At 68.4% G+C, this 48,114-nt stretch carries 48 protein-coding genes and 2 tRNA genes; 29 read left to right on the top strand and 21 right to left on the bottom strand.

The window, feature by feature from the left end; genetic code table 11:
* Positions 1 to 232: 232 nt before the first annotated feature.
* Positions 233 to 1,228, bottom strand: coding sequence for a radical SAM protein (locus tag ABDZ36_RS04640; protein WP_211313000.1), 996 nt, complete (start codon positions 1,226 to 1,228; stop codon positions 233 to 235).
* A gap of 125 nt (positions 1,229 to 1,353) precedes the next feature.
* On the opposite strand from ABDZ36_RS04640, the gene ABDZ36_RS04635 reads away from it, so the two are divergent.
* Complete coding sequence (locus ABDZ36_RS04635; protein ID WP_211313001.1) at positions 1,354 to 2,439, top strand: DUF373 family protein; 1,086 nt, start codon at positions 1,354 to 1,356, stop codon at positions 2,437 to 2,439.
* 7 nt (positions 2,440 to 2,446) lie between these two features.
* Here the strand turns inward: ABDZ36_RS04635 and ABDZ36_RS04630 are convergent, their stop codons facing one another.
* Positions 2,447 to 3,289, bottom strand: coding sequence for a polyprenyl synthetase family protein (locus ABDZ36_RS04630; protein ID WP_211313002.1), 843 nt, complete (start codon positions 3,287 to 3,289; stop codon positions 2,447 to 2,449).
* A gap of 63 nt (positions 3,290 to 3,352) precedes the next feature.
* Positions 3,353 to 3,811, bottom strand: a complete 459-nt coding sequence (locus ABDZ36_RS04625) for a DUF5814 domain-containing protein (RefSeq protein ID WP_211313003.1) — start codon at positions 3,809 to 3,811, stop codon at positions 3,353 to 3,355.
* Positions 3,812 to 3,909: 98 nt separating this feature from the next.
* On the opposite strand from ABDZ36_RS04625, the gene ABDZ36_RS04620 reads away from it, so the two are divergent.
* A tRNA-His gene (locus tag ABDZ36_RS04620) sits at positions 3,910 to 3,982 on the top strand.
* 186 nt (positions 3,983 to 4,168) lie between these two features.
* Here ABDZ36_RS04620 and ABDZ36_RS04615 read toward each other — a convergent pair.
* The gene (locus ABDZ36_RS04615) at positions 4,169 to 5,353 is read right to left on the bottom strand and encodes a CBS domain-containing protein (RefSeq protein WP_211313004.1); all 1,185 of its coding nucleotides are present in this window, start codon (positions 5,351 to 5,353) and stop codon (positions 4,169 to 4,171) included.
* A 136-nt stretch (positions 5,354 to 5,489) separates the two neighbouring features.
* On the opposite strand from ABDZ36_RS04615, the gene ABDZ36_RS04610 reads away from it, so the two are divergent.
* Positions 5,490 to 7,550, top strand: coding sequence for a DEAD/DEAH box helicase (locus ABDZ36_RS04610; protein WP_211313005.1), 2,061 nt, complete (start codon positions 5,490 to 5,492; stop codon positions 7,548 to 7,550).
* Positions 7,551 to 7,599: 49 nt separating this feature from the next.
* Here ABDZ36_RS04610 and ABDZ36_RS04605 read toward each other — a convergent pair whose 3' ends face one another.
* Positions 7,600 to 8,931, bottom strand: a complete 1,332-nt coding sequence (locus tag ABDZ36_RS04605) for an RNA-guided endonuclease InsQ/TnpB family protein (protein ID WP_211313006.1) — start codon at positions 8,929 to 8,931, stop codon at positions 7,600 to 7,602.
* Between the two features lie 53 nt (positions 8,932 to 8,984).
* Here ABDZ36_RS04605 and ABDZ36_RS04600 point away from each other — a divergent pair, with 53 nt between their 5' ends.
* Positions 8,985 to 9,119 carry a hypothetical protein gene (locus ABDZ36_RS04600; RefSeq protein WP_268762475.1) on the top strand — a complete coding sequence of 45 codons (135 nt, stop codon included), beginning with the start codon at positions 8,985 to 8,987 and terminating at the stop codon, positions 9,117 to 9,119.
* Between the two features lie 127 nt (positions 9,120 to 9,246).
* Positions 9,247 to 9,319, top strand: a tRNA-Pro gene (locus tag ABDZ36_RS04595).
* Positions 9,320 to 9,324: 5 nt separating this feature from the next.
* Here ABDZ36_RS04595 and ABDZ36_RS04590 read toward each other — a convergent pair.
* On the bottom strand, positions 9,325 to 9,528 hold the full coding sequence (locus ABDZ36_RS04590; RefSeq protein ID WP_211313007.1) for a hypothetical protein: 204 nt from the start codon (positions 9,526 to 9,528) through the stop codon (positions 9,325 to 9,327).
* 84 nt (positions 9,529 to 9,612) lie between these two features.
* Here ABDZ36_RS04590 and ABDZ36_RS04585 point away from each other — a divergent pair, with 84 nt between their 5' ends.
* The 7 genes from ABDZ36_RS04585 (at position 9,613) to ABDZ36_RS04555 (ending at position 18,907) form a co-directional block, all read left to right on the top strand.
* Positions 9,613 to 10,410 carry a group I intron-associated PD-(D/E)XK endonuclease gene (locus ABDZ36_RS04585; protein ID WP_211313008.1) on the top strand — a complete coding sequence of 266 codons (798 nt, stop codon included), beginning with the start codon at positions 9,613 to 9,615 and terminating at the stop codon, positions 10,408 to 10,410.
* A gap of 96 nt (positions 10,411 to 10,506) precedes the next feature.
* Positions 10,507 to 16,248, top strand: coding sequence for an LAGLIDADG family homing endonuclease (locus tag ABDZ36_RS04580; RefSeq protein ID WP_343749217.1), 5,742 nt, complete (start codon positions 10,507 to 10,509; stop codon positions 16,246 to 16,248).
* Positions 16,249 to 16,252: 4 nt separating this feature from the next.
* Positions 16,253 to 16,528 (top strand): DUF7854 family protein, encoded by a 276-nt coding sequence (locus ABDZ36_RS04575; protein WP_211313009.1) that lies wholly within the window; start codon positions 16,253 to 16,255, stop codon positions 16,526 to 16,528.
* 45 nt (positions 16,529 to 16,573) lie between these two features.
* The gene (locus ABDZ36_RS04570) at positions 16,574 to 16,918 is read left to right on the top strand and encodes a DUF7855 family protein (RefSeq protein ID WP_211313010.1); all 345 of its coding nucleotides are present in this window, start codon (positions 16,574 to 16,576) and stop codon (positions 16,916 to 16,918) included.
* Entirely contained in the window at positions 16,918 to 17,709 is a 792-nt protein-coding gene (locus tag ABDZ36_RS04565) for a DUF7856 family protein (protein WP_211313011.1), read from the top strand. Before ABDZ36_RS04570 ends, ABDZ36_RS04565 begins: the two co-directional genes overlap by 1 nt.
* 26 nt (positions 17,710 to 17,735) lie before the next feature.
* Positions 17,736 to 18,254 carry a DUF7857 domain-containing protein gene (locus ABDZ36_RS04560; protein WP_211313012.1) on the top strand — a complete coding sequence of 173 codons (519 nt, stop codon included), beginning with the start codon at positions 17,736 to 17,738 and terminating at the stop codon, positions 18,252 to 18,254.
* Positions 18,251 to 18,907: a MinD/ParA family ATP-binding protein gene (locus tag ABDZ36_RS04555; RefSeq protein WP_211313013.1), complete on the top strand. Its 657-nt coding sequence runs from the start codon at positions 18,251 to 18,253 to the stop codon at positions 18,905 to 18,907. Before ABDZ36_RS04560 ends, ABDZ36_RS04555 begins: the two co-directional genes overlap by 4 nt.
* 43 nt (positions 18,908 to 18,950) lie before the next feature.
* Here the strand turns inward: ABDZ36_RS04555 and ABDZ36_RS04550 are convergent, their stop codons facing one another.
* Entirely contained in the window at positions 18,951 to 19,808 is an 858-nt protein-coding gene (locus ABDZ36_RS04550; RefSeq protein WP_211313014.1) for a transcription initiation factor IIB, read from the bottom strand.
* A gap of 174 nt (positions 19,809 to 19,982) precedes the next feature.
* Here ABDZ36_RS04550 and ABDZ36_RS04545 point away from each other — a divergent pair, with 174 nt between their 5' ends.
* Positions 19,983 to 20,501 carry a DUF7858 family protein gene (locus ABDZ36_RS04545; RefSeq protein ID WP_211313045.1) on the top strand — a complete coding sequence of 173 codons (519 nt, stop codon included), beginning with the start codon at positions 19,983 to 19,985 and terminating at the stop codon, positions 20,499 to 20,501.
* Between the two features lies 1 nt (position 20,502).
* Here ABDZ36_RS04545 and ABDZ36_RS04540 read toward each other — a convergent pair whose 3' ends face one another.
* The 4 genes from ABDZ36_RS04540 to ABDZ36_RS04525 all read right to left on the bottom strand — a co-directional run bounded on the left by ABDZ36_RS04540 (position 20,503) and on the right by ABDZ36_RS04525 (position 22,906).
* The gene (locus ABDZ36_RS04540; RefSeq protein ID WP_211313015.1) at positions 20,503 to 21,264 is read right to left on the bottom strand and encodes an AAA family ATPase; all 762 of its coding nucleotides are present in this window, start codon (positions 21,262 to 21,264) and stop codon (positions 20,503 to 20,505) included.
* A gap of 42 nt (positions 21,265 to 21,306) precedes the next feature.
* Positions 21,307 to 22,146: an aldo/keto reductase gene (locus tag ABDZ36_RS04535; RefSeq protein ID WP_211313016.1), complete on the bottom strand. Its 840-nt coding sequence runs from the start codon at positions 22,144 to 22,146 to the stop codon at positions 21,307 to 21,309.
* 82 nt (positions 22,147 to 22,228) lie between these two features.
* Positions 22,229 to 22,648, bottom strand: a complete 420-nt coding sequence (locus tag ABDZ36_RS04530) for an HIT family protein (RefSeq protein WP_211313017.1) — start codon at positions 22,646 to 22,648, stop codon at positions 22,229 to 22,231.
* 30 nt (positions 22,649 to 22,678) lie between these two features.
* Positions 22,679 to 22,906, bottom strand: coding sequence for a DUF7860 family protein (locus ABDZ36_RS04525; RefSeq protein WP_211313018.1), 228 nt, complete (start codon positions 22,904 to 22,906; stop codon positions 22,679 to 22,681).
* A gap of 104 nt (positions 22,907 to 23,010) precedes the next feature.
* Here ABDZ36_RS04525 and ileS point away from each other — a divergent pair, with 104 nt between their 5' ends.
* Positions 23,011 to 26,223 carry an isoleucine--tRNA ligase gene (gene ileS, locus ABDZ36_RS04520; protein WP_211313019.1) on the top strand — a complete coding sequence of 1,071 codons (3,213 nt, stop codon included), beginning with the start codon at positions 23,011 to 23,013 and terminating at the stop codon, positions 26,221 to 26,223.
* Between the two features lie 12 nt (positions 26,224 to 26,235).
* Here ileS and ABDZ36_RS04515 read toward each other — a convergent pair whose 3' ends face one another.
* Both ABDZ36_RS04515 and ABDZ36_RS04510 read right to left on the bottom strand, forming a co-directional pair.
* Positions 26,236 to 27,084 (bottom strand): ribose-phosphate diphosphokinase, encoded by an 849-nt coding sequence (locus ABDZ36_RS04515; RefSeq protein ID WP_211313020.1) that lies wholly within the window; start codon positions 27,082 to 27,084, stop codon positions 26,236 to 26,238.
* Between the two features lie 45 nt (positions 27,085 to 27,129).
* A complete protein-coding gene (locus ABDZ36_RS04510; protein WP_211313021.1) occupies positions 27,130 to 27,969 on the bottom strand; it encodes an HVO_0234 family beta-propeller protein in 840 nt (279 codons plus the stop codon).
* 181 nt (positions 27,970 to 28,150) lie between these two features.
* On the opposite strand from ABDZ36_RS04510, the gene ABDZ36_RS04505 reads away from it, so the two are divergent.
* Together ABDZ36_RS04505 and glmM are read left to right on the top strand one after the other, a co-directional pair.
* On the top strand, positions 28,151 to 28,567 hold the full coding sequence (locus tag ABDZ36_RS04505) for a hypothetical protein (protein ID WP_211313022.1): 417 nt from the start codon (positions 28,151 to 28,153) through the stop codon (positions 28,565 to 28,567).
* A 36-nt stretch (positions 28,568 to 28,603) separates the two neighbouring features.
* A complete protein-coding gene (gene glmM / locus ABDZ36_RS04500) occupies positions 28,604 to 29,974 on the top strand; it encodes a phosphoglucosamine mutase (protein ID WP_211313023.1) in 1,371 nt (456 codons plus the stop codon).
* Here the strand turns inward: glmM and ABDZ36_RS04495 are convergent.
* The 3 genes from ABDZ36_RS04495 to hisA are packed head-to-tail and all read right to left on the bottom strand — an operon-like array spanning position 29,969 to position 32,289.
* Positions 29,969 to 31,120 carry a DUF7118 family protein gene (locus ABDZ36_RS04495; protein WP_211313024.1) on the bottom strand — a complete coding sequence of 384 codons (1,152 nt, stop codon included), beginning with the start codon at positions 31,118 to 31,120 and terminating at the stop codon, positions 29,969 to 29,971. The genes glmM and ABDZ36_RS04495 overlap by 6 nt on opposite strands.
* 2 nt (positions 31,121 to 31,122) lie before the next feature.
* A complete protein-coding gene (gene hisI, locus ABDZ36_RS04490) occupies positions 31,123 to 31,500 on the bottom strand; it encodes a phosphoribosyl-AMP cyclohydrolase (RefSeq protein WP_211313025.1) in 378 nt (125 codons plus the stop codon).
* A gap of 45 nt (positions 31,501 to 31,545) precedes the next feature.
* Positions 31,546 to 32,289, bottom strand: a complete 744-nt coding sequence (gene hisA / locus ABDZ36_RS04485; protein WP_211313026.1) for a 1-(5-phosphoribosyl)-5-[(5-phosphoribosylamino)methylideneamino]imidazole-4-carboxamide isomerase — start codon at positions 32,287 to 32,289, stop codon at positions 31,546 to 31,548.
* 241 nt (positions 32,290 to 32,530) lie between these two features.
* Here hisA and ABDZ36_RS04480 point away from each other — a divergent pair, with 241 nt between their 5' ends.
* The 4 genes from ABDZ36_RS04480 (at position 32,531) to hisB (ending at position 35,981) form a co-directional block, all read left to right on the top strand.
* The gene (locus ABDZ36_RS04480; protein WP_211313027.1) at positions 32,531 to 33,709 is read left to right on the top strand and encodes an inorganic phosphate transporter; all 1,179 of its coding nucleotides are present in this window, start codon (positions 32,531 to 32,533) and stop codon (positions 33,707 to 33,709) included.
* Between the two features lie 82 nt (positions 33,710 to 33,791).
* Complete coding sequence (fer, locus tag ABDZ36_RS04475; RefSeq protein WP_211313028.1) at positions 33,792 to 34,181, top strand: ferredoxin Fer; 390 nt, start codon at positions 33,792 to 33,794, stop codon at positions 34,179 to 34,181.
* Between the two features lie 133 nt (positions 34,182 to 34,314).
* Complete coding sequence (locus tag ABDZ36_RS04470; protein WP_211313029.1) at positions 34,315 to 35,352, top strand: A24 family peptidase; 1,038 nt, start codon at positions 34,315 to 34,317, stop codon at positions 35,350 to 35,352.
* Positions 35,353 to 35,393: 41 nt separating this feature from the next.
* Positions 35,394 to 35,981 carry an imidazoleglycerol-phosphate dehydratase HisB gene (gene hisB, locus ABDZ36_RS04465; protein WP_211313030.1) on the top strand — a complete coding sequence of 196 codons (588 nt, stop codon included), beginning with the start codon at positions 35,394 to 35,396 and terminating at the stop codon, positions 35,979 to 35,981.
* A 41-nt stretch (positions 35,982 to 36,022) separates the two neighbouring features.
* On the opposite strand, the gene ABDZ36_RS04460 is transcribed toward hisB, so the two are convergent.
* Genes ABDZ36_RS04460 through ABDZ36_RS04450 form a run of 3 tightly spaced genes read right to left on the bottom strand, consistent with a single transcriptional unit; the run spans position 36,023 to position 38,735 of the window.
* Entirely contained in the window at positions 36,023 to 36,652 is a 630-nt protein-coding gene (locus tag ABDZ36_RS04460) for a hypothetical protein (protein ID WP_211313031.1), read from the bottom strand.
* A 47-nt stretch (positions 36,653 to 36,699) separates the two neighbouring features.
* The gene (locus ABDZ36_RS04455; RefSeq protein ID WP_211313032.1) at positions 36,700 to 37,755 is read right to left on the bottom strand and encodes a methionine synthase; all 1,056 of its coding nucleotides are present in this window, start codon (positions 37,753 to 37,755) and stop codon (positions 36,700 to 36,702) included.
* Complete coding sequence (locus ABDZ36_RS04450) at positions 37,752 to 38,735, bottom strand: 5-methyltetrahydropteroyltriglutamate--homocysteine methyltransferase (protein ID WP_211313033.1); 984 nt, start codon at positions 38,733 to 38,735, stop codon at positions 37,752 to 37,754. The genes ABDZ36_RS04455 and ABDZ36_RS04450 overlap by 4 nt, the downstream gene beginning before the upstream one ends.
* 170 nt (positions 38,736 to 38,905) lie before the next feature.
* Between ABDZ36_RS04450 and ABDZ36_RS04445 the strand changes: the two genes are divergently transcribed.
* The 6 genes from ABDZ36_RS04445 to ABDZ36_RS04420 all read left to right on the top strand — a co-directional run bounded on the left by ABDZ36_RS04445 (position 38,906) and on the right by ABDZ36_RS04420 (position 44,032).
* Positions 38,906 to 39,904 carry a 5,10-methylenetetrahydromethanopterin reductase gene (locus ABDZ36_RS04445; RefSeq protein WP_211313034.1) on the top strand — a complete coding sequence of 333 codons (999 nt, stop codon included), beginning with the start codon at positions 38,906 to 38,908 and terminating at the stop codon, positions 39,902 to 39,904.
* Complete coding sequence (locus tag ABDZ36_RS04440; protein WP_211313035.1) at positions 39,901 to 40,743, top strand: triphosphoribosyl-dephospho-CoA synthase; 843 nt, start codon at positions 39,901 to 39,903, stop codon at positions 40,741 to 40,743. Before ABDZ36_RS04445 ends, ABDZ36_RS04440 begins: the two co-directional genes overlap by 4 nt.
* Entirely contained in the window at positions 40,740 to 41,318 is a 579-nt protein-coding gene (locus ABDZ36_RS04435; RefSeq protein ID WP_211313036.1) for a DUF447 domain-containing protein, read from the top strand. The genes ABDZ36_RS04440 and ABDZ36_RS04435 overlap by 4 nt, the downstream gene beginning before the upstream one ends.
* Positions 41,311 to 42,300 carry a beta-ribofuranosylaminobenzene 5'-phosphate synthase family protein gene (locus tag ABDZ36_RS04430; protein ID WP_211313037.1) on the top strand — a complete coding sequence of 330 codons (990 nt, stop codon included), beginning with the start codon at positions 41,311 to 41,313 and terminating at the stop codon, positions 42,298 to 42,300. The genes ABDZ36_RS04435 and ABDZ36_RS04430 overlap by 8 nt, the downstream gene beginning before the upstream one ends.
* A 114-nt stretch (positions 42,301 to 42,414) precedes the next feature.
* A complete protein-coding gene (locus ABDZ36_RS04425) occupies positions 42,415 to 43,440 on the top strand; it encodes a zinc-binding dehydrogenase (RefSeq protein WP_211313038.1) in 1,026 nt (341 codons plus the stop codon).
* 25 nt (positions 43,441 to 43,465) lie between these two features.
* Positions 43,466 to 44,032 (top strand): cysteine hydrolase family protein, encoded by a 567-nt coding sequence (locus ABDZ36_RS04420; RefSeq protein WP_211313039.1) that lies wholly within the window; start codon positions 43,466 to 43,468, stop codon positions 44,030 to 44,032.
* Here ABDZ36_RS04420 and ABDZ36_RS04415 read toward each other — a convergent pair.
* Positions 44,029 to 44,493, bottom strand: a complete 465-nt coding sequence (locus ABDZ36_RS04415) for a phosphate-starvation-inducible PsiE family protein (RefSeq protein WP_211313040.1) — start codon at positions 44,491 to 44,493, stop codon at positions 44,029 to 44,031. The genes ABDZ36_RS04420 and ABDZ36_RS04415 overlap by 4 nt on opposite strands.
* A gap of 114 nt (positions 44,494 to 44,607) precedes the next feature.
* On the opposite strand from ABDZ36_RS04415, the gene ABDZ36_RS04410 reads away from it, so the two are divergent.
* Positions 44,608 to 45,942, top strand: a complete 1,335-nt coding sequence (locus tag ABDZ36_RS04410) for a dihydroorotase (RefSeq protein WP_211313041.1) — start codon at positions 44,608 to 44,610, stop codon at positions 45,940 to 45,942.
* 73 nt (positions 45,943 to 46,015) lie between these two features.
* Positions 46,016 to 46,834, top strand: a complete 819-nt coding sequence (locus ABDZ36_RS04405) for a YihY/virulence factor BrkB family protein (RefSeq protein WP_211313042.1) — start codon at positions 46,016 to 46,018, stop codon at positions 46,832 to 46,834.
* Positions 46,835 to 46,837: 3 nt separating this feature from the next.
* Here the strand turns inward: ABDZ36_RS04405 and ABDZ36_RS04400 are convergent, their stop codons facing one another.
* The gene (locus tag ABDZ36_RS04400; protein WP_211313043.1) at positions 46,838 to 47,518 is read right to left on the bottom strand and encodes a DUF5806 family protein; all 681 of its coding nucleotides are present in this window, start codon (positions 47,516 to 47,518) and stop codon (positions 46,838 to 46,840) included.
* 100 nt (positions 47,519 to 47,618) lie between these two features.
* On the opposite strand from ABDZ36_RS04400, the gene ABDZ36_RS04395 reads away from it, so the two are divergent.
* The gene (locus ABDZ36_RS04395) at positions 47,619 to 48,038 is read left to right on the top strand and encodes a 30S ribosomal protein S6e (protein WP_211313044.1); all 420 of its coding nucleotides are present in this window, start codon (positions 47,619 to 47,621) and stop codon (positions 48,036 to 48,038) included.
* Positions 48,039 to 48,114 lie beyond the last annotated feature (76 nt).

Genomic DNA, 48,114 nt, shown 5'->3' with positions numbered 1-48,114 from the left:
ATCTCTTTCTCTCGTCCTGTCATTGCCCTACCAACTCAGAATACACCTAAATCTTCTGTGAACCACTATAGCGACGGCGTGGGGCTTGCTAGGCTAACGGTGTCCGCTCAACCACTTGCCCGTCGTACGTCGGATACTGCTCAGACGCGACCTTTTATTTCGTCGGGTCCGCTTTGCGGACCGCTTCTCACAAAAGCTCGGCCAAAAAACGCGCTCGCTTCGGTCGCGTCCGTTATGCTAACGGTGTCCGCTCAACCACTTGCCCGTCGTACGTCGGATACTGCTCGACGATCTCGCCCTCCTCGACGTCGCCGTCCTCGATCATCTCCTCCAGGAGCCACCACGCGACCTCGATGTGCTCACTCTTAGCGGTGTAGAACTCCTCGGGAACACCGAGGTCCGTAAAGCGCTCGGCGGGCGTGTACGTCTTGCCGTAGACGAGGGTCCCGTCGTCGGTGACCTCGTCGAAGTCACGCTGGACGTTCTCGGCCATCCGCTTGAGGCGACTGCGGTGTTGGGCGGCGTCCTTGAAGACGCTCGTACAGAAGTACACCTTCTCGTGGCTCGCCATCTCCTCAAGGATCGCGTCCTTGGATCCCTCGACGGCGGACATGTGGCCGTCCTGCAGTTCGTAGCCGGCCTCCTGCATCCGCTCGTAGTTGCCGTCACTCATCTCGAACTCGTTGACGTTACAGAAGTCGGCCGCGCCCTCGTCGAGGAAGTCGAGGAACTCCTGTTCGGCGCGGATGCCGGGAATCTCGAATGCGGGCGTGAGCTCCTCCTCACGAGCGGTGTAGAGGATTTCCTCCCACTCCGTCCCGTGGAGGTCGCCCCACTGCTCGTAGGGCGGGTGGAAACGGATCTCATCGAGCCCCGCCTCGCTGAGGCGGCGCATGTTCTCGCGCCCGCCCGTGATGCCCGTGTAGAGGTGCGTGTGGTGATCCTCGCCGAACTCCTCCTTGAGGAGACGGAGGTAGCGACAGGTGCGCTCCAGGGCTTCCTGGGGCTCGCCGCCGGTAATCGAGGTCCCGAGCGCGTCCATCTTCTTGGCCTCGGTGATCACGTCCGCGTCGTCCTCGACCGGGCGCTCGTTCGCGTAGACCTGCGTGACGTTCTTCCGGTTCTCACCCAGCGGGCAGTAGAAACAGTCGCGCTGGTCGCAATACCCGTAGACGAAGAGGACCATCTTGCCCCCTTGCGCGCACTGCTCGCAGCCCTTCGAGATCATTACGTACCAACGGTGTAGCCGCTGAGGACTCAAAAACCGCACGGGTCGGTCCCAAGTGTGTGAAGGCAACACTCGAACGTGGTCTCCCGAACCTCCTTAACGGTCGACGGCGTACGGGCGCGTGAATGCTGTTGGTCCTCTGCGTCGATCTGGACGACGACCTCGGTCGCAAGACGGGGATGTCGACGCCGGTCGTCGGTCGCGACGCTGTCAAGGACGCTGCGGTCGCGCTCGCCACCGCCGATCCCGAGGACAGCGACGTGAACGTCCTCTTCGAGGGTGTGCACCTCTACGATGACCTCGGGGAGGAGGAGCGCGTCGAAGTCGCGGCCGTCACCGGGGTCGAGGGAAGCGACGTGCAAGCGAACCGCGCGGTCGGCACGGAAGTCGATGAGGTGCTTGCCGGCCTCCAGACCGGCGAGGAGGTCCGGACCGTCATCGTCACGGACGGCGCACAGGACGAGTCGGTCCTCCCCGTCATCCGCTCGCGCGCCAAGATCGACGGCGTGCGCCGCGTCGTCGTGCGGCAGGCGCAGGATCTCGAGTCGATGTACTACACGATCAAGCAGGTGCTGAACGACCCGGAGACGCGCGGGACGATCCTCGTTCCGCTCGGCGTCCTGTTGCTCATCTATCCGCTCGCGGTGCTCGCGTCGTTCCTCGGCCTGCCGGGTGCCGTGCTCGGGCTCTCGTCCGGCACGCTCGGCCTCTACGCGCTCTTTCGCGGGCTGGGCCTCGCGGACGTGGTCGACGAGGTCGTCGAGCGCACTCGCGACAGCCTCTATACGGGCCGCGTCACCCTGATCACGTACGTCGTCGCCGCCGCACTCCTCGTCATCGGCGGCGTTGAGGGCGTCAGCCGCCTCAACGAGTATCAGGCGACGACCGGACCACTCCCCGTGACCTCCGTCGTCGCCGCGCTCGTCAACGGTGCCGCGACGTGGTTCGCGGCCGCCGGTCTCACGTCGAGCATCGGGCAGATCACGGACGAATACCTCCACGACGACTTCAAGTGGCAGTACCTGAACGCGCCATTCTACGTGCTCGCTATCGCGGCGGTTCTCTACGCGCTCAGCGGGTTCTTCCTGCAGACAGTCTCGCTCCCGACGCTCGCCGCCGTTCTCACCGCCGGCACGCTCATGAGCGTCCTCAGCACCCTCGCGTTCGCCGTCATCGAGGACCGGGAGATGCGGAGTCGGCGTGCGGGCTGAGACGCGCTCAGCGCTCGCGCTCGACGACAAACGTCGCGAGCCCCTCCAGGTATCGGCGGGCGCTCCCGGACTCGATACCCGCGTCCTCGAGGGCGGCGAGCGCCGCTTCGGATTCGGCGTCCGCGAGCGCATTCACCTCCTCGACGGAGCGATCGGTCACGCGTAGGACGGAGGGGCGTTCCATCTCCTCGTCGGTACCGGCGGGCTTGCCGAGGTCGCCCGTTGCCGCCGTCACGTCAAGGACGTCGTCGCGGAGCTGGAACGCAACGCCGACGCGCTCCGCGTACTCGCCGAGTGCGTCGATCGTGTCGTCGTCGGCGTCCGCCGCGATGGCACCCAGTTCCGCGGCGGCGCGGAACAGCGCTCCCGTCTTCCGGCGCGCGAGTTCCATGTACTCCGCCTCGTTCTCGGGCCGATCGACGAGCTCGGTCGCCTCGCCCTGTCCGAGTTCGACGAGCGAGTCCGCCGCGGTCTCTAAGGCGCTGGCGTCGTCGCTGAAGAGCGCGAACGCCTCGCCGAGCAACCCGTCCGACGCGACGATCGCGGGCCCGTGACCGTACGCCGCCCACGCGGAAGGCTCGCCGCGTCGCAGGGCCGAGCGGTCGATGATGTCGTCGACGACGAGCGACGCGTTGTGGACGAGTTCGACGCCGACGGCGTAGTCGAGCGAATCCGCGGCCTCACCGCCCGCCGCCTCGCAACACAGCATCGCGAGCGCCGGCCGGACGCGTTTCCCGCCGGCGAGCGCCACCGCTTCGACCTCCTCGCGGAGCTCCGGCGGCTCGACTGCCTCCAACACCCCGCGTAGTCGATCCTCGACCACGCGGCGGTGCGCCTCAACGTCCTCCATTGACACGCCGTCGGAGCCGCAGCGCTAAAAGCGTCCGTCTTTCACCCCGACCGACGTGGGCCGTCAGCGCCCCTCGATCTCCGCGCGCGCGTTCGCCGCGCGACGCGCCTCCTCGGGTCGGTCATCAACGTTCGCGAGGTCCTCGGTCGCCTCGAGCGTGCGGACGGCGTCGTCGAGGAAGCCGTAGATGTCGCCGGGGTAGGCGTACACCATATAGTCGGCCGTCATGACGTCCACCATCGCCTCGGGGTCGAGGCCCTGTGCGCGCAGGTCGAGGAGATACGCGATGAACTTGCGCTCCGGATGGCCACAGTACGGGTTGGCCTGACAGTCGCAGTCGAGGAAATCCTTCGAGAACTCGATGACGCGGTCGGCCGTCGCCTCGTTCAGCTGATCGAGGTTCCCGCCGCCGAAGAGCACGTCGAGGGTCGCACCGCTGAACGCGCCCTTCGGGAAGTTCGCGTCCAGTTGGCTGACGAGCTGGCGGTGGTTCTTGATGTAGATCTTGTCCGTGACGGCCACTGCCGACATGTTGGAACGCGGCGGCGAAAAGCGTGTCGCGTCACGTCGGCGGTTTCGTAACGCCTATTAACGGCAGGGCGTTACGAACGGATGCAGTGTCCGGGTTGGGGTAGTGGACTATCCTTCAGCCTTGTGGAGGCTGAGACGCGGGTTCAATTCTCGCACCTGGACCTCGATTCTTCGAGCGATCACCCGTCGAGCGCCGCGTGCGCTCGACCACCGGCCGCGAGTACGAGGACACGTCGAGAATTGAACCCTGCGAGGCGCGCGCAGCGAAGCGAGCACGTCTCGGAACGGTTCAATTCTCGCACCTGGACCTTTCTGCCGCAAGTGCGCGTCGTCGAGCGGCGCGTCGGCTTAGGACGCGCGTCCGGGGCTGTCTTCGCCGCCGTTCACTTCCGGGGACGGCGTCTGCGACCCGCGACCGGCGCTCTGGATGATGTTGAAGGCGGTGACAAGGTCGGTGCGGCTGACGAGGCCGACGAGTTCGCCGTCGTCGTCGACGACGATCAGCCGCCCGATACCGCTGTTCTGAATGCGCTCTAAGGCGTTCATCGCTTCGGCGTTGGGGTCGATCGTCTCGACGTCGCGCGTCATCACGTCGGCGACGGTGTAGGCGTCGCGCTCAACGGGCTCAACCTCGCGGGCGTCGCTGAGGGTGACGACGCCGACGACGCGACCGTTCTCCATGACGGGGTAGCCGGTGTGGCGCTCCTCGAACATCCGCTCAGTGAGTTCGGCGATGGTGTCGTCCGGGTGAACGACTTTGACGTCCGCGGCGTCGGTCATCACGTCGCGGACGGTCACGCCCTCGAAGGCGGCGTTCATGACGGTGCGCTGGCTCTCCGAGGACGCGCCGATGTAGATGAAGAAAGCGATGGCGACGAGGAGGAGGTTGCCGAAGAGCCCGAGAATGCCGAGGAGCACGGCGACAGCCTTGCCGACCTCGGCGGCGAGCTGCGTGGCGCGGGCGAACGTCCGCTTGCGGGCGAGGAGGGCGCGGAGAACGCGGCCGCCGTCCATCGGGAACCCGGGGAGGAGGTTGAAGACGGCGAGCACGAGATTCGCCAGCGCAAGATAGCCGACGACGAAGGTGACGACCGGACTCCAGCCGACGGCGACGAGCGCGCCGTAGGAGACGACACCGAGCGCGACGCTGACGACGGGGCCGGCGATGGCGATGAGGAACTCTTGTTTCCAGTCCTCCGGTTGCTCCTCGAGGTTGGCGACGCCGCCGAGCAGCCAGAGGGTGATCGACTCGATGGGGTAGCCGTAATGCATCGAGACAACGCTGTGGCCGAGTTCGTGGAGAAGGACGCAGGCGAAGAGGCCGACGGCGGCGGCGACACCCATCAGCCACGGGGTAGCTCCCTGCGAGAGCGTCCCGACCGGGAGGCCGAGCCCCCACGTCGAGTTGAGGGTGCTGACCCACTGCTCGGTCTGCCAGCCGATAAGGGCGGCGAACGCGGGGAGAACGAGCAGGAACGTGACGTCGAGTTTGATCGGGATACCGAACACGCTGCCGACCGTGTAACTCCGCATGGGTTCGACTTCGGGCGTGGGCGGCATAAACGTCCGTGGCCGATCGGTCCCGCTGCCGCTCGGCGCACCGAGCGGAGCACCGCGTCCGCATCGCGGGAGCGAACCCCTCAAATAGCCCGCGACCGTACGCATTGGCGTGTCGAAGCAGGTCCAGCGGGTGGATACACTCTTCCTCCACGAGGTCGGCGACGACTACACCGTCGTCGCCCGCCGCGACGACGAGCGTCTGTTCCGAGCGCGGCTGACGACGAAGGAGACGGACGCCGGCCCGCGACCCGGGAAGTTCCGCCTGAAGACGGCGAATGGCGAGGACCCACGTTCGCCCGACGAGTTCGTCGAGATCGCACGACTGGCCGACCGCATCCGCGTCTCCGAGCAGACGTCGCGGGACGGACGACGCGAGATCCGCGACCTCCTCGACGGCTATCAGCTCGCAGAGAAGACGAAGGTCGTCCGTACGTGTCGCTACTGCGCGGGCAACGGGCGCTACTCGCCGATCACGGACGAAACGTCCGTCGAGGCCGACGGCGAACGCATCTGCCAGGACTGTGCAGTTCGCGAGCTCGAGCGCGAACTCGCGTTCAAGGGCGACCTCACGGGCGCGGCCGAAGACCGCCTCGAAGAGCTCCTCCTCGACGTCGGCGACCTCAGTCGGATCGTCGGCCTCCTCGAAGGGAACCTCGATCCCGACCTCACGAAGTTCGACGAGGTGTCGGCGAACACCGACGACATCGACCCGTACCCCGTGAGCGACCTCGACCTTCATCCGGGCGTGCAGGGGCTCTTAGAGGACCGCTTCGAGACCCTGTTGCCCGTCCAGAGTCTCAGCGTCCAGAGCGGCCTCGTCGAGGGCGACGACCAGTTGGTCGTCTCCGCGACCGCGACCGGGAAGACGCTCATCGGCGAGATCGCGGGGTTGCACCGCGCGCTCAGCGGCAACGGGAAGCTCCTCTTCCTCGTCCCGCTCGTCGCACTCGCCAACCAGAAACACGAGGACTTCGAGGACGAGTACGGCGACCTCGTCGACGTCTCGATCAGGGTGGGCTCCTCGCGCATCCGCGACGACGGCCAGGCGTTCGACCCGAACGCCGACGTCATCGTCGGTACGTACGAGGGGATCGACCACGCCCTCCGCACCGGCCGCGATCTCGGCGACGTCGGGACCGTCGTCATCGACGAGGTCCACACCCTCCAAGAGGAGGGGCGCGGCCACCGCCTCGACGGCCTCATCACCCGACTCAAACACTACTGCGAGCAGCGCGAGCAGTCCCACGAGACCTACACGGGCGCGCAGTGGATCTACCTCTCCGCGACCGTCGGGAATCCAGGGACCTTGGCGAAGAAGCTCCGCGCGAACCTCGTCGAGTTCGAGGAGCGCCCGGTCCCCATCGAGCGCCACGTCACCTTTGCGGACGGCCAGGAGAAGCCGCGGATCACGAACAAACTCGTCCGCCGCGAGTACGACAAGGAGTCCTCGAAGGGGTATCGCGGCCAGACCATCGTCTTCACGAACTCCCGGCGGCGCTGTCACGAGGTCGCGCGCAAACTCGACTACCCCGCCGCAGCCTACCACGCCGGCCTCGACTACGGCAAGCGCAAGCAGGTCGAACGGCAGTTCGGCGATCAGGATCTCGCCGCCGTCGTCACCACCGCTGCGCTCGCCGCCGGCGTCGACTTCCCCGCGAGCCAGGTCGTCTTCGATACGCTCGCCATGGGGATCGAGTGGCTCACCGTCCAGGAGTTCGAGCAGATGCTCGGGCGCGCCGGCCGCCCCGACTACCACGACCGCGGGAAGGTCTACATGCTCGTTGAGCCCGACGCCGTCTACCACAACTCCATGGACATGAGCGAGGACGAAGTCGCGTTCAAACTCCTCAAAGGCGAGATGGAGGACGTCGTCACCGCGTACGACCAGAACGCCGCGATCGAGGAAGTGCTCGCGAACGTCGTCGTCGGCGGCAGCGCCGCCAAACGCCTCAGCGAGCGGATGGTCGGCGACGTCCCCACGAAACACGCCGTCGGGAAACTCCTCGAGTACGGCTTCATCGACGGCCTCGAGCCCACGCCGCTCGGCCGCACCGTCACGACGCACTTCCTCGACCCCGACGAGGCCTTCAAAATGCTCGACGGCGTCCGGAAGGGAATGGCCCCCTACCGGATCGCCGCCGAAATCGAGCTGTTGGGCGAAGAGGAATGACATCCTCCCCGCCGTGAACGGCGGGGTTTCCTCACGTTGGGGGTATCGCTTACCGACCCACGGAGGCAACTTGCGGGTTCGTGCGCTCCTCGTTGGAACAAGAGCGTGGTGACTCTGACCAATCGTGGTCGTTCCACTTGAGGCGCACAGGCCGTGCCATCGGCCGTGCTACGTCCGTCTGCCGTTGACGAGACACGTCGTGTCTCGTTCGCCAATCAGAACTCTCTGAGTTCTGATGACGTCTCAGGAACGTCTCGGACGCCGTGAGGTCCGCGTGGCCCTCGAAGCCGCACGGACACGTCAGCGTGTCGCGGTGGCGCGTCGTTCGCTCTGTGGACCCGCACTGCGGACACTCTTGAGAGGTCCACGCTTCCGACCGGACTTCCACCGAGATACCGAACTCCTCGGCGGTACACGCGAGTCGCTTTATGAACTGCCGGAACGCCCAGAAGTTGTGCGTCTTGGCGTTCGCTTCGACCGACCAGTGTGTGTCGAGTACGTCCGTCAGCGCCCCGACGTACACCGTGGAGACGCCTTCGCCGTGCAACCGTTCGATGAGGTTGCGTGCGAGCGCGTCTTGGGCGTGGTCGCGGCGTCTCGTTCGGCGTCGGTACAGCGAGCGTATCCGGTGACTGCTGTACTGCCCGTCGTCCAAGAGCGACTGCAACCGAGCGATTTCTCGCGTCGTCTCGCGGAAGCGGTCGAACAGGTCGCGTCCTTCGTACAGGAGTTGTTGGCCGGTCGTGGTCGTGCAGGCGACGAGGTTGTTCGCACCAATATCCAGCGCGGCGGTTTCGTCCGCCAGTGGTTGTGCCAGCCGAGAATTGTCGATTGTGACTGGCTGAAAGGCCCTGAATGTCTGTGCGTTCTCGTCCCAGAACAACTCCAACCGGCCCTGCTTGTCGTACTCGTCCCAGTTGGGGTCGCCCCGGACTTCGAGCCGGAGACGTTCGCGGTATCCCAGTCCATACTCGTCTTTCAGGTCTTGGCCGACGAGGATTTCGAGCCGGGAGTATTCGCCCCACTCGACGGAGTACGACGTGTTGCGGATGTACGTCCGAAGGTCGCGGCCATCCTCGGCGTTGCCCCAGTATCCGGGTTTGCCGTTGGCTTCGCCCTTCTTTTGGAGTGCGAAGAACGACCGCCACGCTTCGCGGTTCTTCCGTTCGATTTGCTGAACGGTCGAAGCCCCGAGCGTGCCGCCGTAGCGGCCGCGATACTCGCTGATGTCCCACACGTCGGCGTCGGGGTCGGCGTAGTTCTCGCGGCGCTCGTAGTTGATTTCGTTCCAGAGAGCGGCAGAAGCGTCCAACAGGCGTCGAAGCAACTCCTCGTCCTTCTTGGACTGAGGAACCACGTCGAACGTGTTGGTCCGCTTCATCAACTACTGTTTGGGGCGGCACATTGGTAAACCCATGGTTTGTGAATGGTGATATGGCAACCACGGTCCAGATTGAGATTGAGGACGACGACCAGTACGAACGTCTCCGGGCGATTAAGCGGCATAACGGGCTAACGTGGAAAGGGATGTTACTCCACGCGGCAGAGAACTTGGATACCCCGGACTGAGCGGCGTCGGTGGTTGTTCGGCAGTTGTCGGATTCACGCCCGCCGTAAACGGCGGGACTCTCTCCTTGATTCAGGTAGGGACGAACAACGTAACACTTACCGCCGCGCCTCGGCTACGCTGAGTTACGGGACCGTGGGGTAGCTTGGTATCCTTCAGCGTTTGGGACGCTGTCACCCGTGTTCAAATCACGGCGGTCCCACTCTCTTACTCCTCGCAGACGACGTCACGCAGTTCTTCGAGCAGATCCGGTCGGTGTTCGGCGAGGAGCGCGACGTCCTCCGGGAGTTCGTTCTGGATGCGACGGCGAACGCGCGAGACGGCCTGATACCGCTTATGATCGTCAATGTCGACTTCACCGGTGAGCCGGTCGCGTTCCGTCTCCGTAATGAGCGCACGGGATTTCGCCATACGATCCGAAGCACAGTCACGTCCTTGAACGATTAGATACCGAATACTCGGTACTTTTATCGTATTACGGGCTGACAGTACGTCATGGAGCCTCACCGAAAGGGCGACCTCACTGAAGCTATCGTCATCGCGGAGTTGAAGCGTCGTGACATCCCTGTTTCCGTTCCGTTCGGCGACAACGAACGCTACGATCTACTCGCGGAGGACGACAGCGGTAGTATCTGGAAACTACAGGTCAAAACGGGACGCTATCGGGACGGGAAGGTCCTGTTCAAAGGGAAGTCTCAGCACACGAACGCAAGCGGGCATACGTACCGATACTACGACGGTGATGTCGACTACTTCCTCGTCAACTGCGACGAGGTAGACGGCCTCTACCTAGTTCCCGAGTCAGAGGTCGGGAGCAGCATGAGCCTCCGTATCGCCGACGCGAAGCAGGACCACCGGACGATCAACTGGGCCACCGATTACGACTTCGATGAGCAGTGGCCACCGAGCGGCAGCACTGCGGACGACTGGCGTAACGCCGTCGTCGACGACCTCCGCGAGCACGGCATCGACGTCCTCGACGCACGCGAGAGTGACGCGCCGTACGACCTCCTGCTCCGCACGGCAGACGGCACGCTCTATCGGACAAGTCTCCGGCCGGGCAGCGTAAGCGGCGGCCGTGTCCGCTTCGACACGGGTCGGACGAACGCCCCCGGGCCGAGCGTGATCGACCTCGTGCTCGTCCGATGTCAGGGTACGGGCGAGACGTACCTCATCGAGCGCGACGCGTATGACGAGTCAATTAGCCTCCGCGTCGAGCCAACACGGAACGAGGATACGCGGACGAACCGCGCCGCCGACTACACGCTCAATCGGCGTTGGCCGCCCGCCTGAACGCGACGCTGTCCGTTTCCGTCCGCTCGACGTGTGTTCAGTTTCACCCCCCTTTGCGAACCTTCTTAGGGCGTCGCGCGTTACCTACGTGAGCGAATGGCTCAGGCTACGGATCAGGAACTCGTCGACCGCTTCGAGACGTTTCTGCGGCGTTACTACTCGGACGAGGTCGGCAACCTCGCACGGAACTACCCGCGCGACCAGAAGAGCCTACGCGTCGACTGGGGCGACCTCTACCAGTTTGACGCGGACCTCGCGGACGACTACCTCCGCTACCCCGATCGGTATCAGGAGGCCGCCGAGGAGGCCCTCCGGCGCTACGACCTGCCGATCGACGTCTCGCTCGGTCAGGCGCACGTCCGCGTGCGCGGAATCGCTGAGTCGACGGAGATCCGCGCGCTGCGCTCCGAGCACCTCAACACCTTCATCGCCATACAGGGGATCATCCGCAAGGCGACGGAGGTACGCCCGAAGATCGAGCAGGCGGTGTTCGTCTGCCAGCGGTGTAACTACGAGACCCAGGTCCCCCAGTCGGATTCGGGCTTTCAGGAGCCGTATCAGTGCGAATCCTGTGAGCGCCAAGGCCCGTTCAAACTCGACCCCGAGAAGTCGGAGTTCATCGACGCGCAGAAGCTGCGCATCCAGGAGAACCCCGAGGGGCTCGCCGGCGGTGAGACACCCGAGAACATCGACGTCCACGTCGAGGACGACCTCACCGGGCAGGTGACGCCGGGCGATCACGTCACCGCCACGGGGTCGCTGCGTCTCGATCAGAGCGAGGGCTCCAACGAGAGTCCGATCTTCGACGTCTACATGGAGGGCAACCACGTCGAGATTGAGGACGAGCAGTTCGAGGACATGGAGATCACGAGCGACGACAAGGAGGAGATCATCGGGATCTCCCAGCGCCCGAACATCTACGAGGACATGGTGGACTCCGTCGCGCCCTCCATCTACGGCCACCGACAGGCGAAACTGGCGATGCTCCTTCAGCTCTTCAGCGGCGTCACCAAACACCTTCCGGACGGCTCGCGGATCCGCGGCGACCTCCATATGCTCCTCATCGGGGACCCCGGGACGGGAAAGTGTCTCGACGGCGATACCCGTGTCACGCTCGACGACGGGACGGAGCGACCGATTCGGGAAATCGTCGAAGAGAACCTCGACGACCCGACCCCGGTCGACGACGGCGTCTGGGACGCCGTGGACATCCCGCTCCCGTCGATGGAGGCCAACGGATCACTCACGGAGCGGCGAGCGACGAAGGTGTGGAAGCGCGAGGCTCCCGAGGAGATGTATCGCGTCCGCACGGCGAGCGGGCGCGAACTCGACGTGACGCCGTCCCATCCGCTGTTCGTGCAGTCGGGCGGCCACGTCGAAGCCCGACGGGCCGAGGACCTCACGGAAGGCGAGTTCGTCGCAGTCGCACCGCGTACGGTGACTGATGGCGGCACGACGGCGATGGCGGCAGGGGCAACGGTGGGAGAGAAGGTAGCGTTCGAGCCGATTCGATCCATCGAGCGCGTCGAACCCGCCGAGGAGTGGGTGTACGACCTCGAAGTCGAGGGGACGCACACGTACCTCTCGAACGGCGTCGTCTCGCACAACTCACAGCTCCTGTCGTACGTCCAGAACATCGCGCCGCGATCCGTCTACACCTCGGGGAAAGGGTCGAGTTCCGCGGGGCTCTGTGTTACGGGGGATACGCTCGTCCACACGGCCGAAGGGGTCCGAGAGATCCGCGACATCGTCTCGGAACGGCTCCCGGAACCGGTCGACGAGGAGACCGCTGTCGAGGACGCCGTCGAGCTCTACACCTTCGACCGCGACGACGGTGCGATCGACACGCGTTCGACCTCCCACCTCTGGCGGATGCCGGAGAAGCCGTGTCGACGCATCGAGACGGCCCACGGGAAAGAGATCGAGGCGTCGGTGAACACGCCCGTTCTGACGTGTGGGAAGTCGGGGATCGAATGGAAGCCGATCTCGGAGATAGAGGCGGGCGACCACGTCGCAGCCCCGCGCTACGACAACATCGAACGATCGGAGCTCCATGTGCGGAACTTCCTCGAACTCACCGAGGAGAAGGTGAAAATCGACGACACGTCCGTCTCGTTCGTTCGGGACGCGCTCGTGGAGCGGTTCGGGACACTCCGCGACGCGGCGGCGGAACTCGGGATTTCCGAGGACTTCGTCTACGACTCACTTCGCAACCGGCATGTGGCCCCGGAAAAACTCGACGTCGTTCTCGATGCCGTCGACGCGACCCGAGACGACGTGACCTACGAGCGGACGATGCTCCGGCACGGCGACAGCGTTCGGATCCCGGAGGTGTTCGACGACGACCTGATGTACCTCGTCGGTCTCGTCTTTGGAGACGGCGACATCGCACTCGACCGACGTGGGGATAACCGTGGGCTCGTCCGGCTCTCGAACGGCGACGAATCGCTGCTCGAACGAGCACGGGAGATATTCGCGGAAAAGTTCGACAAGCACGTCGAGATCGAGCGGCAGGACGAGCGAGTGCCGTGCATCCGAGTGAGTAACGCGACGATCGCACGGTTGTTCGCGAACGTCGGTATGCGGACTCCGAAGGCGGATCTCGCGCTCGATCCACGGTTCACCACCGCCGAGCACGCCGATGCGTTCGTCCGCGGACTGATGGACGCCGATGGGGCCGTCTCACAGCGATCGAACGGCGGATCGAGCGTCCTCCTCTCCACGATCAGCGAACGCCTCTCCGAGCAACTGCAGGCGATCTTGGAGACGTACGGCGTCCGCGCTCGGACGCGCGAACGCGACCGCCGCGGAACGTACGAACTCGCTAATGGACGGACGATCGAGTCGAAGCACGTCCAGCACTTCGTCGAACTCTACGGCGCGAACATCGAACGGTACGCCGACGTGATCGGCTTCGAGTCGGCGGCGAAGCGGGTCGCGCTCGACGGGGTTGCCGGCGACGCGGCCCGACGCGAGGAGACGATCCCGGTCGGGTCGGCACTCGCGACCGTCAACGGGCCGAGCGGCGACTACTACATGAACGTCAACCGAGGGGACAACCCCGGGCGAGGTCGGGCACGAGCGATGCTGAACGACCTCGATCTCGGCGGCGCGGAACCGCTCGTCGAGGAGGCCGTCGACGCCGACTTGCGGTGGGACGAGGTCGTCGCCGCGGTCGACACGGGCGAGAAGGAAGTGTTCGACCTGACGGTTCCCGAGACGCACAACTTCGTCGGTAACGGCATCGTCGCCCACAACACCGCGGCGGCCGTACGCGACGACTTCGGCGATGGCCAGCAGTGGACCCTAGAAGCCGGCGCGCTCGTTCTCGCCGACCAGGGGATCGCGGCGGTCGACGAGCTGGACAAGATGGCTCCCGACGACCGGTCGGCCATGCACGAAGCGCTCGAACAGCAGTCGTACCACGGCGACACAGAGGTCTTCCTCGCCGACGGGCGGCGCGTCGAGATCGGCGCGTTCGTCGACGATCTGATGGCGGCGAACGCGGACGAGGTCGTCGACGGCGTGAACTGCGAGATCCTCCCCGTGGACGACGTCCGCGTGCACTCGACGGACCTGGAGACGAACACGACGGAGAAGGTCCCGGTCGACCGCGTGAGCCGGCACGAGGCCCCCGACGAGTTCGTCCGGGTGTCGTTCTCGAACGGTCGCGAGGTGACCGTCACCCCCGAGCACCCGCTGTTCGTCGGGATGGACGGCGAGACGGTCGACGCGCGCGACGTCGAGACCGGGGCGTTCGTGCCCGCGCCGCGGAAGACGCCGAACTCGGCGGCCGCGGTCGAACTCGACGACGAGCCGTCGGTCGACGGGCGGGAGAAGGAGGTCCGACTGCCGGAGACGATGAGCGGGGACCTCGCGGAGTTCCTCGGCCTCCTCGTCGCGGAAGGCCACTCGTACGCCGGGTCGTCCCACGAGATCGGGTTCTCGAACCAGGACGAGCGGCTCCTCGCCCGCGCGGCCACGCTCGCCGAGCGGGTCTTCGGGATCGAGAGCGCCGACGCGACGAACGAGGCGGGGACGGTCACGAAACGATGGGTGTCGACCCGCCTCTACCGGTGGTTCGAGCGGAACGTCCCCGAGGTCATGCACACCGCGCGGGAGAAGCGGGTCCCCGCGAAGGTACTCGGCGCGTCGGCGGAGGAAATCCGACGGTTCCTCGTCGGTGCGTTCGCCGGGGATGGTGGCGTCGAGAGCGAAGCGATGGCGTTCTCGACGGCGTCGGACGGGCTCGCGGAGGACTACGCGGACGCGCTCGGCAAGATCGGCGTCGCCTCGCGGATACACCACGACAGCGCCGAGGACTCGTGGAAGGTGTACGCGATGGGCGACTCGACGGAACGGTTCGTCGACGCCGTCGTCTCGGAGGCGGACGATCGCCACGAGGCGGCCCGGGCGTTCGTCGAGCGGAGCAACGAGACGCCCCGACACCACGATGTGTTGCCGACGAGCGCGGCCGAGGAGATCCGCGACCTCAAGCGGCTCCTCGGCGTCCGACTCACCGGCCAGTTCAAATCGAACGTCGACGAGGGGTTCGGCGTTCGCGTCGAGACGGTCGAGTCCGAACTCGAAGACCTCCGTAAGCGTGCCGACGCGGTTCGGGAGGCGCTCGATGGGGCGAACGGCCTCGCGGACGTTCGATCCGCGATCGGGTGGTCGGGCCGGCAGGTGGCCGAACGACTCGATGGCGAGACGACGAGCGCGATCCACTACGCTGAGGACGGCGGCTACGACGAGACGCGGCGCGCCGAGTTGGCCGAGCGTGCACGCGACGCCGTCGGTGGCGCGCTCGACGAGTTCGAGGCTCGCGCGTCGGCGCTCGACGCCGCGTGCGACCTCCGGTACTACCGCGTGACGGACGTCGAAACCGTCCCGAACGAGGACCAAGAGTGGGTGTACGACGTCACGGTCGAGCCGACGAACACGTTCGTGAGCAAGGGCGTCGTCCTCCACAACTCGATCTCGGTGTCGAAGGCAGGCATAAACGCCACGCTGAAGTCACGGTGTTCGCTACTCGGCGCTGCAAACCCGAAGTACGGCCGCTTCGACCAGTACGAGTCGATCGGCGAGCAGATCGACCTCGAGCCGGCGCTCATCTCGCGCTTCGATCTGATCTTCACGGTCACTGACCAACCGGACCCGGAGGAGGACGCCCGACTCGCCGAACACATCCTCCAGACGAATTACGCGGGCGAGCTCCACACGCAGCGCGAACACCTCGCGTCGGCGAACTACACGGAGGATGAAGTCGCAGCGCAGACGAACGAAGTCGCACCCGAGATCGACGCCCAGCTCCTGCGGAAGTACATCGCGTACGCCCGTCGGAACGTCTATCCGGCGATGAGCGACGAGGCGCGCGCGGCGATCGAGGAGTTCTACGTCGATCTGCGTGCGGAGGGGTCCGACGAGGACGCACCGGTGCCGGTGACGGCCCGCAAGCTGGAGGCGCTCGTGCGTCTCGCGGAGGCCTCCGCGCGCGTTCGGCTCTCCGATACGGTCGAGAAGCAGGACGCAGAGCGCGTCATCGCCATCGTGCGTTCGTGTTTGGAGGCCATCGGCGTCGATCCCGAGACGGGCGAGTTCGACGCGGACGTCGTCGAGACCGGGACGTCGAAGAGCCAGCGCGATCGCATCAAGAGCCTGCGGGCGCTCATCGAGGACATCGAGGACGACTTCGAGGAGGGCGCACCGACCGAGGAGGTGATGGCGCGCGCCGAGGAGGTCGGGATGGAGCGCTCGAAGGCCGAACACGAGATCGAGAAGCTGAAGAAACAGGGCGAGGTCTACGAGCCCTCGAACGGCCACCTGCGGACGACCTGAGGCGATGGACCGCATCAGCGCGCTCCGGAACGTCGAGGAGGCCTTGGCGGATCTCGAGCGCGGCGAGACGGACCTCGCGAGCGCGGAGGAGCGGGTCTGTTCGATTCTACGGACGTACGCGACGGACTACGACGGCGACCTCGCGGCGTGGCGGGCATCAGGCGATCCGGCCGTCGAGGGACTCGTGGTGCTCGCGACGACCGAGCGCGAGGCACGCGAGCGGGTCGCGACGCTCGTCGACGACCCCGACGTGCGGGCGTCGGTCTCCCGTCTCTCGTAGTGTCCGACCGGCGGCGTTTTATCCACCGGTCGCTCTTCTACCGGGGTGTTACTGATCGTCGCGTACTCGCGGGCCGCGAGACAGGCCCTTCGGAACAGTTGTTCGACGCACTCGGAGACGGTGGTCCGGCGCTTCGGCCGGGCGGTCCTCCTGCGGGAGACGGAGTACGGGGCGTTCGTCGCGTGTCGTCTCCGCGAACGCTTCGACACCGCGGTCGAGGTCGCTCGCACCGAGCCGCTGAACGAATTCCGTGACGTCCCCAAACACGTCCGCGACGCCGCGACGGCGTACGAGGCGCGTGACTCGCCGAGCACGTCGTACGCGAAGTTCGCCGTGGGGGCTGACTACCCGGACCCGGACACGATGCGCGAGACGCCGCTCGCGGACTGATGCGGGCACACGTCGACGGCGAGACGGTGCGGACGAACGCCCTCGATCTGCGGGAAACGGGCGTGTCAGAAGCCGACGCCCTCGCGGCGGTCCGCAACCCCGACGGATGGGTCGAGTGTCCGACACCGACGGCAATCCACGAGTACGTCGGACTGCTCGACGGAGCGCGAGATGTCGGCCGCCCGGCGCTGGCCGCGGCAGCGCGATCGCGGGGGTACGACGACCCGGAGGCGGAAGCGCTCGGCGCGCTCCGATCAGCGGTGGCCGAACCGCTCCCCGAGATACGGGGGCTGCGCGCGGCACGCGAGCGAATCGCGAGCGTCACCGAAGACGTCACGGTGCGCCGCGAGCGCGTCGAGCGCCTCGGCGGGAAGCTCGCGGCGCTCAGGGACGCCGGTGTGACGGACGACGGCGTTAAGAACGCTCACCGGGCGGCGATCGTGGCGCTCGCCGACGCGGAGACAGAGCGGGTCGCGGCCGACGAGACGCACCAGCGCCTCCGTCGAGAGGTCCGCGCGGTTCGAGATGAGCGCGAGCGGCGGCTCCAGCTGGTGGACGAGATCCGGCGGCGGGAGCGAGAAAGCGAGCGGGCGCTCGCGCTGGCGATCGAGCCCTCGTATGAACGCGCACAACGCGCCGTCCCGGCCGGGCCGTGGCGGGATGTCCTCGCGCTCGCGCGAGTGGCGCGCGTCCGGGCACCGCTGGTGATCGCGGGCGGCCCGTTCGAGCGGGCGACGCGGGCGACCGCGTGTCTCGGCGCGCCCGTGGTGCTTGTCGCGGCGCGCGTTTAAGCCCGAACGGGGAACCACGGAGGGATGTGTCGATCAGCATCAAGAGCGCCGCGACGGATCACGGCGGCGTCACGCTCGTCACGGCGGTCGTACGGAACGACGGTGAGACGGATCGGCGGGTCCGCATCGCGAACGAACTGGACAGTGTCGTCCGTCCCCCGACGCAGGACGGCGTCGCCGTCGACGGCTGGAACGGGGACGGATTCGAGGGTGTCGTCGCGGGCGGCGGGACGCTCGCGCTCGGCTACGCCTGTGGGGGCGCACCCGCGGACGACCCGTGTCGCGTGGCGTGGACGGAACGAGCGGAGGCGACGACGGCGACGGCGGCGACGGTCGCCGACGCGCTGCGCGACCTCGACGATCCGCGTCCGCCGGCCGAGAGCGGGCCGAACGGGACGCCGACGACGGAGCCGATCCCGCCGGCGGTGGCGACGTGGCTCGACGGCGTCGCGGATCGGGTCGGCGATGGGACGGCGAGCGAGGCCGATCGGCGGGCGCTGGAGGCCGTCGACGAACACCTCCGAACGCTCGCGGGGGGCGCGTGATACTCGCCGTCGTCGGCGGAAAGGGCGGCGTCGGGACGTCGACGGTCGCGCTCGAACTCGGCGCACACCTCGACGCCGTCGTCGTGGACGCTGATCTCACGATGGCGGACCTCCCGACGGCGCGCGGACCGGACCTGCACGACGTGCTCGCGGGACGCGCGTCACCGATCGAGAGCGTTCGTGAGGGCGGTGCAGTGTCGATCCTCCCCTGCGGGCGCACGCTGGCCGGCGCGCGAGCGTGCGATGTCGGCCGGCTCGGCGAGGTGTTAGCGGTCGTCGCACGACAGTACGGCGACGTCGTCGTGGACTGTGCGGCCGGGATGCGTGCGGACGTCGGCGTCCCGCTCGCGGTCGCGGACGCCTGCGTCGTCGTCACCGCACCGGAGCGGCCGGCGTTCGCGGACGCGATCCGGGTGCGCGAACTCGCCCGGTCGTTCGACGCGGGAGTGGCCGCGATCGCGTACAACCGCGCCGAGCGAATCCCCGAAGCGGTGGAACGAGCGCTCGGCGCACCGGGCGTGGCGATCCCGGCGGACGAGTCGGTGCGTCGAGCGCGGCGGAACGGCTATCCGACGAGCGCGCTGTTCCCGGACGCACCGGCGAGCGCGGGGTTCGCGGCGCTCGCCGACGCGGTGCGGGCGTGCGGGATCTGAGTCGGGAGAACGGAACAGTCGGAGAACGGCGGTTTTCGCGGTTTCAGTCGAGCGCGTAGTAGGCGTTGCGGAGCGTCGCGGGCGTCACATCCGCGGCGTCGGCGGCCCGCTGCTGGGTGAGTGAGTGGTCTTCCTCGCGGGCGGCAGCGTAGAGGCAGGCGGCGGCGACGCCGCTGGGTTTGCGGCCGCCGGTCGACCCGCTCTCGGCGGCGTCGGCGGCGAGTTCGGTGGCACGGCGTTCGACGACGCGGGGAACGTCGAGTTCGGTGGCGAAGCGCGGGATGTACTCACGGGCGTCGATCGGGCCGGTCGGGAGCCCGAGGTCGCGGTTCATCGCGGTGTACGCGGCGCGGAGCTCGTTCTCGTCGGCGCGCGCGACGGCGACGATCTCGGTGACGGTGCGCGCGACGCCGTTCGTCCGGCAGACGGCGTAGACGGCGGCTGCCGCGAACCCTTCCAGGGAGCGCCCGCGGAGGAGCCCCTCCGACTGGGCGCTGTCGAAGAGCGCGCAGGCCTGATCGCGGACACCGTAGGTGAGCGAGAGCGAGCTCACGAGCCGGCGGATCTCGGTGAAGGCGTAGATCTGGTTGCGCTCGGCCTTCGAGGCGACCTGTGCGCGGCTGTGTTGGCGGCGGAGGCGCGCGAACTGGCGGCGTTTGCGGCCGGTGAGCCGCGAGGAGTAGCCGATCTCGGTGCTGAGACCGCGATCGTGGCGCGATCGGGTGAGCGGCGCGCCGACGCGTTCGCGGTTCCGGTCGTCGTCGGCGAACGAGCGCCACTCGGGGCCGCGATCGAGTCGATCGGTGTCGACGACGAGCCCGCACTGCGTGCAGACGGTTTCGTGGCTGTCGCGTTCGAGGTCGCCGGTGCATTCGGGGCAGGTCGTCGTCGCCTGGCTCATACTCACAACTTGGTGCCGAACGAGTACTTAAGTGATCGACGGAGGGCCGCGTTCGGTCGGTCGATGGACCGCGGAACGTCCCGGTCACCGGGACGTTCGGAATCGTGTGAATTCGGGCGCGAGAGTCAGCCTGAACGGTACGTTCATGTACGGGAGCGGACGGATAGGGTGATGATGGGGCTCTCGGACATCGCGGCGGGGTTGACGATCACGACGCCACAGCGTGAGCGGGGGGTCGCGACGGTCGACGCGACGGACGCCCCGCTCGCGGAGCGGTTGGCACCGTACGCGGACGACCTGCCGTGTCCCGTGGCGGTCGCGGCGACGCTCCTCGACGCCTACGGCGCGGGGACGAGCGTCGGAGCCGCCGCGGCCGCGGCCGGAATCGCACCAACCACCGGGGCGAAAGCGTTGCACGTCCTCGGGGTCGGCGGCGTCAACCCGCTGTCACCGCTCGCGCGCGAGATCGTCGCGGACTGGCTAGATGGCGGGCTCACGCGGAGCGAGGCGGTGACGCTCTCGGGAGCGAGCGACACCGAGTTCGCCCTTGGGGCGTACTGCGCGACCCACCCGCCAGCTGAGGGCGCGGCGGCGGTCGTCGCAGCGGCACGCGAGCCGGATTCGCGGTCGCTCGGCCGACGGGACCGGGAGGCGCTCGCGGAGGCGTGTGAGACACCGGACGCGCTCCGATAGCTCAGTCGAGACGGCGGCGGAGGCCCGCGAGGAAACCGGCGCTCGTCTCGGGAACGAGATCGTCGATGGCGAACGCGTGCTCAACGAGCGACGCGACAGCGCGGGTGTAGTCGTCGGGTTCGGTGGGCGTGACGGCCGGTGCGTCACGCTCCGGCCCGAGGTCGGCCTCAGGAGCGGTGACGGCCGCATCGGCGAGCGCGTCGTCACTCGCGCGGTTGGCGACGACGATCGGGTCGCTATCGACGCCGACGTCGGCGAGGCGGCCGCGTTCGCGCGCAAGGGCGTCCCGCCCACGTTCGTCGGAGTGCGTGACGAGCGCGAGCTGATCAGTGCTCGTGACGGCCGCGACGGCGGGGTTCGTCACGACGGGCGGCGTATCGGCGAAGACGTAGTCGTAGCTGTCGGCGGCTTCGCCGATGCGTTCGGAGAATCGTTCGGCCGCCTCTGCGGCGTTGGCGTCGGCAACGCGACCGAACGGCGCGTGTGACGGGGCGAGTGTGAGCGTACCGTCACCGGGCGTATCGAGCGGATACGCCGCGTCGTCGACGGCGAGTTCGGGGTCGATCGCGAGCGCCGTCGAATCGGGGTCGAGACGGGCGTCGACGTACGTTGAGAGCCCCTGCGTCGCGTAGTTCGCGTCGAGCACGATCGCGTCGTGACCGGCCGCGGCGACGAGCGCGGCGGCCTCGACGGAGAGGCGAGTCGCGCCGACGCCGCCGGCCGCGCCGACGACGGCGAGGGTACGCGGTTCGGATGCGGGCATACGCGTATCGGCGAGCGGCCCGGATAAAAGCGCGGCGGCGGGCTACTCGTTGATGCCGTAGTCGTCGTCCGTCCAGTCGTTCGCGGGCGTGTCGTAGACCGGGTGGTTCCGGTCGCGTTCGTCGAGGCGGGCGTGATCGGCGTCGTCGAGCTCCCAGTCGAACAGCTCGCGGTTCTGCTCGACGTGCTCGGGCGAGGAGGATTTCGGGAGGGCGACAACGTCGTTCTCGACGGCCCACTTGAGCACGATCTGCGCGGGCGACTTCTCGTACGTCTCGGCGAGGTCCTGGACGACCTCGTCCGCAAAAACCTCGGTGCGCGCGAGCGGCGCGGCGGCTTCGATCACGGTGTCACTCGAACGGCAGTAGTCCACGAGGTCGTCGCGCTGGAACCACGGGTGGTACTCGATCTGATTGACGGCGATGGGTACGTCGCTGACGTGCTGCGCGCAGGAGAGCTGATAAGCGCTGAAGTTGGAGACGCCAACGTTCTTCACGAGGCCGCGCTCTTTCAGCGTCGCCATCGCGTCCATCGTCTCGCGGACGGAGATCGCGGGGTTCGGCCAGTGGACGAGGTAGAGGTCGAGATAGTCGGTGCCGAGTCGGTCGAGGGAGGCCTCACAGGACTCGATGAGGGTGTCGTAGGTGAGGTGTTTCGGGAGGACCTTCGAGGTGAGCCAGAGGTCGTCGCGCTCGTAGTCGGTGAGGACGTCGCCGATCGCGGCCTCGTTGTGGTAGCCCTCGGCGGTGTCGACGTGGGTGTAGCCGGCGTCGAGGCCGGCTCGGACGGCGTCCTGCACGGTCTCGCCGCCGATGTCCCACGTCCCGACGCCGACCGTCGGGAGTTCGTCGCCGCTCTCGAGTGTCACGGTAGGTGCGGGCATCTCACAAAGAGGGGCGGTCGGAACAACCTTAGTGGTTCGGACGGCGGCAACCGTCGGGGACGCGTCCAGTGGTGCCCGCGTCTCAGCCTTCGATCCGCGCGGCGATGTCGTCGAGTTCCTCGTCGTCGAGATGCGGGCGTTCGCCCGCGACCGCGTGGATGGGACCCCCGCCGTCACCCTCGAAACGCGGGATGATGTGGGCGTGAACGTGCGGGACTTCCTGGCCCGCGGCTTCGCCGTCGTTGATCCCGACGGTGAGCGCGTCGGCGTCGACGGCCGCCTCGACGTCAGGGGCAAGGTCGGAGAGGAGGTCGAAGACGGCGCGCGACTCCTCGGCGTCGAGATCGGCGAGCCGCTGGCAGTGACTCGTCGGGACGACGAGCGTGTGGCCGGGTGCGAGCGGGTTCGCGTCGAGGAACGCGAGCGCGCCGTCGGTTTCGGCGACGATACGGCCGGGGATGTCACCAGCGACGATCGAACAGAAGATGCAGTCGTCACTCATGTACGAGTCGTGCGCGCGGTGCGGCCTTAGTTATTCGGTGAGGGGGAGCACGACGCCGAAGACGAGCGGACAGAGGACGATCCCGAGCGCGCCGAGCCCCTCGGCATCGACGGCGGTAGTCATCGCCCAGCCGGGGATCGACCCGAGGAGCGCCGGCCCGGCGTCGGCGAGGAGGAACCCGCCGAGGACGAGGCAGACGGAGAGGAGCGTCGCACGTTTCGTCAGCGTCGGATAGTCGATGTCACCGTAGCGGCCCATAGGTCCCGAAGTCGGTTGTACGTCGAAAGCGTTTCGCCCGAGCACGGCGCGCCCGCGGGCGCGGGACCGATTCTCCTTTCACCGAGGAGGGAGACGGATGGGGCATGGACCGATTCGCCGAACCCCCGGAGCAGTACGATCCCGAGGCGGTTCGGGACCGGGTGTTCGACTACTGGGACGAGGTGGACGCCTATGAGCAGACGAAGGCACACCGCGAGGACGGCGAGGACTTCTTCTTCGTCGACGGCCCGCCCTACACGAGCGGTGCGGCCCACATGGGGACGACGTGGAATAAGTCCCTGAAGGACGCCTACATCCGCTACTACCGGATGAACGGCTACGACGTGACGGACCGGCCGGGCTACGACATGCACGGCCTCCCGATCGAGACGAAGGTCGAGGAGAAACTCGACTTCGACTCGAAACAGGACATCGAGGAGTTCGGCGTCGAGGCGTTCATCGAGGAGTGCAAGCAGTTCGCCGACGAACAACTGGAGGGGCTCCAGTCCGATTTCCAGTCCTTCGGCGTCTGGATGGACTGGGAGAACCCGTACAAGACGGTCGACCCGACGTACATGGAGGCGGCGTGGTGGGGGTTCAACCGCGCGGCCGAGCGCGGCCTCGTCGAGCAGGGCAAGCGCTCGATCAGCCAGTGTCCGCGCTGTGAGACCGCCATCGCGAACAACGAGGTCGAGTACGAGGACGTCGAGGACCCGACCGTCCATGTGACGTTCCCCCTGACAGATCGCGAGGGGAGCCTCGTCATCTACACGACGACGCCGTGGACCATCCCGGCGAACGAGTTCGTCGCGGTCGGCGAGGACATCACCTACCAGCAGGTCCGCGCCGTCAAGACGGACAGCGGCGCGGAGATGGGCGAGGGCGGCGACGTCGTCGACGAAGACGTCCTCTACGTCGCGGAGGCGTGCGTCGAGGACGTCCTGAAGCGCGGACGCTACGACGACTACGAGATCGTCGACTCCTTCCCCGGCTCGCACATGCTCGGGTGGGAGTACGACCACCCGCTCGCCGAGGAAGTACCGGATCGACCGGACGCACGCGGCGTCGGCGAGGTCTACCACGCCGACTACGTCGAGGCCGAGGATACGGGGCTCGTCCACTCCGCGCCCGGCCACGGTGACGTGGACTTCGAGCGCGGCGAGGAACTCGGCCTGCCGGTCTTCTGTCCGGTCGGCGGCGACGGCGTCTACACTGAGGAGGCGGGCAAGTACGCGGGGCAGTTCGTGAAGGACGCCGACGAGGCCATCACGCAGGACCTCGCGCGCAAGGGCCACCTACTCGCCTCTGGCACTGTCACGCACTCCTACGGCCACTGTTGGCGCTGTGACACGCCGATCCTCCAGATCGCCACCGATCAGTGGTTCATCACGATCACCGACGTCAAGGACGAGCTGATCGAGAACATGGAGGACTCGGAGTGGCACCCGGACTGGGCGCGGGACAACCGCTTCCGCGACTTCATCGAGTCCGCGCCCGACTGGAACGTCAGTCGGCAGCGCTACTGGGGCATCCCCGTCCCGATCTGGGTCGAGGAGGGCACGAAGGGCGCACATCCCGACGAGCGCATCGTCATCGGCACGCGCGAGGAACTCGTCGAGCGCGCCGATCAGGACCTCGACGCCGAAATGGACATCCACAAGCCCGCCGTCGACGACGTCACTATCACCGAGGACGGCGTGACGTACGAGCGCGTTCCGGACGTCTTCGACGTCTGGCTCGACAGCTCGGTGGCCTCCTGGGGCACGGTAAACTACCCCGAAGAGGAAGGGGACTTCGAGGAGCTGTGGCCGGCGGACCTCATCATGGAGGCCCACGACCAGACGCGCGGCTGGTTCTGGTCCCAATTGGGAATGGGCACCGCGGCGATGGGCGAGGTGCCCTACGACGAGGTGTTGATGCACGGCTTCGCGAACGACGAGGACGGCCGGAAGATGTCCAAGTCGGTTGGCAACGTTGTCCAGCCCGACAAGGCCATCGAGAAGCACGGCGCGGACGCGATGCGGATGTTCCTCCTCGGGCAGGACCCGCAGGGCGAGGATATGCGCTTCTCCTGGGACGAGATGGAGAACATGCAGCGCGACCTGAACGTCCTCTGGAACGTCTTTCGCTTCCCGCTGCCCTACATGCGCGCGGACGACTTCGACCCCGAGGCGCAGACGGTGGACGACCTCGACCTCGCCGTCGAGGACGAGTGGCTGCTCTCGACGCTCCAGACGCTCAAGCACGACACCGAGGAGTACTGGGAGAACCGCGAACAACACCGCGCGCTCCAGGCGCTGCGCGAGTTCGTCGTCGAGGACCTCTCGCGCTACTACATCCAGCTCATCCGCGAGCGCGTCTGGACCGAGCAGATCGGGGAGAACAAGACCGCCGCGTACGCGACGCTCCACAAGGTCCTGCGTGAGGTCGTCGCGCTCCTTGCACCCTACGCGCCGTTCGTCAGCGAGGAGATGTACGGCTATCTGACCGGCGAGTCGGATCACCCGACCGTCCACATGTGCGACTGGCCCGAGGAGGAAGAACGCTTCCGCCAGCCCGCCCTGGAGGACGCCATCGACACCGCGCGTTCGATCGAGGAGGCCGGCAACCACGCGCGCCAGCAGGCCGGCCGGAAGCTCCGCTGGCCGGTCGCGCGCATCGTCGTCTCGCCCGACGACGAGCGCGTCGCCGAGCAGGTCGACGACTATCGCGGACTGCTCGCCGATCGGCTCAACGCCCGGCGGATCGAGGTTCTAAGCCCGGACGAGACGTTCGGCGACGTCGAGTACAGCGCCGAGGCCGACATGAGCGTCCTCGGGCCCGCCTTCGGCGGCGACGCAGGCGAGGTCATGGAGGCGTTGAACGCCGCGCGCGTCGACGACGACGACCTCGATTTGCTGGAGGACGCCGTCCGCGACGCGCTTGAGCGCGAGGTGCAACTCACCCCCGAGATGGTGACGTTCCGCGAGGAGACGCCGGACGACGTCGCCGCCGCCGCCTTCGAGGGCGGCACCGTCTACGTCGATACGGAACTCGACGACGACCTCGAAGCAGAGGGGTACGCCCGCGAGATCATCCGGCGCACCCAAGAGCTGCGCAAGGACCTCGACCTCGATATGGAGGCCGAGATCCGCCTCGACGTACTCGTCTTCGACGACCGCGTCGCCGAGCTCGTCAGCGAGCGCACGGACCTCATCACCGAGGAGGTCCGCGCCCGCGAGCTTGAGGAAGTGGACGCGGACGACGCGAACACGGTCGTCGAGGAGTACGACGACGTCGAGGGCGTGCGGATGCGCCTCGGCGTCAAGCAGGTCTGAGGCGGCGAGTGACTATTCTCTCCCGAGCGCCTTCGCCACCGCGGGCGCGGCCGAGGATTCGCTGACAGCGCGCTCGATGGTGTCGGTGGCGACGACGTCGTCGACGCCGGCCTTCGCGAGTTTCGTGCGGGCGTTCGCGGCGAGCAGCGGGTGGACGCACGCGACGAAGACGCGAGCCGGGTCGTCCAGCAGCCCGATCGCCTCGCTCATCGTCGAGCCGGTGGCGACGATGTCGTCCACGGCGACGACGTCCCGACCCGAGACGTCGGTCTCGCTCGGCGTGATCTCGACGTCCGTCCCGGTGTGGCGGACCTTCTCGAAGAAGTCGGCGTCGCCCGGCCCGTAGGCGTCCCGCACGGATTCGGCGAGCGGGAGCGCGGAGGCGTCGGGCGCGAGGAAGACGGGATCGCGGAGGTCCTCGGGGAGCGGGTCGGCGAGATGTGGCGTCGCGTCCACGTTCGTCGCCGGCACGTCGAAGAACTCGCAGACGGCGGGTTCGTGGACGTTGACGGTGTAGACGGCGTCGGTGCCCGAAGAGATCGCGCGCGCCATCGCGCGGGCGGAGACCGGTTCGCCGGGCTCGAAGGCCTCGTCCTGTCGGGCGTAGCCCATGTACGGGAGGATGGTGACGACGCGCTCCGCGCCGGCCTCGCGGACGGCGTCCTGCAACTGGAGGAGTTCGACGAACGAACCGTCATCGACGGTGGAGGCGACGACGACGGCGCGGCCATCGACCGGCGGGACGCGGACGATGCGCTCGCCGTCCGGGAACGACTCGTATTCGACGCGTGCGAGCTCCTCGCCGAGTTCGGCGGCGAGCGCCGACGCGAGGCCCTGCGAGGCGGAGCCACTGACGATCATGGCCGTAACGTGTGCCAGCGAGGGGTTAGGCGTTTCCGTCCGGCGTCAACGCGCCTCGACGACGGCGATGGCGGCGACGCCGGGGAGGCCGATGGTGCGAGTGCGCCAGCCGTGGCCGGCGTCGACGGCGACGGTCCCCGACGAGTCGACGGCGTAGAGCGCGCCCGCGCCGTAGGCGACGTCCGCGAGGTCGGTGAGCGGGCAGTCACGTTCGCTCCAGTCGTCGCCGTCGTACTCGAGGAGCGTATCGTCGACGACCGCAGCGGCGTGATCGGCACGGACGGCGACGACCGTCGCGCGCCCGTCGCGCTCGGCGAGCCAGCCGTTGCCGAGGCGATAGACGCCCTCGTCTGTGGCGGCCCACGGGCCGGCGGCGGAAACATCGTTCGCGTCGTCGAGCCCGGCGTGCGCCACGTCGGTCGCGGTTTCGTCGCCAGTGACGCGATAGACCCCCCCGACGGTGGCGAGGAGAGGCCCGTCGGCGCGGCGGGCCTCGGGTGTCATACCGCACGTCGTCCAGTCGTCGTCCTCGCGGACGGCGGCGCGGCCTTCGGGGCCGGCGGCGAGCAGGGTGTCGGCGTCGTAGCTCACGGCGACGGCGTCGCCGAAGCCAGTCGGAGAGAACGGTACGTCGCCGTCACCGGTGACGGCGTTCCGACCGGCGTCAGTGGTTCGGACGTCCTCGCGGTCGGCGACAGCCGCGGTGCCCCCGCGAACGGCGACGTCGCGGACTTCGGTGGTGGTGAGGAGGGCGAACTCGCCGATCTGGTCGCCCGAGACCGCGACGGCGGCGAGGCCACGGTCGGTGCCGACGAGCAGGGTCTCGGTGCCGGTCTGTTCGGCGTAGACGCGTTTCTCGTCGAGGCTGATGTCGTGATCGCTCATACGGGAAGTGGTGGGTGCGGTGATAGAAAGGGTTGTGCCCGCGGTGCCGAGCGACGCGGGGCTCCTCGAGGAGGCGAGCGGTGAGCGACAGCGAGCCGTGAGTTGCGCGATAGACGGACCACGCGGGCCGCTGACGGCGCGGACCGCGCGATACTTCCCTCGTGCGTCCCGACTACCGAGTATGCGACGACGTCGGTATCTCGCGGCGGCGGCGACCGGCCTCGCGGGCGCGCTCGCGGGCTGTAACGGCCTGGGTCTCGGACTCTTCGGGCCGTCGGGCGAGTGGAAACTCCGCGCGATGCCGGCCGACCCGGACGCGAGCGAGCACACCTGCACGCTGAAAGAACCGTTCGTCTCGGCACATCCGCATCTGGAGACGGTGCTCTCGCGGGCGCGCGACGGCGAACGCGGATCGTGGTCGGAGCCCGTCTACCTCGACGCAAAGACGGGTAACGAACTTGGGGCGGACCTCGCCGACTACTGCGAGGGAGGCTTTCGCGGCGTCTACTTCTACGGCGACGGAGCGTACTTCGTCAGTCTCGTAGACCGTCATCCGGGCAACGGGAAGGGCCACGACGGGGGCTCGCACACCCACTAGGAAACCACTTTGAGTCGTCCGGCGGAAGGGACATCCATGCAGGTGTTCGGGTCGAGCGGGACGCGCGGCGTCGCGAACGAGGAACTGACGCCAGCGTTCGCGCTCCGCGTGGCGAAGGCCGTCGGCACCGTCCGCGACGACCCGCGGATCGCCGTGGGACGCGACACGCGCCGGACGGGGCGGCTGTTGGAGAACGCCGTCGCCGCGGGGCTCGCGGCGGTCGGCGTGGACGTCGATCGTCTCGGGGTCGTTCCGACACCGGGGCTGCAGGCGTACGCGGCCGACGAGGGCATCCCGGCGGTGATGGTGACGGCGTCGCACAACCCACCTGCGTACAACGGGCTGAAGCTCGTCGGCGCGGACGGCGTCGAACTCCCCGTCGAGGCCCTGGAACGGATCGAGGACGTGTTGCTCGGCGAGGAGTTCGAGCCGGTCGCGTGGGACGAAACTGGTGAAGATCGGGACGTCGAGGGGGTGCGCCGGCGATACGTCGAGGGGCTTCTCGATGCCGTCGACCGCGAGCGGATCGCCGATGCGGAGTTGACGGTCGCACTCGACCCCGGCCACGGCGCGGGCGCGGTAACGAGCCCAGACTTCTACCGCGAACTCGGCTGTCGCGTCGTGACAGTGAACGCCCAGCCGGACGGCCACTTCCCGGGGCGCGACCCCGAGCCGGTCGCGGCGAACCTCGGCGAGCTCGGGCGACTCGTGCGTGCGAGCGACGCTGACGTCGGTATCGCCCACGACGGCGACGCCGATCGCGCGATCTTCTACGACGAGACGGGGACGCACATCGACGGCAGCGCGTCGTTCGCGGCGCTCGCCGCCGCCGAGCTCTCGGACGGTGACGTTGCCGTCTCCGCCGTGAACGTCAGTCAGCGCCTCGTCGACGTCTGCGAGGCCGCCGGGGCGGACCTCGAACTGACGCCGATCGGCTCGACGCGGATCATGACGCGGATCGGACAGCTACGCGAGGAGGGCGAACACGTACCGATCGCGGGCGAGGGCAACGGCGGCGTGATCTTCCCGGACCACCGGATCACCCGCGATGGGGCGTACATCGGCGCGCGCTTCCTCGAACTGCTCGCGGACGGGACGGCCGCGAGCGACGTCGTCGCGCCGTACGACGGCTACGCGAACGTCCGCGTAAACGTCGCATACGACGACGAGACCGAGCGCGAGGCACTGCTCGCGGCCGCGGAGACGTACGCGGACGACGCCACCGCGACCGGCGACGCCAAATTGACGACTATCGACGGCTATCGCCTCGACTATGGCGACGCGTGGGTGCTCGCGCGCCCATCGGGGACGGAGCCGGTCGTGCGTGTCTACGCGGAGGCGCACACGGAGTCGCGGGCCCACGGGCTCGCGGACGATGTCGCCGAGGCGCTGCGAGCGGCGTTATGACGGGGGGTCGTCGAGCGTTTCGGCGAGGCGGGCACGCGCGTCGCGGGCGTCGGCGAGCGCGTCCGCGACCGTGCCGTTCGCGACGCGTTCGCGCTCGTCGTCGTCGAGTTCCGCGCGGGCGAGCGCGGCCTCGCGGAGGCGTTCGTACCGCTCAGCGTCGAGGCGCGCGAACGTGAGCACCTCGCGGAGCCGTTCGACCGCCTCGTCCGCGTCGAGGCGCGCGAGCGCGGAGACGAGTTCGTCCGCCCGGTAGCGCAGGACGTCCGCAGGGTCGGGCGGCCAGCCGAGCGTCAGAAAGTCGCCGTCGAGGCGCTGGAGGAAGGACCGGTTCGCGCCGACGACGCGTTTGAGCGCCGCGGGGTCCTCGACGTAGTGCTCGAGTTTCGAGAGCGAGTCGTCGCCGTACTCGAGGAGGATCGAGATGGGTTCGTCGCCGGCGTCGTGGTCGCGGACGTACGCGAGGAGTTCGGCCGGGACGGTCGGCGCGTCGACGAGCGGGAACGCCGAGAGGGCGTCGAGCCAGTCGAGCACGTCGCGGGCGGGTCGCTCGGCAAGCGCGTCCGCGACGGCGGTGCGCGCCGCGGTGTCGTACGCCTCGATGGGTTCGCGGAGATCGTCGACCGGGGCATCGAGATCGGCGTCGGCGAGGCGAGCGACGCGTTCGAGGCGGGCAATCTCGTCGTCGATCGCGTCAAGGCGGTCCTCGGCGTCGTACCGAACGGACTGGTAGGCCTCGCGGGCGGCCGCGCGCTCGTCGAGACGCTCGGTGAGATCGGTAACTGGATCGAGGGCGTCGCGGGCGCGCTCGAAGTCCGATTCGGTGACGCGGCGCTTGTCGAGCGCGTCGTCGTAGTCCTTGAAGGCGTCGGCGCGCGGGAGGTCGTCGTCCACGTCGTCGACGAGTTCCGCGACCTTCCCCTCGAACTCGATGTACGCCTGGAAGTCGCCGGAGCCGGTCGCGGAGTCCTCGTAGCGATCGAGGAGGCGGAGGGCGTTTTTCCGGTGTTCGCGGAGGCGTTCGAGCGTGTCGACCCCGTACTCGTCGACGGCGGCCTCGGCGTCGGCGAGGCGCTCGCGAGCGTCGTGGAGGCGTGTGAGGAGCCCCGAAACGTCGGCAGGGTCGTCCGTCACGGTGGCGTCGGCCATCGTCACTCGTAGACGTCGTCGGGATCGAAGGCGCGCTCGCCGACGGTCTCGCCCTCGATAGTGCGGTAGAAACAGGAGCGATAGCCGGTGTGACACGCCCCGCCGGTCTGCTCGACGATGTAGAGCAGCGCGTCGCCGTCGCAATCAACGCGGACGTCCTCGATCTCCTGCGTGTGGCCGCTCGTCGCGCCCTTCTCCCAGAGTTCCTCGCGGGAGCGCGAGTAGTAGTGTGCGCGCCCGCTCTCGACGGTCCGTTCGACGGCCTCCCGGTTCGCGTACGCCAACATCAGGACATCACCGGTCTCGGCGTCCTGCGCGATGGCGGGCACGAGGCCGTCGTCGCCGAAGTTGAGGTCCACGCCGAACTCGCTCTCGCTCATACCGGGAAGATGCCGTCGGGAGTGGATAGGTCTTCTGTCGCGCCGTCAGTCGCCGCCCGACCCCGTGACACGCTCGCGGGCCTCCGCAAGCGTGAAGTTACCCTCGTAGAGCGCGGTGCCGACGACGACGGCGGCCGCGCCCGCCTCTTGCAGGGCGGTAATGTCCTCAAGCGTCGCGACGCCGCCCGAGGCGACGACCGGGATGTCGACGGCGTCGACGACGCGTGAGACGACGTCCGTGCGGACGCCGGCCTGCTGGCCCTCGACGTCGACGTCGGTGAAGAGGACACCCGACGCGCCGACGTCCTCGAACTCCGCGGCGGCCTCGGCGGGATCGAGGCCGGTGCCTTCAGTCCACCCGGAGACGACGACCTCGCCGTCCTTGGCGTCGAGGCTGACGAGCACGCTGTCGTCGTAGACGTCCGCGATCTCCCCGACGAGGGCAGGGTTCTCGACGGCGGCCGTCCCGAGGATGACGCGATCGACACCGATTTCGAGGAGGTCGCGCGCGTCGGTGAACGACCGGATGCCCCCGCCGACCTGCACGTCCGCGTCGTCGCCGACGGCCTCGACGACGGCCGCGATGGCGTCCTCGTTCTCCCGTACGCCCTCGAACGCCCCATCGAGGTCGACGAGGTGGATCGTCTCCGCGCCCGCGTCTAGCCAGTCCTCCGCGGCCGCCACGGGGTCGCCGTAGCGTTTCCCCGTCCCGCGCTCGCCCTGGACCAACTGGACGACTTCACCGTCCTGGACGTCGACCGCGGGGACGACCTCGAATTCCTCGAACATACCCGAACTGCGAGGGCGGGGAAGAAAAACGTCAACGTTCGGCGGCGCGCCACGCGATGGCACCGTGACTCGCTGCACGCGATGGCGTGACAATCCACGGACGGGACGACCCACGGACGGGACAGCATGACAATCAGCGGATGGGACGACCAACGGACACGGCGACGCGCGCCGTCACGGCGACCCCGATCACGCCGGGGTATCACCGGGTTCAAACCGGCTGCGGGCGTAGCCGGAGGCGATGGCTGCGCTCCTCCTCGCCGTCGGCGTGCTTGTCGCGGCGTTCGTCGGCTACAACATCGGCGGCTCCTCGACGGGCGTCGCGTTCGGGCCGGCGGTCGGTTCGAAGGTCGTGACGAAACTCGGCGCGGCCGTGCTCATGTCCGTCTTCGCCCTCCTCGGCGGGTGGACGATCGGCCGGAACGTCATCAGTACGATGGGCGGCGAGATCGTCCCGAGTTCGGAGTTCACGCTCCCCGCGAGCGTCGGCGTGCTCTTCTTCGTCGGCGTTGCGCTCCTCGTCTCGAATCGCTACGGCGTCCCGGCCTCGACGTCGATGACCGCCGTCGGCTCGATCGCCGGTCTCGGCGCGGCGACCGGCACCCTCCACATGGCGACAATGGGGCGCATCGTCTCCGCGTGGGTCGTCGCGCCCGTCCTCGCCTTCTGGATCTGCGCCGTCGTCGGCCGGTACGCCTACCCGTACCTGGACGCGTTCTTCCGCCTCGATGTCCCCGAAAAGGGGCTGCTCGTCTGGGACGATGCCGGCCCCATCGACTATCCGGTCGGGACGAACGAGAACGCGACCGCCCGGCAGTTCGTCGCCGCGTTCCTCGTCGTCGCCATCGGCTGTTACATGGCGTTCTCCGCGGGCGCGTCGAACGCCGCGAACGCCGTCGCACCGCTCGTCGGCGGCGGATACCTCTCCGCGAGCGTCGGCGTCCTCCTCGCCGGCGTCGCCATCGCCGTCGGCGCGTTCACGATCGCGCGACGGACGCTCGACACCGTCGGCAACGACCTCACTGACCTCCCGCTGCTCGCCGCGTTGGTCGTCGAGGTCGTCTCCGCGAGCCTCATCACCGCCCTCTCGGTGCTCGGAATACCGGCGAGCCTTGCTGTCTCTGCGACGATGTGCATCGTCGGCCTTGGGTGGGGGCGTGCGACACGGACGGTGCGGGCGAACGACGCCCTCCGCGGCGAAGAGAGCGCACCGATAGCGATGGGCTCGCTCGCGGAGGAGCAGGCGGACGATCCGCGTGACGTTCCCCGGATCGGCGAGGAGGACCCCGACGACCTCGCCGCCGCGGACCTTTTCGACCCCGCTGCCGTCGGCCGGGTCGTGATCCTCTGGGTGCTCACACCCTCGGTCGCGGCCGCGGCGTCCTTCGCCCTGTTCAGCCTCACGTCAGTCGTCCGGTAAGGACGCGACTCGCTACGCGAAACCGGCGGCGACTACGTGAAAACAGCAAGGCCTTTCATTACGGGCGAAAAATCTCACGGTGATGCCAACCGTCGAATACCTGAACTACGAAGTCGTCAGCGACCAGGGCTGGGACATTGACGACGACGACCTCTTCGAGAAGGCTGCGGACGCCGGGCTCGACGAGGAGGACTTCGGTGAGCTGGACGTTCCCGAAGGGAGTTACATCCTCGAGAGCGCGGAAGCACAGGGCTACGACTGGCCGTTCTCCTGCCGCGCCGGTGCGTGTGCGAACTGCGCGTCCATCATCAAGGAGGGCGAGATCGACATGGACATGCAGCAGATCCTCAGCGACGAGGAGGTCGAGGAGAAGAACGTGCGCCTGACCTGCATCGGGTCGCCGGCCACGGACGAGGTCCGGATCGTCTACAACGCAAAGCACCTCGACTACCTCCAGAACCGCGTCATCTAACGCGACCGCGGGCCGATCCGACGAACTTTCTTTCGTGACGCGCCGCCGCGTAGCGGCGCATCGGTATCGACGGTCGGCGGCGTCCCGGCTGCCCGCCGAAACTCCTTTGCCTCTCTCGCGCGCCCGTGTGGTCGTGTACGCGACCGTCCCCGACCTGCTCCGCCTGCTTGCCGTCCCCGCCTTCGCGTATGGGGCGTACCGGGACATCGAAACGCGTCGCGTCCCCGACCTGCTGTGGCCGCCGCTGTTGGTGCTCGGCGTCGTCTGCCTCGCGATCGAGGGGTGGAACGCCCTCCACGCACCCAACGCGTTCACGCTCCGTGCGTTCGCGCTTCGGACGGTCGTCAGCCTCCTCATCGTCGGCGGCCTCGGCGTGTTCTTCTACGTCGTCCCCGTCGGCTTCGGCGGCGCGGACGCGAAGGCACTCGTCACCATCAGCGTCCTCCTTCCGACCTACCCGACGTACTACTTCGACGGGTTCGTCCTCCCGCACGTCCCCACGACGATCCGCGTCTTCGCGCTCACCGTCCTCACGAACGCCCTCATTTTGGGGATGGCCTACCCGCTCTACCTGCTCTGCTCGAACGCCGCGCGCGGCGAGGTCGCGTCCGTGATGGCCGTCGGCAAGCGAGTGCCAGTCGAACGCCTCCCCGTCGAGCACGGCAGCCTCCTGGAGGACCGCGAGGGGACGCATTTCACCGGCGGCCTCGACCTCGACGCCCTCCGGATGTACTGTCGCTGGCGCGGCGTCACGCTCGCCGACCTCCGCGACGACCCGGAACTGCGCGACCCCGCGACGCTCCCCGCGGAGCCGAACGACCCGACTGACGGCATGGTGACGAAAGGCGACGGCGACGTGCGGACGGACGGCGGGACGACGACGAGCGCCGACGACACGATCGACACGGGCCGTGCCAGCGTCGACACCGATCGAGAGGGAAACCACGACGACCCGTGGGGGGCGGCGGCGTTCCTCGACGACATCGAGGGCTCGGCGTATGGAACGTCACCCGCGTCGCTCCGCGAGGGCCTCGATGTCGTCACCGAGCGCGAGGCAGTCTGGATCACCCCTGGGACGCCATTCTTCGTCACGCTCTGTCTCGGCCTGATCGTCGCGTTCACCTACGGCGACATCCTCTTCGCCGTCCTCGGCGCGTTCGGGTTGGTGTAGGCGAGCGCAACGGCCTTGAGCGACGCGCGAGAAGCGACGGTATGAGCACGCGCACGGGTGCGGCGTCCCGCTCGACCGCCGAGACCGACATCGACGTCACCGTCGACCTCGACGGCGACGGCGAGAGCACGGTCGAAACGGGCATCGGCTTCTTCGATCACATGCTCGAATCGTTCGCGAAACACGGGCTCTTCGACCTCACGGTGCGCTGTGACGGCGACCTCCACATCGACGACCACCACACCGTCGAGGACGTCGCCATCGTCCTCGGCGAGGCGGTACAGAACGCCCTCGGCGATAAGCGCGGGATCGTCCGCTACGCCGACCGGAAAGTGCCCCTCGACGAGGCCGTGGGGAGCGTCGTCCTCGACGTTTCGGGTCGGCCCTACTACGAGTTCGAGGGCGCGTTCAGCCAGGAGCGCATCGGCGAGTTCACCAGCGTCATGGCCGCGCACTTCTTCCAGTCGTTCGCCGAGCACGCCGGCCTCACACTCCACTGTTCGATCAGGGGCGAAAACGCCCACCACGAGGTCGAGGCGCTGTTCAAGGCGAACGCCCGCGCGCTCGACGACGCGACGCGGATCGACGAGCGCCGGAGTGACACGCCGAGCACGAAGGGCGAACTGTAGCGGGACGCCGACTGCGAGCGCCCCAGAGATGAACGCCGGTTTCAGGGCGTCCGCAAGCCCTGTGCGGTCTCCTCCAAATGTCCGTTCTCGACGGCGGCGTCAACGGCGGTCTTCACCTCCGCAGGCGAGAGGTCGTACGCGCCCGACGCGAGTTCGGCGAGGTCGGTGCGCGTCATCGCGTCCGGACGATTGCGGAGGAGGCGGACGAGTTGGGCGTAGCCGCGCGGACGGTCCGACGCGGGGCCAGTGTCGGTCTCGTCGACCTCGTCAGCGGCGTCAGCATCGTCAGCGGCGTCGGCCTCGTCAGCGGCGTCGGCCTCGTCAGCGGCGTCGGCCTCGTCAGTATTATCAGCGACTGATGCGGTGGCGTCGCTATCGACGTCCGCCGCGTCGCCGGCCTCACGGTCGTCTCCGCCGTCGGTTTCGTCGTCGAGTTCGACGTTGGGAACTGCGGGTTCGACGGTGACCGCGGGCGAGTGGGCATGATCCCCAGCGTCCGTACCGTCCGCGTCAAGCGCATCGAGCAGCGGGTCGACGACGCCCGCGAGGGTGTCGCGACAGGCCGCGCAGAGGACGAGACGGCGCGCGCCGCTCGGGGCCGTGTCGGGGACAACCTCGTAGACGCCGTCGGCCGGGTCCTCGCAGAAATCACAGCGGTCGAGTTCGCGCATACCGGTGCGTCGGCCGCGAGGGACTTAGTTGGTTGCGCCGAGCGCGATCACGCGTCCCGAGCGCCGTCGGGATCGATCTCGCCGGCGTCGAGGTCGGCCTCGACGTTTCGGGCGGCGCGAACCATGTTCTCGATCTTCTCGCGGGCAACGTTGCGCGGCAGGAGTTTGACGCCACAATCGGGGCTGATCGTGAGTCGCTCCGGCGGGACGACTTTCAGTCCCTCGCGGATGTTCGCCTCGATCTCGGCGACGGATTCAACGTCGGTCGTGTGGACGTCGACGACGCCGAGCGCGAGGTCGGGTTCGAACGCCCCGTCGGCGAAGACATCGATCTGCTCGTAGTCGTCGTTGGCGAGTTCGACGTCGAACTCGTCAATCGGGTAGTCGTTGATCTCGGGATAGATCCGCGAGTAGTCGCCGTAGCAGACGTGGAGGCCGACACGAACGTCGTCGGGGAGATCAGCGACGATACGTTCGAGGCACTCGCCGACGATGGCGTGGTCGTCGGGCGTCGTCGCGAGCGCGGGCTCGTCGATCTGGATGTAGCGAGCGCCGGCCGCGACGAGGCGCGAGAGCTCCTCGTTGACGAGGTCAGCGAGCTCGTAGGCGAGCGTCTCCTCGCTTCCGTATTCCTCGTCGAAGCTCCACGACGCGAGGGTGTAGGGGCCGGTGATCGGCACCTTGACCGGGCGCTGTGCGACATCGGTACTGAACTCGTACTCATCGAGGAGCCACGGTTCGTCGTAAGCGACCTCGGAGACGACGCTCGGTTTGTCGAAGTAGTTGTGTCCCCAGACCTTCACCGGGCCGTTGAACTCGTACCCCTCGATACGCTCGGCGAAGAACTCCACCATCTCCTCGCGGCGCATCTCGCCGTCGCAGACGACGTCGAGGCCGGTGTGTTCGTGCTCGTGCGTGATAGCGCGACTCGCGTCGCGAACGGCTTCGTCCCACGCGTCGGCGTCGAAGTCGGAGGAGTCGTCGTCGCGCAGGTCGCGCGCCCGATTCAGCCACGTCGGCTTCGGATACGAGCCGACGACGGTGGTGAGGAGGAAGTGGTCGTTCGGGTGGTCGGCGGGCCGGAAGCGCTCGCGGCCCGTCATTGTGCACCCCCCGCGGCCGCGGCGAGCGCATCCAGTTTCGCTTCGAACTTGCTCACCGGCAGATGGAACAGCCCCGTGTTCGGCGTCAGATACGCGGCCTTGACATCGGTCGCGGCACGCTCCTCGAATCGCCGTACCCGTTCGCGGATTGTCTCACGCCCTTCAATGAGCGTGTTCTGGCCGTCGACGACACCGAGGAGGACACGCGGTGGTGCGCCGTACTCCGCAACGAGGTCGCCCGCGGCGTCCGGGGCCGCGACGAGGTCGTAGCCGAGCCCATCCGCGCCGGTGTCGAGGAGGTGTCGATACAGGTCCTCGCCAGCCATTCCCCAGTACGTGTGGACGATCACCTCCGCATCGCTCGCGGCCGCGATGGTGTCGATAGCTTCGCTGATCCGTTCGTGCGCCGCTGCGTCCGGGGGATCCGTGGCGAGTCCCGGTTCGAGAAGGGTGAGCGTCTCGACGGCGTCGGGGAACGCGGCGACCTCGCCCGCGAGGAAGCCCGCGACCCCATCAAGCAATGCCGCGAACGAGCCGTAATGCTCGTCACTCGCGAGGCCGGCGAGCGAATACGGCCCCGGAAGCACCGCCTGGAGGTCGTCACAGCGCTCCGACGCGGCCGCCAGCTCGGCCGGCACGTCCCCGCTCGGCGTCAGCTCGCCGGTCACGATCGGCTCCCGATAGAAGTTGTTGTTGTCGTAGTAGCGGACGATCCCGCCCGTCCGGACGTTTTCGTGGATGCAGAGCGGATGGGCGAGCAGGTCGTCCCACCGCCCCTGGCCTTCGACGATCCGGTCGAGGCCGGCGTCGCGCTGACGGTCGATGTAGTGGTTTCGGGTCGCCGAGTACGCCTCCCGTACCGCCGGCTTCTCGTCGCCGTCGATGAGGTCGGATTTCTGGTGTCCCTTCAGCTCGGCGAGTCGCTCCCGCTGACCGTCCGGAAGCGGGAACAGACCGACCGTCGTCGCGGATTGCTCCATACACATCCTCGACGCGATGCTGATTGATAATAATTCCCCCGTTGCCTATTCCCACTAGTTATTTGTGTCTCGGCCGGGTTACCGGAGGGTATGAACCGACACGGGACGCGCGGGGACGCAAAAACGGTCTCCGGGGTCACCGAACCACGGACGCAGGCGGGGGCGCGCAAATGAGCCGCTCGCTCCGAACGGCCGGGGTGGAGCTCACACCGGACGTCCCGGCCGACTCCGTCGGTTCGCTCGCGGCCACGGCGGAGCGATCCGGGTTCGACCGCGTCTTCGTCTCCGCGCACTACAACAACCGCGACCCCTTCGTGGCGCTCTCGCGGGTGGCGGCCGCGACGGAGTCAATCCGCCTCGGTCCCGGAATCGTCAACCCGTACGAGACGCATCCAGTGGCCCTAGCTTCACGGATAGCGACTCTCGCGGAACGGAGCGGCGGCCGTACGCTCTTCGGACTCGGTGCCGGCGACGCTTCGACGCTCGCCGATCTCGGGATCAAGCACGACCGACCCCTTCGCCGCGTTCTGGAGACCATACGCGTCGCACGGGCGCTCTGGGACGGCGAGCGCGTCGATCACGACGGCACGTTTCGGGCGGTCGACGCGGCTCTCGACTACGACGCCGGCTCGACGCCGATCTACGTCGGTGCACAGGGACCCGATATGCTCCGCATGGCCGCGACGTACGCCGACGGCGTGCTCGTGAACGCCGCGCATCCAGACGACCTCGCGGCCGCGGTGGACCGGATCGACCTCGGTCTCGCCGACCGGTCTCCGGAGCGCGGGTCCTTCGACACCGTCGCGTTCGCGAGCGTCAGCATCGCCGACGACGCTGCCGAGGCACGCCGCGCCGCCCGCCCGCCCGTCGCATTCGTCACCGCCGGCGCGCCGCGTCCCATCCTCGATCGCCACGGGATCGACCCCGACAGGGCGGCCGCCATCGGCGACGCACTCGGTCGCGGCGCGTTCGATGACGCATTCGAGACCGTGTCGCCGGCGATGATCGACGCCTTTTGCATCGCCGGCGATCCGCCGGACGTCGAAGCCCGACTCCGCAATATCCTCGAATACGTCGATGGCGTCGTCGCCGCCGCACCACTCGGACCGGACCGGGCGAGCGCCATCGACCATCTGGGCACCGTGTTCGAGCGGGTGCGTGCGCCGTGACGCGCGGCGTCGCCGGGGACGCCCAGCTCGCGCTCCTCCTCGAGGTGGCCGCCGCCCCGAAGCCGGGAAACGTCGATCGCGAGCGCGACCACCACGACCTCCGCTTCGAGCAGTTCCTCGCCGGTGCCGTCGGTGCCCGTCCCGGCCTCGACGCTGCCGCCGCGGGCGCGCCGGTCGGTGAGGCGTTCGAGACCGCCGTCGCCGGCATGGCCGAGCGGGCGCGGGACAACACCCAGTTCGGCGCGCTCCTCCTCCTCACGCCGCTCGTCCGCGCAGCCGCGAGCGCCGACGAGGTGACGCGTGCGGCCGCCACGGACGTCACCGAGGCGACGACCGTGGACGACGCCGTCCAGTTCTACCGGGCGTTCGACCACACCGACGTCGGCGTCGCCGACCCCCCGGCGGAGCTCGCCGACCTCGACGTTCGGCGGGGAGCCGACGCGATCCCGGCCGTCCGATCACGGGGGCTCACCCTCTCGGCGGTCGTGACGGCCGGCGCGCCGACCGACGGCGTCGCCGACGAGTGGGCCAGCGGGTTCGAGCGGACGTTCGATGCCGCAGCCTCGCTGTGTGCGGGAACGGCGGCGCTCCCCGAGCGAATCGCCCGAACCTTCCTCGGCCTGCTCGCGGAGGCTCCCGACGGACACGTCGCCGCCCGACATGGGAGCGCCGTCGCCGAGCGCGTGCGCGAGCGCGCTGCGGCACTCGAAGACGCGGACCGCGCGACGATCGACGCGTGGGCCGACGAGCTCGTCGACGAGGGGATCAATCCGGGAACGACCGCCGACATCACCACCGCGGCGGTGTTCGTCGCACTCTCCCGCGGGGTCCGCGTATGACCGATTGGCCGGTTCCGCTGCGCGGCGTGACGGAGAGCATCATCACCACGGAGGGACCGAACGGGCGGTGGAACGCGGCGGCGCTCGGGCTTCACGCGGGCGACGTCGTCACCGCGGAGACCTGGGGCCACACGCGGACGCGCCGCAATTTTGAGCGGACGGGCGTCGGATACGTCCACTTCACCCGGGACGCGCGCCTCTTCGTCGAGGCCGCACTCGGCGTGCACGAAACCGACGAGCCGGCGCTCCCGAGCGCCGATGCACGAGTTCGCGTCGACGTGGAGCGCCGCGAGGCGGGGAAGCGCGACGGGACGCCGTGGGCGTCGTGGGCACTCCACCCTACGGCCGTCGCGGTCGACGAGGAGCGCGTCCCGCTCACGAACCGCGGATTCGCGGCCGTCGTCGAGGCGACGGTCGCGGCGTCACGGATCGGTGTCGAGGCCTACGACGACGACGTCCTCCGGCGTCGTCTGGACCACGCGACTGCGGTCGCGCGCCGGTGTGGCGGCCCGGCGGAGCACGACGCCATCGATCGCGTGCACGAGCACGTCGAGGGGGCGCGATCCGATGGGTGAGCGCGTCTCCGTCTCCACGGGCGCGCGACTCCACATGGGGTTCCTGAACCTCTCGCCCGAGCACGATCGGTTGTACGGGAGTCTCGGCGTCGCGCTCGCCGCACCCCGCGTGTCGGTCACGGCGACGGCGGCGGAGACGATCGACTGTCCGCGCGCGTTCGAGGAAGACGTGCGGCGGATGGTCGACCACCTCGGCGTCCCCGGCGCGCGCGTCGAGCTGAACGAGTCGCTCCCCCGGCACGTCGGTCTCGGGAGCGGAACCGCGACCGTACTCACGATGACCGCGGCCATCGCCCGCGCGTACGACGCGCAACCGTGCATCCGGGAGTGTGCGCCCGCCCTCGGCCGCGGTCGCCGGAGCGGCATCGGCGTCGCGGCTATCGAGAACGGTGGCTTCGTCCTCGACGCCGGCCGCCCGACGCCGGCCTGCGGCACACCCACGGGGACGGCGACGGACGGGGAGGACGGGACGTGGACGGTCCCGCCAGTCGTCACCCGCCACACCATCCCGCCGGCGTGGCGGTTCGTGCTCGTCGTTCCGGCGGCCGACCCCGGTCGCTGTGGCGACACGGAGCAAAAGAGTATGCGCGCGGCGATCGGCGACGCCGACCCGGACGTCTCGGATCGGATCGCCGGCCTCGTCACGCGTCGTGTCCTCCCGGCGATCGAAGCGGGCGACGAGGCGGCGTTCGGCGACGCCGTGACAGAGATCGGGCGACTCAACGGGACGTGGTACGCCGACGAACAGGACGGTGTCTACCGCGCACCCGTCGACACGCTCGTCGACACCCTGCTGGCGGACGACGCGATCACCGGGGCCGGCCAGTCCTCCTGGGGGCCGGTCGCGTACGGCATCACAACCATCGAGGAAGCGGACGCGGCGCGCGCCGCCGGCGAGCGAGCGCTCGACAGTGCCGGTGTCGCCGGTGAGATCCGGGTCGTCGCCCCGCGGAATCGCGACTCTCTCACCTACCACGAGTGAGAACGCGAGGGCTGTCGGCCCGCTCGACTCGGCCACGACCGAACAGCGCCGGCGATAGGCGCGAGCGCGGCCGGCACGCTGACGTTTTTGCGCACGGCGCGCGGAGAACGGGATATGCCCGAGATCCCCGAGACGATGGACGCACAGGTGCTCCGTGAGCACGGCGACCCCGACGTTTTCGAGGCCGCCACCCTCAACGTCCCCGAGGTCGACGCGAACGAGGTGCTCGTCGAGGTGGCGGCGACGAGCGTCAACCCCGTGGACACGAAGATCCGCAGCGGGTTCGCGAGCGACCTCTGTCCCGACTCCCCCGCCGTCCTGCACGGCGACCTCGCTGGCGAAGTGGTGCAGGTCGGCGACGGCGTCGACGAGTTCGCCGTCGGCGACGAGGTGTACGGCTGTCCGGGCGGTATCGCGGGCACTACCGGCGCGCTCGCCGAGTACGCGGCCGCCGACGCCGCGACGCTCGCGCACAAGCCCGAGTCGCTCACGATGCGCGAGGCCGCCGCGCTCCCGCTCGTGTCCATCACCGCGTGGGACGGCCTCGTGACGCGCGCGGACGTCTCGCCGGGCGAATCCGTCCTCGTCCACGGCGGGACCGGTGGCGTCGGCCACATCGGCGTCCAACTCGCGAGCCTCGAAGGCGGCGTCGTTCACGCAACCGCCTCGACGGACGAGAAGCGCGCGCTCGCCGAGGACCTCGGGGCAGACCACGCCTTCGACTATCGGCGTGACGTCGAGGAGTACGTCGCTGCGTACACGGACGGCGAGGGCTTCGAGGTCGTCTTCGACACGGTCGGTGCGGGCGCGGACAACCTCGGAAACGACTTCGCCGCGGCGGGCGTGAAGGGGCGCGTCGTCACCACCGTCTCGCGCGGCGAGGCGGACCTCGACCCCGTCCACTCGAAGGGGCTGAGCGTCGACACCGTCTTCATGCTCCTGCCCCTCATCCACGACGACCACGCCGGCCGCCTGCGCCACGGCGAGATCCTCGATCGCGTCGCCACGCTCGTCGATCAGGGCGACGTGGTTCCGCACCTCGACGACACCGACTACGGGCTCGAAGAGGTAAACGAGGCCCACCGTCGTCTCGAATCCGGCGACCACGTCGGCAAGATCGCGATCCGGGTCAAGGACTAAGCGCTTCGCGCCCGCGGACACCCGTATGCCCACGTTCGACCCCGACCGCACCGCGCTGATCGTCGTCGACATGCAGAACGGCTTTTGCCACCCTGAGGGCAGCCTCTACGCGCCCCCGAGCGAGGAGGCGATCGCCCCCTGCGTCGACCTCGTCGAGCGCGCCCGCGACGCCGGCGCGAGCGTGCTCTACACCCGCGACGTCCACCCCGAGGGCCAGTTCGAGGGGAACCACGCGTACGACGAGTTCGCGCGCTGGGGCGAGCACGCCATTGAGGGGTCGTGGGACGCCGAGATAGTCGAAGAACTCCCCGACGCCGATCACGTCGTCGAGAAACACACATACGACGCGTTCCACGAGACGGGGCTTGAGGGGCATCTCGACGCCCACGGGATCGACGACCTCGTCTTCTGTGGGACGCTTGCGAACGTCTGCGTGCTTCACACGGCCGCGAGCGCCGGCCTCCGGGATTACGGGACGGTGATTGTTGAGGACGCGCTGGGGTACATCGAGGAGGAACACAGGAAGTACGCGACCGAGCACGCCGCGTGGCTGTTCGGCGAGACGACGACGCGCGAGGCGCTGACGTTCTAGACGTCCTGGTCGGGCGGCGTCGTGACGTTCGCGCGTCCAACGGCGTAGAGGGCAGCGACGAGCGAGAGCAAGAGGAGGGCGTATCCCGCGGCCGCGATCGTCGCCTCCGTCGGCGTGCCGTAGTCGCCCGAGTGGAAGCTGATGATCTTCCGCGCGACGGCGATGAGCCCCGCAGCGATGACGATACGGATGACGCTCTGCTCTTGGGCGTACGCGACGACCGTCTGGAAGATCTCGACGATGATGAAGAGGAGGAGGATCTCGTCGATCAGCCCGACGATCGCGGACGTATCGGTGATCGCGCCCGTGCGGACGAGCGTGACGATCTGGAGGAGGAAGTCGAAGACGCCGACCGCAAAGAGCCCGACGAGCACGAAGGCAGCGACGACTTCGAGATAGCGCATCAGCCGCTCGGAGATGTCCACGAAGTCCTCGATGTCGGGCGTGTTCGACGCGTCCATCACGCGGATCGTTGGCCCGGAGACGGATAAAGCGTCACGCTCGAGGGCGAGAGCCGAGCGCGCGGACCGCGAGCGTCCCGTCAGCTTTAGGCGCGCGAGCGCCGACGCCCCGGTATGCGCGTGATACGCGACGCGACACTCGCGGACGGCCGGGTCCGCGACGTCCGCCTCGACGGCGAGCAGATCGACGCGGTCGGCGTCGGCCTCGACGGGACGGTGTCCATCGACGCCGACGAACGACTCCTCCTGCCCGGCGCGATCGACGCCCACGTCCACTTCCGCCAACCCGGCGCGAGTCAGAAGGAGACGTGGGCGACCGGGAGCCGCTCGGCCGCGGCGGGCGGCGTCACGACCGTCGTCGACCAGCCGAACACCGACCCGCCGACCACGACGGGCGACGCCTACGACGGAAAAGAGGAGTTCGCCGCTGACTCGCTCGTCGACTACGGCATCAACGGCGGCGTCACCGAGGACTGGGAGCCCGAAACGCTGTTCGAGCGGCCGCTGTTCGCGCTCGGCGAGGTCTTTTTGGCCGATTCGACGGGCGAGATGGGGATCGGTGCCGACCTGTTCGCGGACGCGGTCGAACGCGCCGCCGACGCGGGCGTGCCCGTCACCGTCCACGCGGAGGACGCGACGCTGTTCGACGAGAGCGTGCTGCCGCGCAGCACGGAGAACGCGAACGAGGAGGACGACGACCCGCGAGCGGAGGCGACGGCACGCGAGGACGCCGACGCGTGGAGCGCCTACCGGCGTGCGGAGGCCGAGATCGTCGCCGCCGAGCGGACCGCGGACGTCGCCGCCGACACCGATGCGCAAGTCCACCTCGCGCACACCTCGACGCCCGAGGCAGTCGACATCGCCGCCGACGCCGGTCTCACCTGCGAGGCGACGCCACACCACCTCCTCCTCTCGCGCGACGACTACGACGACCTCGGGACGTTCGGGCGGATGAACCCGCCGCTCAGAAGCGAGAACCGCCGCGCCGAGCTGTTCGATCGCCTCGTCGACGGGACGCTCGACATCGTCGCCACCGACCACGCCCCCCACACGCGCGCCGAGAAGGACGCGGACATCTGGAACGCGCCCTCCGGCGTGCCGGGCGTCGAGACGATGGTGCCGCTCCTCCTCGGGGCGACACGCCACACGGACCTCACGACCGAGCGCGTCCGGGACGTGACGGCGCGCAACCCCGCCGAGCTGTTCGGCCTCGACGGGAAGGGCCGGATCGCGCCGGGGTACGACGCCGACCTCGCGCTCTACGATACCACCGAGGTCGCGACGGTCGACGGCGACGACCTCCACTCGAAATGCGGGTGGACGCCGTTCGCCGGCTTCGAGGGCGTCTTCCCCGTCTGGACGATGCGCCGCGGCGAGCGGGTGTGGGACGCCCCCGACGGGGTGTTCGGGGAGCCGAACGGGAAAAACGTCCGCGAGCGCTCACCGTAACGGACGGTCGCGGAACGGCGAAACGGCGTTCTGGAGCCCGAACGTTCAACCGCCGGCCGCCCGACGGATCGGTATGCCCGATTCGACGCCGGCCGCCCTCCGCACGGCGGCGCTGGAGACGATCGCGGTCGTCCGCGAGCGTAACCTCCCGTTCGTCGCGGGCGCGATCGCGTACGCGGCGTTCGTCTCGCTCGTCCCGCTGCTCGTGCTCGTCTTCGCGATCACGGCCGCGCTGCGCGGGCCGGCTGCCGCGGACGCCGTCGTCGCCGCCCTCCAGGGGTTCCTCTCACCGAACGCCGCCGACCTCTTGCGCGGAGCGCTGACGAACCGGACCGGCGCGTTCGGCACGTCGCTGCTCGGCGTCGGCCTGCTCGCATGGAGCGCGCTCAAGGTCTTCCGCGGGCTGAACACCGCGTTCGCGGTCGTCTACGGTGAGAACGACGCCGGCTTCGTCGACGCGATCCGGGACGGCCTCGTCGCGATCGGCTGTCTCGCGGTCGCTGCCGTCGGCCTCGTGGGCGTCGGGGCGGCGCTCGCGCTCGTCGTCGATCGCCTCCTACTCGACCTGCTGGGTCCCGTCTTCCTGCTCGTCGGGCTAACGGTGGCGTTCCTGCCGCTCTACTACGTCCTCCCGGACACGGCGGTAACACCGCGCGAGGTCGTTCCGGGTGCGTTCGTCGCCGCGACCGGGTGGCTGGCCTTCGGCGCGGTCTTCCGCGCCTACGTCGCCTACGCCGGTGACAGTCAGGCCTACGGCGTCCTCGGCGGCGTCATGCTGTTGCTCACATGGCTCTACGTCGCCGCGCTCCTGGTGCTCGTCGGCGCGGTCGTGAACGCCGTCCTCGGCGGGCGGCTCGTCAAAGGGGAGGACGCGGTTGGCGACGACGACTGACGGTCAGTCGTCGGCCTCGCTCATCTCGTGGCCGCAGTTCGGACACGTCGCCTCGGAGTGGCGCAGTTCATCGCTGGCCTCACGAACGTCGCGCATGACGTCCGAGATGCGGTCCTCGGCGTCCAGTTCCTCCTCGACGGAGAGTTCGACGCCCTCGACTTCGAGGAGGAACTTCGCCACCTCCGTCGATTCGTACATCAGGTCGTCGAGCTCGTCGGCCGTGAAGAAGTCACTCATCGCGCCGTAGAGGAACGTCGCACCCGCTTTCGTCACTTTCTCCTCGAACGCCGCGCGGGCCTGATTGACCGCCTGTGGCGTGTACGTGTCCGTCATGAACGGGACGAGTTCGGGGAGGTTCTTACCGATCTTCGTCATCTCGACGCCCGTCTCCGTGCGGAAGTCCGCACAGAGGCGCGCGATCGCCCACTCGCGGGCCGTGATGTACGTCCGCTCGCGGAGGAAGTCGTTGACGCGCTCGTACTGCGCGCCGTCGACCTTCTTGAACCGATCGTACTTTTGGACGTCGTCAGGCACGCCGGGCGTCGGGTCGTCGTTCGTCAGGTCGTCATCCGTCGTACTACTGTCGGCCGTCTCACCATCTATCGGTTCGTCGTCCGCGATCTCGGCGTTCACCGCGTCGTCCCCGCCCGCATCGGCCCCACCGACGTCGCCCTGCTCAGTCATACCTGCCCTACCCGAGAAACGGCCAAAAGCATGTCGCCGGCCCTCGCGGCCGCTCCGGGGTTTCGACGCGCTTTTAGGTCGCGCAGCCGCGAATACGCGTATGGCTACGTTCAACGTCGTGGTCGCCGACCCCGCGGAGGGGACGGCGTACCCCGTCGAAGTCGAGGGACAGGACGCGAATCGCTTCATCGGTCGGAATATCGGCGACGAGGTCGACGGCGACGCCGTTGGACTGACCGGCTGCACGCTCGAGATCACCGGCGGCTCCGACGAGGCCGGCCGTCCGATGCGCGGCGACGTCTCCGGGCCCGATGTTGAGAGCGTCCTCGTCAAAAACGAGAGCGTCGGCTACAACCCCGAGCGCGACGGCGAGCGCCGTCGTATCAGCATCCGCGGGAGCGAGGTCTCCGACGCCACCGTCCAGATCAACGCGAAGGTCACGGAGAGCGGTGACGAGTCCGTCGCATCCGTCCTCGGCGACGAGGAGGAAGAGGCCGCGGACGACGAAGCCGACGAGTGATAGCCTTCCACGACTAACGTCCTGTCTCTTACCCACAACTCCTATCGCTGTAGTTCGCCGAGAAAGAGGCCAAGAT

The sequence above is a fragment of the Halarchaeum salinum genome, from assembly GCF_039520965.1.
Lineage (GTDB): Archaea > Halobacteriota > Halobacteria > Halobacteriales > Halobacteriaceae > Halarchaeum > Halarchaeum salinum.
This window is presented reverse-complemented; position numbering and strand designations above follow the sequence as displayed.

Bases quoted from the DNA above. Each gene is read 5' to 3' on its own strand.
- ABDZ36_RS04580 (WP_343749217.1), top strand. From the start codon at position 10,507: ATGGCTCAGGCTACGGATCAGGAACTCGTCGACCGCTTCGAGACGTTT.
- ABDZ36_RS04455 (WP_211313032.1), bottom strand. From the start codon at position 37,755: ATGACGGGCCGCGAGCGCTTCCGGCCCGCCGACCACCCGAACGACCAC.
- ABDZ36_RS04425 (WP_211313038.1), top strand. From the start codon at position 42,415: ATGCCCGAGATCCCCGAGACGATGGACGCACAGGTGCTCCGTGAGCAC.
- ABDZ36_RS04530 (WP_211313017.1), bottom strand. From the start codon at position 22,648: ATGAGTGACGACTGCATCTTCTGTTCGATCGTCGCTGGTGACATCCCC.
- ABDZ36_RS04400 (WP_211313043.1), bottom strand. From the start codon at position 47,518: ATGACTGAGCAGGGCGACGTCGGTGGGGCCGATGCGGGCGGGGACGAC.
- ABDZ36_RS04435 (WP_211313036.1), top strand. From the start codon at position 40,740: ATGACCGATTGGCCGGTTCCGCTGCGCGGCGTGACGGAGAGCATCATC.
- fer (WP_211313028.1), top strand. From the start codon at position 33,792: ATGCCAACCGTCGAATACCTGAACTACGAAGTCGTCAGCGACCAGGGC.
- ABDZ36_RS04445 (WP_211313034.1), top strand. From the start codon at position 38,906: ATGAGCCGCTCGCTCCGAACGGCCGGGGTGGAGCTCACACCGGACGTC.
- ABDZ36_RS04480 (WP_211313027.1), top strand. From the start codon at position 32,531: ATGGCTGCGCTCCTCCTCGCCGTCGGCGTGCTTGTCGCGGCGTTCGTC.
- ABDZ36_RS04635 (WP_211313001.1), top strand. From the start codon at position 1,354: ATGCTGTTGGTCCTCTGCGTCGATCTGGACGACGACCTCGGTCGCAAG.
- ABDZ36_RS04430 (WP_211313037.1), top strand. From the start codon at position 41,311: ATGGGTGAGCGCGTCTCCGTCTCCACGGGCGCGCGACTCCACATGGGG.
- hisI (WP_211313025.1), bottom strand. From the start codon at position 31,500: ATGAGCGAGAGCGAGTTCGGCGTGGACCTCAACTTCGGCGACGACGGC.
- ABDZ36_RS04510 (WP_211313021.1), bottom strand. From the start codon at position 27,969: ATGAGCGATCACGACATCAGCCTCGACGAGAAACGCGTCTACGCCGAA.
- ABDZ36_RS04585 (WP_211313008.1), top strand. From the start codon at position 9,613: ATGGAGCCTCACCGAAAGGGCGACCTCACTGAAGCTATCGTCATCGCG.
- ABDZ36_RS04535 (WP_211313016.1), bottom strand. From the start codon at position 22,146: ATGCCCGCACCTACCGTGACACTCGAGAGCGGCGACGAACTCCCGACG.
- ABDZ36_RS04415 (WP_211313040.1), bottom strand. From the start codon at position 44,493: ATGGACGCGTCGAACACGCCCGACATCGAGGACTTCGTGGACATCTCC.
- hisA (WP_211313026.1), bottom strand. From the start codon at position 32,289: ATGTTCGAGGAATTCGAGGTCGTCCCCGCGGTCGACGTCCAGGACGGT.
- ABDZ36_RS04450 (WP_211313033.1), bottom strand. From the start codon at position 38,735: ATGGAGCAATCCGCGACGACGGTCGGTCTGTTCCCGCTTCCGGACGGT.
- ABDZ36_RS04420 (WP_211313039.1), top strand. From the start codon at position 43,466: ATGCCCACGTTCGACCCCGACCGCACCGCGCTGATCGTCGTCGACATG.
- ABDZ36_RS04410 (WP_211313041.1), top strand. From the start codon at position 44,608: ATGCGCGTGATACGCGACGCGACACTCGCGGACGGCCGGGTCCGCGAC.
- ABDZ36_RS04460 (WP_211313031.1), bottom strand. From the start codon at position 36,652: ATGCGCGAACTCGACCGCTGTGATTTCTGCGAGGACCCGGCCGACGGC.
- ABDZ36_RS04575 (WP_211313009.1), top strand. From the start codon at position 16,253: ATGGACCGCATCAGCGCGCTCCGGAACGTCGAGGAGGCCTTGGCGGAT.
- ABDZ36_RS04615 (WP_211313004.1), bottom strand. From the start codon at position 5,353: ATGCGGAGTTACACGGTCGGCAGCGTGTTCGGTATCCCGATCAAACTC.
- ABDZ36_RS04515 (WP_211313020.1), bottom strand. From the start codon at position 27,084: ATGATCGTCAGTGGCTCCGCCTCGCAGGGCCTCGCGTCGGCGCTCGCC.
- ABDZ36_RS04540 (WP_211313015.1), bottom strand. From the start codon at position 21,264: ATGCCCGCATCCGAACCGCGTACCCTCGCCGTCGTCGGCGCGGCCGGC.
- ABDZ36_RS04525 (WP_211313018.1), bottom strand. From the start codon at position 22,906: ATGGGCCGCTACGGTGACATCGACTATCCGACGCTGACGAAACGTGCG.
- ABDZ36_RS04605 (WP_211313006.1), bottom strand. From the start codon at position 8,931: ATGAAGCGGACCAACACGTTCGACGTGGTTCCTCAGTCCAAGAAGGAC.
- ABDZ36_RS04405 (WP_211313042.1), top strand. From the start codon at position 46,016: ATGCCCGATTCGACGCCGGCCGCCCTCCGCACGGCGGCGCTGGAGACG.
- ABDZ36_RS04600 (WP_268762475.1), top strand. From the start codon at position 8,985: ATGGCAACCACGGTCCAGATTGAGATTGAGGACGACGACCAGTACGAA.
- ABDZ36_RS04505 (WP_211313022.1), top strand. From the start codon at position 28,151: ATGCGACGACGTCGGTATCTCGCGGCGGCGGCGACCGGCCTCGCGGGC.
- ABDZ36_RS04590 (WP_211313007.1), bottom strand. From the start codon at position 9,528: ATGGCGAAATCCCGTGCGCTCATTACGGAGACGGAACGCGACCGGCTC.
- ABDZ36_RS04550 (WP_211313014.1), bottom strand. From the start codon at position 19,808: ATGAGCCAGGCGACGACGACCTGCCCCGAATGCACCGGCGACCTCGAA.
- glmM (WP_211313023.1), top strand. From the start codon at position 28,604: ATGCAGGTGTTCGGGTCGAGCGGGACGCGCGGCGTCGCGAACGAGGAA.
- hisB (WP_211313030.1), top strand. From the start codon at position 35,394: ATGAGCACGCGCACGGGTGCGGCGTCCCGCTCGACCGCCGAGACCGAC.
- ABDZ36_RS04630 (WP_211313002.1), bottom strand. From the start codon at position 3,289: ATGGAGGACGTTGAGGCGCACCGCCGCGTGGTCGAGGATCGACTACGC.
- ABDZ36_RS04545 (WP_211313045.1), top strand. From the start codon at position 19,983: ATGGGGCTCTCGGACATCGCGGCGGGGTTGACGATCACGACGCCACAG.
- ABDZ36_RS04640 (WP_211313000.1), bottom strand. From the start codon at position 1,228: ATGATCTCGAAGGGCTGCGAGCAGTGCGCGCAAGGGGGCAAGATGGTC.
- ABDZ36_RS04395 (WP_211313044.1), top strand. From the start codon at position 47,619: ATGGCTACGTTCAACGTCGTGGTCGCCGACCCCGCGGAGGGGACGGCG.
- ABDZ36_RS04495 (WP_211313024.1), bottom strand. From the start codon at position 31,120: ATGGCCGACGCCACCGTGACGGACGACCCTGCCGACGTTTCGGGGCTC.
- ileS (WP_211313019.1), top strand. From the start codon at position 23,011: ATGGACCGATTCGCCGAACCCCCGGAGCAGTACGATCCCGAGGCGGTT.
- ABDZ36_RS04565 (WP_211313011.1), top strand. From the start codon at position 16,918: ATGCGGGCACACGTCGACGGCGAGACGGTGCGGACGAACGCCCTCGAT.